A 57671-nucleotide genomic window follows, 5' to 3' on the forward strand; every position below is an offset into this window, starting at 1 on the left:
TGATTTAAAGTGAGACCTCGTGAAGAGGGTGAAGTTACAAAATCTTTTCCTTAAGCAAATATTCTAGCAATAATAGTTGTGAGAAAGTATCGGAAGGTGCGGCTGGATCTCTTCTTTTTAAATGAAACATAATCTTTCTGCGAATCCGCAAACCCCAGCTCGAGTTAGGCCATGCGGGGAGTGGCTCGTGGGCAGGTGCCACTTTTTCCCATAACACAATCCCAGTCGTTTCAAAAAGAGACTTTCTGTATTCACCGATTTTATCTATAAAATGATCATGGTTTCGATTAAGACTTCGCCTTCTTCGACGACCCAATCAGCCATTGAAAATAATCGTTTTGCATCGACTGGGGAAGTTCCCTTTTACTGAAACTGAATGATTTTTCAAATTTATTTTACTTTGAAACTGAAGGCGTTTCGCATGAAGATTAAATCATTGTGAATCTCAAAACCCAAACATTCATTGCCGTTGTATTCAATTTCTTTTTTCCTCCTTGGGGTTTTTATTTTTTAAATGATCGTTTCTATTTTTGGAGGGCACTTCCACTCGTTCTATTTTATGGAGTTTTTGTCTCCGGCATTGCTTTTCTTTCGATAAAAGGGTTTTCTGGAAAATCCACGATCCTTCTCATAATTCTTTTTATTTTTTTATGGAATCTTTGTTTTGTTCGATTGGCTATTTTGTCATCTCGTAAAACCCTTCGGTCGCAAACCAAACAATTCCCAAAGCCAATATGGTTTCTTCCAATCATGATGATTTTGATTGTTTCATTACGATTGTTGATTAAGGAAAATTTAGAAAATAAAATAGCAAGGCCAATGATTGTCACAACACAATCAATGGAGCCAAACATAAATTATAACGACATTGTTATAGTCACTGATATGTTTAATGAAGCTCATCTTGAACGAGGAGACATTGTTTTCTACCAAGGACAATACGATGAGAAAGAATACCTAGCTCGTATCATTGGGATTCCTGGAGAAACGATAAAAATATTTTCTTATTGGGATTATTTATCTACTTATCATGATAATAAGAATGGTGAGGAATTCTATAAGAAAAAGATAGGAACCAAAGATTTCTCGGATTGGAAGGGTTATGGTTTTTCATTATACCAAGAAAAGATAGGTAATAAAGATGTCTTAATTTTCGATAGCTACAGAAATCAAATCTTTGAACCAAATGAAAATATATCCATCGGTTTATTTCAGTACTTTGTATTGGGAGATGATCGAAGTTTAGCTTCCCAAAAGAACAATTCTTTTGGTTTGATTGAAGATTCTAAGATAAAAGCAAAGTTTTTATTTTCTCTTATATCCAATGACACTCGGATGGAAGGAATTGTAATCTGTGCGAGTGATGCTGATGTTAAATGTAATTTAAAACGATACCTTCAGTCTTTTTTATTTTTAAATACGAGATGGTTATTTGTTGGTTATGATAATAAAAATGAAATCGTAATTGAGGATTTTGATCAGATAGGGAAAGATCCAACGAATATGGTGGTCGAGGTTTTACCAAATAAAGAAACCAAACCTGCCGATGAAAGATTTTGTGTCCTAAGCCGGAATGGACTTCGGTTACGAAAGGAACCGAATATTGAATCTGAGAAAATCGAATTGATTCCCTTCGAAGAAGAATTACTTGTAACCAAACAGAAGGATGATAGAATTATTATTGATGGGAAAGAAGGGAGTTGGGTGCAAGTCACCTACAAAGATAAGATAGGTTGGGTATTTAATGGTTATCTGGATTGGCATTGCCACCAACACGAAGATGTAAATCGATCTAAAATTGATGAATGGGATGTGATTGGAGTTTGGCATCCAGAAGGAAATAAAAATCATTACCTAAATTTGAATGCAGATGGTCGATATTTCGCGAGATTGTTTGGCGGTTGTGATAATGATGGATGCACAGTTTCTGAATTTTCGGGCTTTTGGAAGGTAAAAGACCATTATGTGATTTTAAAATCAGACGGTGACTCTTCTAGCCTTCGGACCTATATATATTGGATTGCCGAGGGTGTTTTATGGACCGACAAAGAACATCATGGTTTAAAAGAAAACTATGACAATGACATTGTGCCTATGTTTGTCAAAGAACTTTAGAGCTATCTTGTAAATTTGGATACGAAAACCACCACTTTATTTGTGGGAATTTGGAAGGATGACCACTGGAATTTACCTCTCCACCTCAATTTACATTTCGATTCCTCCATCTAACGAAAACTAAATGTGAAAACTAAGATCATGTATTATTTTTAAGTAATGATTTTAGTTCTTATTTTTACCAAAATCAGTAGAAAATCAATTTACAAACAAAATCTACCAATGTTAGGTTGCCATTATGTTTAGAATCAAATATTTCACTTTATTTACAGTGTTCTTTCTTTTTAGTCAATGTAAATCGCTTCAAACACAAGATCCATTTTACAACTCACCAGCTCAGGTAAATTTATCGAGTGATTTTAAAATTAACTTGGTTGAATTAGGTTTCTATCGCAAAATTGGGGCAGATTGGTGGGGTGAGGATTTTTATGTTGCGACCTTTGAAGTAACAAACCTTAGTAAAAATTTTCGATTTTACAGCATTTGTGATAGGAAGTTACCCGAGTCTTACTTTGAATATTCAGCTAAAAAATCTACCTTTGGTCGTCATTACGAAACTTCGCCAGCAAGGTTTGAGAAATCAGACTTTGTCAATGGCTTTCCAGAAATGAAGTTACTTGTTGAAATCACAAATCCAGAGCTTGTCCCTACTGCGACGTATGGTAACAAAGCTGTATTTCCTAAAGTGAGTGGTAATACATATGCGGCTGCAATGACGGCTTGTTATTATGGAATTCCGATGTCACGTGATACGGATGGAGGGGAAACCAATACAGGATGGATTGGACAAAACGGCGGAAAGGGGACAATTCGTGCAATTTATTCTGTACCTGCCGGTGCTCGATTCTTAAAATTTGAGCAACAGAAATACTATTCGGCAAATTTAGAGCGATTTGAGAAACAAAAGTAAAAAACTAAAAAGTTAGTAGTCTAACCTCCTTTAAAGATATAGGCTACTAACTTCGTTTTAATTTAAAATCGAAAGTTAAAATTCACTTTTTTACTTTGCGATTGGAATTGTGGACCACTCAGTTCCTTCTAAATCTAATTTCGTTTCTTTTTCGATTTCTGCTTTTATCTCAGGTGTTTGCACAATCTCTTTAAACCCAGAATACCCAGATGTATCTGGTGTGCCACCACCTAATAAGGCGGAAGCAATCGCGCCAGCAACCTTGATTCCTAAACTAGTTTTAAAACTACCCACAATCGATTCACCAACATTGTCCATATCTGGATCTTGTTCAAGTGGAGTTCCATTGAATTCGATTCTATACTTGCCTAACACTAAAACTTGATTGGGTTTGACGGTGAATTTTGATTTTTCAAGATTGATTCGGTCGAACACGTGATAGAAATTGGCTTCAGGTTGGTTTTGGTTTCCTTTTTGGTGGATATGGGCACCAACAAACGCATACTCACCTGGCTCAATATTCAAATAGTACAATCGAGTTTGGGAAGCAAAATTGGATTCCATCAATTTAAGTTCGCTGATTTTCTTTTTGGTTTTGTCAAATTTTACAAGCCATACCCTTTGAGCACTTTGGTCTCCAAATAAAAGTTTTGGAACACCCATTTCGAATACGATGGCTGACGATTTATTTGGATAGTTTGGTAAAATATCCGGTTTTGATCTGCAATTGAAAAGAGTTGCTGCAATAGCAAGAGTGATAAAGATTCTCATTTGTATCCTGTTAATTGGTCTTTTAGCAAAAAGAATCTAATTGAAGTTAAATTGTCAATGAAAATATAGAGTAATAATTTATGTTAATGTGAATGCTTTTCACACAGAATGATTTTTCTCGGAAACTACCTGGTTCCTTCCTTTTTTTTTGGCTTCGTATAAGTATTGGTCAGCTAAGTTGATGATTGATTCGGGATTTTCTTCCGGTGAATGGAGTAAGGAAATCCCGACACTAGTAGAACATTGCAATTGTTTGCCTTTGAATGCAAAGGAAAGTGATTGAAATGTGCACCGAATTTTTTCTGCAACAACGATGGCTCCATCCAATTCAGTATTAGGCAGAAGAACCAGGAATTCTTCTCCACCCCATCTGGATGGAAAATCTTGTTTTCGTAGGGATGATTTAAGAACCGTTGCAAATTCTACTAAAACAAGATCACCCATTTCATGTCCATAGGTATCATTTATAGATTTAAATAAATCTAAATCAAACAACAAAAAGGCAATTGGATATGGATTTGAACTGCGATGTTGTCTCGCCATTTCAATTTCCAAATTTGAAAAAAAAGAACGGCGATTGGAAAGACCAGTTAACGGATCTGTCATTGCAATTGCCATTAATTTTTCGTTTACATCAGTAAGTGAAGAAAACAGTTTTGAAACAATCTGATTCACTATAAATGCACTTCCACCTAATAAAAGTGAGGATATGAATATGCTAAGTAATGTTGGTTTCACTGGTGGCATAATGATATTCACCAAAGGTAAAATTTCGTAATAAACCAAAAATCCCATTGAGCTGAATAGAACTGTTGCTAAAAATGCATTGTAAACACCATAGTTTCTATCTAGAGACATGCTACTAAGAGCAATAGACCCCAAGTAACCTAAAATAAAAAATGAAGTTATATGCCCAGTGCCATAAGCAAGTACGGTAAGCCATATTAAATCAAAGGTAGCTGGAATGTAACCACTCCACCATACATCCTTTTCTACTAAGATATCGAAATGGATCAAAAGAAACCACATGATTGAAAAAACGAGGTGTATCAGGCCGATTCCAACAATCCAAGGTAGTTGAAATGAATAAAAAACAAGAACCATCACGAGGGTATAAACACAACGTGCTAAATTAGCAGTTTGGAATTTTTCTGTTCCAGAAGTGTTTGCAATCGATTTGGGACTGGATTTCAGATTGAATGATTCTGGATTTTGTTTCATGGAATTAAGAAAAGAAAATCGATGGTTTCTTCCAAGTTACGGACAAATACTCATAACATTTTTTGGTATCTAAGGAAGTTAGATTTAAAAATAAAATTGGTTCCACGACATAGAATGAAAGGTTAGGACGCAATCTTCGTCAATAAATTAAATGATGAGCGTACGTTTGAGATGCTTCATTCCATCAAAATTCTGAAAAACCACAAATGGGGTTTTTAAAAAAGGTATTACGGATTTTTCTTAAAAATTTATTGTTTTTTCGATTTTAATCCGTTCTCTATTTCCAAAATTCGAGCCTTTACCAATGTTTTTACAAGTGGATCAGGTAGGGGAGACGAAACAGAAAAATGAACAACTGTTGAGGAAAAACTCTGTTCAGTTAAAAGATGTTTCATGTCTTTTAAAATGTTACCTTCCATAATAAAGATTCAGTTTTGAAACAATTTCCCAAATGAAATGGTTTAATCAAGGTTGATGGGTTTTTTCTCGAGAAGTAGTTTTGAGAAAATGCCAATCGATGATCAAAACGAGTAGAGAAATGATCGTTAAACCTAATGCCCAAAAAAAAGATAAATAATCAGAAAGCACACCAAATCCAGGGATTCCTGGTTGCGCATTTCGAATTGCTGGTAAAACGAGTACTAGTAACGCAAAGAGGAATAATTCTGATACATGAATTTCTTTTTGGTACAATAAGATACGCGTTGTAATCAAAATCGTAATTAATCCTATGCAAAACATTGTTACCATTATGAACACAGATACAAATTGGTTGCTTTTTGTTCGTTCCACTTGGATGAGACGGTCCACATTTCCTGTGGAACGATCAATCCAAAAGTCTTCCACTGGTTTATCCAAAAATTCAAGTTTATAACTTGCAATGGGTGATTGCATATTAAATACGATAGGAATTCCAATGTAATCTAATTCAGATGATTTTTTGAAAAAACCCAAACTAATTGTAGATTGGAACTGATCAAATGGATAGTCTGTAACAGTACCAACTAAAGGCAGGGTGATCAAAATTTTACGGATAGGTTGCTTGGCTTTAAAGTTAAATTCTTCATTGCTACTGTATGAAATTAACCTGAGATCTTCTTTAGGTGTGTCGGACCTTCGATTTAAACTCAAATCTTCTGCAAGATAAATTCTTAATTCAACCTTAGCTTCTCGTTTTTCTATTTCTATTGATCTTACATCGGCATGTATCACTGAAGTTTTCACGTGGTCAATATCAACATCCGTAAAAGATGCAAAATCCGATTTATCTTTTATGAAATACCGAACACTGGAAATGTAACTTCCTGTAATCAGAATTAAAATCAAAAATATTAGTTGGAATCTGTTTGATGAAACTAAATTTTTAATTGAATTCATTATAAGTTTGTCCACGCCAAAGAAATTAATGTAAATAGTGCTAAGAAGAAAATGAATCCGTAAAAGTAAATTTGGAAAGTATACAAACGAATGATTCCTTCAAACGATTTGGTTAAATCTTCGAGCGTTAGGATTTCTTTTTCTGAAACCTTTTTGAAGAGAATTGATACTCTAACAGTAAGGTAACCTAAGATGATTTGTAATAATCCTTCGAAAATGTTTCCGTAATTATCTTTAATTGTGACTAGTCCGCCGATTAAGTAAATGATACCTAATAGGATTAAAATTTTCCCAAATAAACTCATTCTAGATGAGATTTTATGCAAGATCAGGTTGATATTAATACCAGTTGTTTGTTGTTCCATTATTCTTTTTCCTTCTCTAATCTTTTGCACGCCTGTACGAGTCCTTGTCCATTATTGCAAGCCAAGTCTAAGTATTTAATTCCTTCGTTTCTATTACCTAAAAGTAGATTGGCTCTACCTATGGAATATGAATTTTGGTGAGAAACAACCATGTCCTTTTGTTGTGCATAAGCTTCGCTGTTTTCTGCCTCTAAATGGTATTCCCTAGCTTTCTCGTAATTTCCTGCCAGTAAATAACTATCTCCTAAGTAAGATAGTAACCGATAAGTCGGAGTAAACTTTTCCTTACATCCTTCTAATAGTTTCGTTCCTTTTACAGAATCCTCATAGTAGGCATAATTAAATCCGTATTCAATACAATAATCCAAACTATCAGGTTCCTTTTTGGCAGCTAATTCAAAACTTTTTAACATTTTAGGTGTAAGTGCTTCCTTCCATTGGTCATAGTAACTTAAACCCAAAACATAATCATATAATCCAATTTCGCTTTTCTTCTGGGATAATTCAGCAGCTAAAGTTTCAATTCTTTTCAATTGGTCACGACGATATGTTGGGGAGTGAACCCAATACTCAAATAAACCATGTTTTGAAAGAATATTATTCCCTTTTTCATGAGTTTCCAAACTCCTTTGGATCAAAGTGAATGCTTCACTATCCAAGGCAAATTTTGAGTCAGGAAAATTGTTTGAATTTCTTAACTTCACTAAGGCTAATCCGATGAAACATTCTTCACGATCGGACTGTAGAGATATACACGTTTTATAGGATTCTTCTGCGTTAGCATAATCATTAGCATATAAACGCAAATTCCCTTCTAAGATAAAAAATTCAGCATTCCTTGGATCAGTATTAAAGGAAGAGTTTTCCATACCAATGGCAATGTTGTAATAACTGAGTGCTTTATCATATTTTTCATTCCAAATTTTTGAATACAAAGTATAGTCATTTTCCCAAAACTTAAATACCAATTCATCTAATTTGAATATGTCATGGCCCATCCGAATATGAGATTCGAAAATTTTGTTTTGAAATGGAAAATTCCCTGTTACATCATTTTCAAACCCTTTGGTAAAATATTGGATTGCAAGTTCCGGATTATTTTCGGTATCTAAATAAAAAAGTCCAAGTTCCCAATTTTCTCGTACCAAACTAGGAGTGTTTTCTATTTGTTTAATTAACTTTGCTTCATATGATTTTTTTTGAAGATAAATTCCTAAATCCTTTGCCCAACCAATTTTATCAAAAACACCAAATGAATGTTTTAGATCTAAGTTTCCTAAACTTAGAAAAACCAGAATGAATGCAAAGATTGCTTCTGAGATAAGAACCCGAATGTGTTTAAATTCTTTACTTAGAATTCTGAGTTTTAGTTTCATTTTTATCTCCTAATGTCCAATAATTGTTTTAGTGGTCACTTCTTCTATTTTTCCAATCGATTTCATCATTTGGCGATTGATTTTATTTGTGTCACCTATCAAGGAAATTTGAAACGCACCTGAGCCACTGATATATTTAGTGAACTTTAAAAAATCTTTCCAATTTGTTTCTTTAATGGATTCAAACACCAAACGATCTAAATCCTCTTTGATGCCTAATCTTTCAGAGCGAATGAATTCATCGATTAAATACCGATCCGATTTTGAAATTGTATTGGTTGCATTCATCATAGAGATTTTTGCTTCTTCAAATCTTTTTTCTGATATGTTTTTTAATTGAAGGCTTTCATTGGAATCTCTCAAACAATTTTGCAGTTTATCTACTTGGCACGATAAATTCACCATCCAGAGGATCGGATCATCATTTGATTCAGGGAAATCTAAAAATAGGTCGGCGGCATAGGCATTTCCCGTTTGTTCGCGCATAGCCATAAAAAATGGAGAAGCCAATCCATCATACAAAGCGTTAAACAATCCTATGTAAGGGAATGTATTTTTATCTTTTAAGTTTATTGTTGCAAAGTAATTTAATTCAGCATGTGGTCTTTTTCGGTTGAGCACATAGAAAATAGTTTCATTGTTTGGTCTAAATTTCCTTTTTGATAAGTTGTTTGTATCGATTGGATTTGTTTTCTCTAAATATTCGTAAAAAATATTTTTTTCTAGAGTATCAAAGTTTATATTTCCATAATATGTAATTTTTGATTTGTATTTAAGTAAATTACCTAACAAGTTGATTGCTTCCGACGATTTGAACTTTTTTAAATCATCAGGGGTTGCATAAAAGTAACGAAGGCTATCTTTTCCATATAATGCATATTGGTGTAAGGCCAAATCGAGAGAAAATTCATCATCTTTTTTGTTTTCTAGTCGAGTGATGTAATCGCTAACTAAATTTTCCCAAACCTCTTTCGAAGAGTTAACTGACTTGATTGAATGTTCTAATAAACGAAAAGATGCAAGGAATTGTGCGTCTTCTCCTTCCATCGTAATTTCAAGAGCTTCTCCATTTGTTAAGATTGATATGGAGCTCCCCAATAAATAAAATTTTGTGGATAGGGCATTGGCCGTATATAAATCAGTTCCTAAGTGTTTCCAGTAATCAATAGAAACATCTAAATAAGGACTTATCCAAGCTCCTTTTTCAATGATCATTTTAAATTTAAACAAAGAATTTTCTTTGTTTTTTTGGTAAATGAATTGGTTTCCATTGGCGTAGATTTTCGATTCAATTTGTTCGAAGTCAGCAAATATTGGAGATAAAGATTGAGAGGGTTCAAATGAAAATTCTTTTTTGTATTTTGATTCTTCTTCTTTGCTAAATTCTAATTTGGATATTGATGGTTTTTCGATAAACGTATAATTCTGATTCGTTTGTTTGGTTTCAATTGATACAATATTATTGTTCACATAGATTTTAACAAATTCACTCAAATCATCCTTGGTGACTTGATTTAAAGATTCAAATTTCTGTTGTAAGTCTTTAAAGTTCCAGTTGGCGAGAAACATTTCTGTCATCTCATGGATTCTAAATCCATTATCATCTTTGTATTTGATATGATTGAGTTTCTCATTTTTTTGAATTGATTGGAGTTGTTCATCAGTGAAATCTTTTGATTCAATTTTTTTGAATGCTGCTAAGATCTCCAATTTTGTTTCTTCAAGAGATTTGATTTTACTAGGTTCGATCCAGATATTGAGAATGAGATAGTCTTTCCATTCTGTAATGTTAGTAGAAACTGAGCTTACTTTCTGAGTGTAATATAAACTATCATCTAATAGACCATTATGACCATTAGAGAGTAATAAAGACAAAATATTGATTTGCGATAAAAATTTAGGTGAAGTTTTCGGTAGTTTGATTCCAAAGAGGTATATTTTCTTTTTGGATGGAACCCAAATTATATTTTTTGATTCTTGTGGTGTATGTTCTGGGATTTGAAATTTCGATTCTGTTCCATCTTTTTGCATTTTACCAAAAGTATTTTTAATTTCATCAATCACTTCCTCAGGATTCATATTTCCCGACATACAAATGGCCATTTTGGAAGGTACATAGTTTTCTTTGAAAAATTGGTGGATTTTTCCAAGAGAAGGGTTCTTTAAATCCTCATCTCGACCAATGGGAGTTTTTATACCATAAGGGTGATTGGGAAACATGATTTGGTGGTACTGTTTGAATAAATTCGAACGGAAATCCATTACACGTAAATTTCGTTCTTCAAAAACGGACTCCAGTTCCGTATGGAATGTTCGGAATACTGGGTTCCGGAATCGTTCCCACTCTAATTGGATGAAATTTTTGATTTGGTTTGCAGGTACGGTAGCAATATAGTAAGTCCGATCATTGGAAGTGAATGCATTTGATTCTGTGATACCCATTTTACTTTGCATTCTTGAAAATTCATTTGGGATAACAAATTGACTTGCTTCATAAGATAATTTGTCAATCTGTTCATAAATTTTTTTTCGTGTGCCATTTTCTTTTGTTTGGCGGTATGTTTCATATAGAGATTCAATTTTTTCTAAGTATGGCTTTTCTTTCGTGTAGTCACTTGTCCCAATGTTACTTGTTCCTTTAAACATCAAATGTTCTAAATAATGTGCAAGTCCCGTGGCATCATCAGGATCATCGGCAGATCCTGCATTGATGAGGATTGAAGTTTTTACAGTTGGCTCTTTGGGATTTACACTTAAGTAAACGGACAATCCATTTTCTAGATGATATTCTTGTACAGGGAATGGCTCTGAAAAAAGTGAGAGGAAGGTATTGCAGTGTAGTTGCAATACTGACAAGAGTAAGATGAAAATTCGATATTTATAAGAAAAGGAAACCATTAAGATAGTGAAAATCTTCCTTGTGATGAATTTCTTGCAAGAAAAAACTATTGATTGACCAGTTAACACATAGTTTATTTTTAAATGCTGTTAGGGGAAAAATATGAGTTATAATGAAAATCTAAAAGGATTAAACGGTTGGTTGGTTTTAGTGGGGATTGCGCTTGTCATTTTCCCGATTCGATTGGGATACCTTTCTGGTCCTTTGTTTTATAATATGTTTACAGATGGAAGTTTTGAGTATTTGACAACACCTGGTACAGAATCCTACCACCCCTTATGGAAACCTCTTTTGATTTTTGAAGCATCTTACAATGCCCTTCTTTTCATCAGTAGTTTAGTGTTGGCTTATTTATTTGGTACGAAACATTATTTATTTCCCAAGGGATATTCAGTTTTTTTATTTTTACCTGTAGTGATTTTACCTTTGGACCTTTATCTCGCATCACTCATTCCGATGGGAGAAGATCCGTTTGACCCTGCCACTCTTAAGGAAATGGTTCGTTCTGTCATTGCAGCTTTGATTTGGATTCCCTATATGTTCGTTTCCAAACGAGTGAAAGCCACGTTTGTAGAAGGTAAATCGCAAAAAAATACAATAGAATCAGGTCAGGAAACCAACTGAATCAGTTTCTTTTCCCAATGAACCTTCATCCTATTCAATTTAGGGCGATGGTTCATTTTTTTCTTCGTTCAAAATTGCCATTAAAAAACTTGGGATTACAACGATCGCATTGATCCCTCCATGTAGAAAGTGCATCATGAATTCTGAGTTTATCAGATCCAAATCAAACAAAACGAATTCTTTTCCAAGAGCGATACTGAGTGAAAAGAGAATCGAAATGAAATGGATCAAGTAAAGGAATTTTGAAAATCTACGCTTCGGCTTTAAAACGTTTAAAATATATAATATGATTACTGGGAATAAAATCAAATACCCAATCACACCAAATTTTTTCAATCCTCCCCATTGATCGATTCCAATCGCGATCACAAGGAATAAACTTGAAATAAAACCAACAAATACTGTTGGCAATACTAAGTTTCGATGTTTGATCGCAAGATAACAAATACCCGATAAGTATAACCAACCTATAAAACATCCATGGATGCTTGCGTAAAAACTCCAAGTTTTATCGTATCCTAATAACTGAAAATCATTTGTTCCAGATACAAACCAAGTTGCTGAAATCAAACTAAATAGGAATGGAAGTAGACCTAGCCAATGTTTGTTGATGAATCGTTTTTTCTTATGGATATTGATGTACAGATAAAGTCCAAATCCACAATAAAATAACCATATAAAGGAAAGTTGGGGTAGGTATCCCCCTATCGAAAGGAAAACAGAAACTAAGGCAACATAATAGAATTGTTTGTATAATTTTGAATTTTCTAAAAAGAAATGATTGCATACGAGGGGTGAAATTGTATAACCAAAACATAGAATGATGGATAGATATTCAATTTTTCCCAACATTTGTTTTCCTAATGACCAAGAAACCGATCCTACCACAAGAAATATTTAGTTTTCATTCTTTCTGTCTGCCATTTTATCAAATCCCTTTTTATTTGTTTGGAAAACGAAGGTATAAAAAAGTAAAAGGGTTAGTCCACTCCGAATTTTTAATTCCTATGTCACTTGGATTGCCTTTGTTTTCCTGGAAACGTTACAAGATTTCCGGATTGGTTTTATTTGCTCTTTGGCAAACAGAAGAAGACTTAAATCAATTTCTATTGTCAAAAGAATCGAAATGGATGCAATCGGGATGGCACGTACGTTTACGAATGATTAGACGGTGGGGTAAAATCCAAGAACTTGCGGAAGCAACTGTGTTTGGACGTACTTCAAATCCTGATCAAACAACAATATCAATCACACTTGCACGTTTGAAACTAACTGAACTCCTTAGGTTCACGAAATGGGGAAAACCTGTGGAATCCCAAGTAAAAAACCATCCAGGAAAACAAATGGCATTTGCTGCATTTCGTCCTCCTCGCCATTTTTTAACCTTCAGTATCTGGAAAACAGAAACGGATATCGTCCAAATGGTGAATGGAAACGATCCTAGAAAAGACGGGATCGAACACAGAGAAGCCATGGCAGAACGGAAGAGAAAGGATTTTCACTTTGAGTTTACGACACTTCGATTCGAAATTTTAGGTGGTAATGGATTGGAACTGGGTATCAATTCAAAATCTGTTTAGAAAATTCAAGGATGGTCCAACTCATTTCAATTAAATGGTTTTCTTTATGGGCCATCGGAAACACAACGAACATAATCAAATGAGGATTTTGTTTGGCTTGAAATAGCAAGACCTGTACAGTAATTGATAAACCAACCATCTGTTAAACTAAAGGCGCTGCCTGTCCAATAACGACAAACTTTTGAAGCATCGTAAGGGAATAAATCTGTATTAATTTTAAATCCGCTAGAACTGCAACTACTTCCGTTATCATCGGAAATTGTAGTAGGACTGTTAGCACAATATAAAGTAAGTTTCATTTCATTTTTTGTAGCAGGTCGCCATGATCTTCCAGCAAGTGTTAGACCATTACAGTAAGACCATATCCCACTTGTTCCAAGACCATTCAGTTGAAGGGTACCTGGGTCATTACAAGAATTATCGTTAGCACTACAAAAGCGAAGCGTATTTGGAATTGCAGGTGAACAGGTGTTTGATGAATTTTCCCAAATTTGACCTGATGCACATTTAGCAAAAAAAAGATTTGTAGCCGAATACACTTGGCTTCCAAATGTTCCTGCATTTCCTTGAAATCGAATCGTTCCGTCATTCATATCCGTAAAATTTCCCCAAGGATAGATCACTTGAATCCCTACCGAGACGCTGCCTCGAGACCGTTCGGATTCTACCAAAATTAAGGGGGTCACAAATTGTGTAACCAATGACTTTTCTTTGGTCTCAGTTGATTGGAAAATATGGTAATACAAAGGGGAACAATGGTAGAACATGAGAAGCAAACTGGTAGATACGATTCGAATTTTTTTGTGCATACTTACTAACATTGATGGATCCAATCCAAAATTTGAATTTCTGAATTCCAGTCGATTGTTATCGATGGAAAACCTCATACCCATATTCTTTATCACTGTATTCCGAGAATCATAATTTGATTTGTAGCACCCCCTTAAACAGGGGGTTTTTGTTCGAAAGCCATTGGAATTAAATTTTGCTTAGAAAAGATAATTTAGAAATAAAATTAATTTACTTGTTAAGGATTCACATGTATTTCAGTTCTATATTTGCATCCATTTCAGATTTAGGAATTGATTTTGAAATTTAAAGTTTTCGTTTCCATTCTACTATTTTCAGTTTTGATTCAGCCCATAAGTGCCACAAATATCCTTTTGCGAAATGGGGAAACTATCAAAGGGAAGGTGGTAAGCCAAGATGACCTAACCATACAAATAGTTCCAGAGGGCGGTAGTCCCAAATATTTAAAAAAATCAGAAGTGCTAAAGGTCGTTTATAAAGAAGTGTCTGAAATCGAATTGAAAAACATTCGATTGGAGGAAGAAAAGAAAATTAGATCTGCGAACAAACAGTCACCTTCAAAGTAACATTTGGGAACAAAAACAAAAGACTTGTTTCTGTTCCCAAATGATTGCTTATTTCTTTTGGTACTCTAAAAGTACCACCTTTGAATTGTATTCCTTTGATCGAATGAAGTCTAGGCTTCGATCCGTTTGAATGGAATCGAATAAAGGCACCCCTTGGGCTATGACCATCGGATTGACCTTAACAAACAGCCTATCAATTTCATTTCTCTCCCAAAGTAATCCGGCAAGTTTGCCTCCACCACACAGATAGATATGCCCCAATTTTTTCTGTGAGCGTAACAGTTGCACGGTTTTTTGCAATTGTGTTGTTTTAATGATATTGATGTTTTCCCCGAAATGGGAGTCCACTAATTGGTCACTTACCAAGTAATGGTCCATCCAAGGGTAAGCTTTTTCTCCAGGGATCAGTCCAAATTCAAATCCATATTCGTAAGTTTTTTTACCCATGAGTACGTCAGAATATTGAAGCAAATCGTTTTTATAATCAATTGCGTGATCACCTTCTGATAAAAACAATGTTGTGTTTGTAGAATGGCTATCGATATAACCATTGATTGAAGCGGCAACGTAATAATGTATCTCTCTCATAAATCACCTGATAAGATTTAGAAATCATTTGTTTGAAAGTGTGAAATTACACTTTGTTTGGTTCTAGGTGGGTTAGGAGCGAGTCATTACCATTGTCATTCGTCAGAAAGAACTTTCTTCTATCTGCCTCATCTGTAGATGATCAATATCACAAAAATTAGGATTTTGTAAATTCTTTTTTATCAAATTTTTAGATCCAAACAATATGACATTTTAGTTCGAAGTGTTTGTATCTGATGGTGGGCAACAGATAGACACCAATTCTTCAAGATGTTTTAAAATGAATTTAAATTTTTGAATCGCAGCACTTGGGTTTAGTTGGTAGTATACATGTTTTCCCGATTTTTCACGATGAAGGATTCCTACTTCTTGTAACAAGGTAAGATGTCTTGAGATTACGGAACGATCGTAATCTAAATGTTTTGAAAGTTCCGATACATCGGCCCGACCATGCCGAATTACTTGTTTTAAAACTTCTATGCGACTTGGTTCTGACAATGCCGTCAAAAATTTAGAATCTAAAACAGAATCTAATGCTTCGATTGCGGATTCTCTTTTTTTTTCTGATTGCGTACGTGATTTTGCCACAATCCTTCTAACTTAAATTCATACAAGTAAGGGTCTAGTCTTTTTCGTTTTGGATTGACAATCTATGTTTGTATTTAATATGTGCATAAGTGTGCATATATGCACATAGGAGTGGTTTATGGAATTAAGAGATTTAAGTTACCTATTTTTGGTAATGTTTACAGGCCTTGCTTTTTTTGATGGGATCATATTACATTTGTGGAAGTACAAACTTTACAAATACAATGATACAATTTATGAACACAAATTGCATACATTTAGAGCGATACTTTTCCCTTTTGTGCTTGTTGGATTTTTTCTTTATGAATTGTCGGGAATTCTATATATACTAACCCTTTTCATAGTTTCCGTTGATTTAGTGATTCAAATTTTTGATATGATGGAAGAAAAAGATGCTCGAAGTCGTTTTGGTGGACTTAGTTCATTTGAATATATCTTACATGTAACACTTACTTCGCTTCATTCATCGATGTTATTGTTATATATTCTTTCAAAACCTAAGAATACGATCTCATTTGAAATTATGGAAATCAATGTCACAAATGGGATACACCATTTTGTTGCCATAAATCTTCTTCCTGGTGCGATTTTCATCGCTATCTTACATATCGTTTTATGCCATCCATATTTTCGAGAGCCAAATGTTTCCACAATGTTTAAAACGAAAGAAAGAAATCAGAATTTGAAATTGAATGAGAATCCCAATTGATGATAAAATGATTATGAAGCGAAATGTATATATGAAAGTGTTTTCGATTTCGCAGTAGAGATTTGGTTGTTGCTTGTAGCTTCGCAACAACCTTTCTGATTAATTACCAGAGAGTTTTTGAGCTTCCTCACATTCAGGGATGGATACTTTGTCTTTGGTTCCTTTAAAACTGTCACATGTCAATTTTCCAAAGGCGCTAATGCATTTTTCAAATGCTTCGACTTGGTCAGCAGTGACTTCTCTTTTTTCTTCGATTCTTTTTTTCTCTGCTTCTTTCATTTTTTCATCAAAAAAGGCGATACAATTTTCTTCCGATTGCATAAAGGGAGGAATCATATTGCGGTAAGCAGGAGGAATTTTAGCAAACTCGTCTTTCGTACATTCAATCGTTTTGGAACACATTGTTTTTTGAAATTGAGGAACAAGTTCTTTGAGTTTAGCTTCTGGAGACTGTGAAAGTTTGTTGCAATACCCAAGTGTGAAAAGGCAAGAAACAATTGTTATCACTTGTAATCGTTTGTTCATAAAAACCCCTAGATGGTCGAATTTGACCAAACTTACAAGTTTTCTATCGTTCTGAAAAGAAATATTTGTAAATTTGGTATTGTACTTTAAAATCAATCTAAGATTTTTTGTTTCGATCCAAAAGGTAACGGAGAGCACCAGTGGACCAAAGAGCCCACAAAATGAGAACTGGTTGGAAAAACAAACGAATCAATCTTTTTTGATCCGTATCCAAACCAAATGCACTGATTCCATTTGTGTATTGGGAAATATTTCCTGGAAAGATTAAGATAAAGAAGATAGCGAGTAGGATTCCCACTTTGATTCTCTCTTTTGCCCAGAACAATAATGAAAGTCCCAAAGCAATTTCAACGACTCCGGAAGATAATACTACAAAATCCATAAAAAATGGATCCTGAGGCAACCATCTCGGAACTTGGGCAAGAAATTCTTGTCTTTGAAAAGTTAGGTGGCCTATCCCTGCCAAAGTCATAAATAAACCCAATATGATTCTGAGTACATTTTGTAATAAATTTGTTTGCATTTTTATTCTCCAGCTCATTAGACAAAAAAAATTGAGTAAGTGTTCGTTGAAAATTTAATTGAATGAATGTTATGTTGTGAATTCTACCGATAACAAAGTGACATCATCTTCAAATTTTTGATTTGATTGGTGAGTTTTCGCCATCTCAAGTAAAACGTTTAACGCGGAATCCTTTTTCCAAATCTCAGGTTCATTTGCCCATTGGGAAAAACCAAAATCTCGGAATAAAGTTTGGTTTTCTGATCGAACGTCAAAAAGTCCATCGGTAAACAAAAATAATTTGTCTCCCGTGGAAAAAGATATGGATTCTCCTTGGCCTTCCCAATCCATAAGAATGCCCAAAGGTTTCCCTGTTGCATCTAAACGTTTTAATCCAGCAGGATTTCCGAAATAAATATCCTCATGGCCTGCTTTTGCATACAGTATTTTTTGATCAACATGATCTACGATCGCAACGACTGCAGTGACAAAAAGTCCTGCAGTATTTCCATATAAAAATGCATTGAGTTCTTTTAGACAAAAAACTGGATTCGTTTTGGTTAGGTTTGGCAATTGTAAAACAAAATGTAAAATTGCGGCAATCATTCCTGCGGCAAAACCATGTCCTGAAACATCCGCTAAAAAGAAAAATGTTTTGTTTTCATCTAATGATTGAACAGCATAATAATCTCCAGCAATTCCATCACTAGGCAAAAATTCCAAATTCAGTTTCATTTTCTCTTGGTTGTAATTTGGTTCGGGAATCAATTTTTTTTGGATCCGAATCCCTCTTGCCAATTCCTCGCGTAAATAAAATTCTTTTTCCACTAATCGAAATGCATTTTTGACAACACTTAAAAGTTCGGATTCTAAAAATGGTTTTGCTAAATAAAAATCAGCGCCTTCTCCGTGTAACGTTTGCCTTGTTGTCGTATCCGCCTTGGCTGTTAAAAGAATCACAGGAAGAGAATGGTATTGTTCACGTTTACGAATTTCTTGAATCAAATCGAGACCACTCAATTTTGGCATCATAAGATCTGTTATCGCTAAATCAGGAGATTCAGTTAAAACTGCATCTAATCCTGCTTGGCCATCTTCAGAAACTAACGCGTGATAACCGGCGCGTGTCAGTATGGATCCTAAATACGAACGTAAATCAGGGTTATCTTCCACAACAAGGATTTTATATGCTCGAGAGGATAAATTCTCTTTCCCTTGGAGGTTTTGTTTTTCAGCATCCTCTGGGATGTATTCATGTTGGAATAAATGGGATTTTTTATCTTTCCAATCTGATTTCCCTTCCGTTGGGATTTCAGAAAGTTTAGGTAAGGTAAAATAAAAATGAGATCCTTTTCCGAATTCACTTTCCACTCCCACTTTTCCACCATGTAATTCTACTAACTCTTTTACGAGTGCAAGACCGAGTCCTGTCCCTTCTTGTTCACGTGTTAAGGAAGCTTCACTGATACCAAAACGAGAAAACAAACGTTTCATTTGGCTTTCCTTCATTCCTATGCCTGTATCATATACAGAGACAACTGCTTCCTCATCTTTGTTTTTCAGTTCGAGTCGGATTGTTCCACCCACTTCCGTGAACTTGATGGAGTTGGATAGATAATTGAATATACATTTGTCCAATTGTTCAGCGTCCGCATTTACGTAGATTGGTGTTTCATCTAATACTACTTCAAACTGAATGTTTTTTCTTTTTACATAGGCTGTAAAATTTTCAGCCACCAAACTCAGAAATTCTCCCAAAGGAAGTGGGGATTTTTTTAACTCCATGCGACCTGAAGTGATTTTTTGTAAATCAAGCAATTGATTTACCAACCGAGTGAGCCTACGCCCTTGGTTCACGATGACTTTGACTTCCGATGGATTTAACCCTTCATTTCTAATGAGTGCAGACTCGGATGGACCAGAGATTAAAGTAAGAGGAGTCCGGAGTTCATGTGAGATGTTTTGGAAAAAAGCCGTCTGTGCTTTGTTTTCACGTTCTAACGAATCTTCTGCAATATTTGCAGCAAGTGTAAAATAATAAGCGAATCCAGCATGAAAGAGAGTGGAGAAAACGATATTGGAAACATTGATGAGAGCAAGGAAATTTGGACTCCAGGTGTAAATGGGTGGGTAGTTCATCGAATAGTAGTAAGTGGAAGCAAATAAAAGGCACCCAACGACAATACTTCCGAATTTCAGGATATTTTTACCTGGTGGTAATAAGAAAATTCCTGTGGCAAACAACATCATGTAATACTGGTAACCGGCTCCCCAGCCAAAAAAATAGGTGGCGGTGAGTGCATGTAGAAATACTTCCAAAAAACATAAGTACAATGAGGTGAATAAATACTGTTTGCGATTGATCCAAATTGTAAATGCAAACCATAGGACACTTCCTAGGTTAAAGAATGCCATCTCTGGAGCACCCACCATCCAGAAAAAAAATATAAACGTAAAATGGATGAGTCCTGCTAACACATAAATGGAATTAGTTGCGACAAAATACCTTTGGTAACGAAGCTCTACCCCCTCGGGTGCATGGAATAAGGAGCGAACAAAGGTTAAAATGGAAATCATGTTGGAAGAAAAAGAATCAGACAAAACGAAAAAAGTCAAGGAATCCACTGGATATTTTCTTCGCATCGCTTTTTACAGTCGGTGTAAAAATGTAATGTAAGTAGTAAAGTATCCTCGAATTGGATTTTGGGAAGAGGCGAGACCCTGATGTTTACGCGAAGTGTAAGAATTTATAGCAGGTGGCAAAACAGTAAATCAAAGCTTAATTTCCATTCTTGAAGCTTAAAAATGGCAAACTCTAGGATCTATTGAATGATGAAAATTTCGTGAATTTTAATGAACGAAAAATAATTCGTATATGTCTACAGTTTGAACGAATTCGTTCAAAAATCGAGAGGAATTCGGATGATGAACTTACGACACCCATATTTATTACTTGTGAATTCGTTCTTCTGTTTTCTTGTATTCGCATTTCCTTTGCATTCACAAACAAATATGAATGCCAAAAAAGATTCTAATCGATTTAATCAAAAGAATTCTAATCAGGATCAAATCAGGAATGAAACTGGGGAAGAAAGTGAAGTCAGTATAGAAGTGACACATGAAATCGTAAGTGATTTTGTTTGGAGAGGTCAAAGTTTTTCTGGAGATTATATCGCAAGAAGAGACAATCTTCCCTATAAAAATTTTAGAGAAGCCTATACATATGTACCTGTTGTGAGAATGAGTCATTCCAATGGATTCTTTTTTGAATTAGAATCAAACATTGCGCTGAAAGGTCGAAGTGATCGAGATTCGGACCAAAGGATCCAATCCTATCCTGGTGGAAATGCGATTGATGTGAATCGTTTGGTTCTTCCAACAATGGTGACTCAAAATGATAAGACAATTTTTTTCGATTCATCAAATGCAGTCTATTCGGATAAATGTAATCCATCTTTGCCAGACCATCCATTGATCAATCCTTGTGCCATTGATCCGTCAAAAATCAAACCATATGCAGAAAAAAACGGATTGGCGAGATCAGACGGACTTTTCACAACTTTTGCTTATGAGATGGAAACTTCCAAATATGGAACATTTACAGTTGGATCTTGGTGGTATTTTAAACAAGATCGATCCTCAAAAAATACATGGAATGAATACTTTATTTGGTGGGAATTGCCTTGGATGAAACGGATACTGAATCCAACCGTTCAATCATTCAAACAAACTTCAGCGAACACGGAAGCGGGATACGCAAGCCAATATAGCTCATTTTCCGTCAGGTATGTATTGTTTGAAAAAAAAGAAATATCAATAGAATGGAATTCTAATATTGGTTACGTATGGGTAAATAATCCTGAATCTAAAAAGTCCGGAATAAATGATATTACGACTTCTTTAAAGTTAAATTGGAACCAATGTTTTTTATCGTTGAATCATGCTCATAGACCTGAAATTGACTTGTATGATAACGAAAAGGTATATTTTTTAAATTCTGAGTCCAAAAGTTCTACACAAAATCTTTCCGAGAGAGATGGATTGGTATCGGATCCATCTAAGTTGTATGGTATCTCGAATGAAATCATATCCCAATCAATAGACCAATTGGAAACGGCAGAGATTGTAAAGCTTTGGGCCAACCAACGATACACCAACCAAAGTATTCCAAGGAATTTATTTTGGATCGGTTTTGGAATCAACCAAAGTTTTGAATGATCCAGTCTAATTGCCATGTTTGGATTTATCCCACTCTTTTTCGTTCATCTATTTGCATGTTCCATGATGTTCATTTTGATTTGGCTAATTCAAATCCTTCACTATCCAAGCTTTCATTATATTGATTCCTCCCAATTTTCCAAGTTCCATTCCTTCCATTCAAATCGTATCACATGGTTAGTTGCTCCTTTGATGGGAATCGAACTCGTATCTGCGATGGCACTCATCTATCTATTACCAAGTTCTATTTTGTTTCAAATCAATTTGGTTGGAGTCTTTGTTCTATGGATGTTTACATTTTTTGTGAGTGTTCCCATTCATAACAAACTTAAAACTAGAAAAGAGGATCATCAAATCAAACGATTGATCGTAACCAATTGGTTTCGTACCATGTTATGGAGTTTACGACTTGTTATGCTCTTTTGTTACAATGAAATTCGTTTGGGTTAATATGAGTTCCCAGTTTCCGAATCCAATTTAACCATACCAGCTCTATACTTTTGGTTTGCGGCATTTATATTGCCAAACGCATAAACAACATTGCCTTCAGCAATCACCTGGTAAATCGTAGAACCTGTAGCTAGTTTTGCATCCCAATCATTGATGCTTAAGTCATTTCGATTGAGAGAGAATAATCCATTTCGAGTTCTGCCACCAAAGTTAGGAAAGTTACCACCTAAATAAATTTTTGTTTGGTTTTGGTGGATCGAACGGACAAATTCGGAAGTACTTGGAAATGTAGATGAAGGTGTGATGGTAGACAGGTCAGGTATTTGGTAAAATGTCAATCCAAACCCATTATAAGGTGCTGTCACTTGGTATTGACCACTCATAATGAACCTTTGGTCTGAAATGAAACTTCCATATGCAGAAAATCCTGTCAAGGATTGTGTATGTGTTTTTATAAAAGTACCACTATTTCTGTTTACGCTTGCTAGGTATGTTGCTGCATTTGGTATTGTATTGAATTGGCCAACGACATACAATTCATCACCTAATAATTGTAGCGAACGAACCGTATTTCCCGGGTTTGGATTGAAATTTGTATCCAAATTTCCTTGGATTGTATCAATTTTGACAAGCCGATTGACTGGGTTTCCGTTTACTGTTGTAAAATTCCCTCCCACGTACATTGTATCACCATCGATTAACATTGATTCGACGGAAGCGGGAGGAAATTCTGGATCCCAACTAAGTAAAGATTTTGAATCTAAATCATATGCTGCCATTGTTTGCCTGGCAGTATCGGATATAATAGTAAATTGTCCATGTAGGAATAATCGTTTGTCAGAAATAATAAGTCTTGAAACAAGATCATTTGGATTTGGATTCCAATCTGTTGGAATTCCTGTTTGTGAATCTAATTCTGCTAAATAATTCCTTTGTGTGGTATCAATTGCGCCAAATGCACCACCTAAAAAGATCACGTTTTCTTTGAATTTTAGGGCAACTCCTTGTAACTCAGAATTTCCATTTAAAAATTTTGGATCCCAAGTGGTTACCGTATCTGATTTTAGATCAAGTTGGAAGATATGGTTTTTTGGTTCGGAGCGGACGGTTTCGAAAAAACCAAAAACATAAAGTTTGTCATCAATGAGAGATAATTTATAAACATTCCTTTGACTTCCATCTATGGAATAATCGGCCGCTAAAACATTTCCATTCAAATCTGTTTTCAAAAGGCCAAATCTAGGACCTGTGATTTCGCCACCGATATACAATTCATCGTTGTAAGCCAAAATGGCATACACAGCGTTTCCAAAGATATTGATGGAACTAAAAGCTGGTAAAACTGTATTCGTTGCTAATTCAATGGCTGCAATTTTTGAACGGGATGTAGCAGAAGCATTTAACGTGGAAAATACACCTCCAACATAAAGAATTCCGTTCCGAATCAGCATTGCATTGACAGTACCATCCGCATCCACAATGGGATAAAATGTAGTTCCATTGTCTTTGTGAAGTTTTCCTATATTACCTACTCCATTTGAGTTAATAGCCGTAAAACCACCACCTATGTAAATGAAAGTTCCATCTGTTTCCATACACCTAACGTCCACACCAGAAACATTGGGAGCCCAATCATCCATAAGCCCAGTGATGGCATTCACTGATGCTACATGATGTCTGATTGTTGGAGTAGGGTAATTTGTCAGTGCACCCGTTGAGGTTTGAAAACTGCCTGAGAAAAAAATCCGACCTTCTAAGTATAATAGATCATAAAAAATTGCGGAAGTATCGTTTATCTTGGCATCAAAGGCCAAATCCAATTGGCAGTTTGGTTTTATTTTAGCTAAGTTTCTTCTCGGAAAACTTTGCACATGCGTAAACTTGCCAAGAATGTATAAATTTCCATCAGGATCCATAACAGCCTCACTGATGGTTCCGGAACCAGTGAGATTTTCATCATAAAGATCAAGTTGTGGGCAATATGTTGAGCCAATTGGTTTTGCTGAATCACTCCAAACAAATGCACCACCACCAGTAGTCACGGCAAGTTGTGTAAATAGTCCACCTATATAAATTTTTCCATTGGAAATGGCAGCGCTGAAGATGTCAGTTGCTGAAACTCCCAAATAGGCACCGTAACTTAAAAAATTAGTTTCGATTCGATTGAAGTAGGGAATACAGCTTGCTGAACGATCATTGGCGATGTTCTTTACTAAGAGTAATTCTAAGAAAGACTGAGAGTTGGGATCACAAGCATTGTTGAGAGCTGGTGGTTTACAATTGTTCAATGGGAAATATAATAGAGACAGGAAGAAAAAAAAAGAAAGGGATGATTTCATACAACCAAGGGTTAGACAGTTGCAGAAATTCTCGAGTGAAATTCTTTTTAATTAAGATAAGAAGATTCAAGTTTATACGGAAAGGATCATTAGAACTTGTACTTAAGTTTAAGTGAAGAAACCCACCACCACTTCTCTTCCATTGTTTGTCATGATCAATACTACATGACAAGAGAGTGATGGCGAAATAAAATTTTTAAAGACTATCAATCTGCTTTCAGTGATTTTTTTTCGGAACCACTAGCGTCTAAACATTTTTTCTTACCAGAAGCACTGCAGTTTCCTGAATACCCTGTGATGTTTCCGCAATCATTGCCAGAGTTTGCCTTACAAATGCTTTGGGCTTGTTGCCTTGCAGCATTGTTATTCCCATCGATACATACGGTGATTTCTTTGTTTTTGCTGAAACCAAAACATTTGGCAGACAATTGGAAGAAGGTTCCTGTGATAACAAATAAAATGAGAATCGTTAGTTTTTTCATTTTTACCTCGAAGAAATGGGATCATCACTTTGTCGTTTTTGACAAGTTATTTTTTAATTTACGTGTTTCATTCCATGTATAAAAAATTATCGATTGCTTCCTGTCGAAAAGTTGTATAACTTGATCCTACCTTTTTGGGAGGTCCGCACCGAATGAATACGAAGGTTCTTTTTCTAATTGGACTTATTTTTACATTCTTTTCTTTAGAGGCAATCGACCAAGATACAAGAACCAAAGCAGATAAACTATTGGAAAGAAAAGATTATTTGTCTGCTTATCGACTTTCCGATTCAATCCTAGCAGCCGATCCCAATGAAGCTTTTGGTTGGCGATTGCGGTTAAATGTATCTGCAGCACTTTCAAAACAAAAAGGAAAATGGCCAAATGAATGTTACCAAAGTGCCAAAAAACTTGGATCACTTGTTCCTGAAGAAGAGGTTACGAGTTTGGTCACAGCGATTTGGTGTTTGAATGATGACAGCCGTTACCAAGAGATTGTTTCCCTTGTTCCGAATGTGATCCCACAATCTAGAATCAAAATTGGAGATGGCAATTATGGGCTCCTTATCAATGTAATTACAATCGCCTATATGAAGTTAAATGATCAAAGGTCGGCCCGAAATATATTGTATGCTGGTTTATCTGATTTATCAGGTACACCCTCCGCGCTCCATACAAGTTATAATGTAGGGGAACTCTTCTTTGATCCAGAAATGACAATGGATGAGAGAGAAAAATGGCATGAACTATTTAAAAACAATTTATTCAAAGAACAAATCACAAATCCACTTATCCCTTCCATTGCTTGGAATACTTCGATTTTAACAGACGAGTATACAAAAAAAGGGAAATACAATTTTGCTTATGAAACAATATCACTTTTGTATCCCGAGATGGACTTACATGTTTCCAAGTATTGGAATTTTTTGCGAGACCAATTATGGATCAAATACAAGGCCTTACAATTTAAAACAAAGAAAACGAAAGAAATTCCTCGAAAGAAACTAAAACTGGTGATCCTAATAGTTCCTAAAACAAGATTAAAAGCACCGCTACCTGCCCCATTAACACAATACAATTTAGATTTGGACTTGGAAGAAAAATCAATTTCAGACTTGGTTTTAAGTACCGAATACTTTCGTGATTCCTTTGCCGAGATCACAGAAGGGATTTATTGGGATTATGAAATCATTCGAACAGACTCGGAAATTCGAGATACGAATTTGATCAAAGATACGTTTCGTTATGTGATGCAACCTTCCATCACATCGATCCAACCACCACTTGCCGGAGATGTACTCACAAAAATCAAGGCGGCCGATGGAGTTCTTTTGATTTGGCCTGGAACCAAACAGCCGAATGGAGTGTTAATCACAAATGGAGGAGGAACTGAATGGAATTTTGGAACGGAGAATGATCCTGAAGTTCGCCTAACCATTATCTCTGATTCCAATAAAAAAATTGCCGATGGAAATCACGCAAACCATCCCATTTTCCTTTACCATGAATTGTTTCATGTTTTAGAATGGGCCTACCACAAATCCAAATTTCCTAAAAAAGACCATCCGTATATGCGAAGAAAGGATTGGCCGATTGACTATGTGGGAAATACAGAATGGGATTTTTATTCGGAAACCTTTCGAAAACGCCTACTTGTCGAAGATAAAATGGACAGAGTTTATTGGCTGGGTAGAAAAGAAGGATTTTATGGAATTAAAATCAAAGAAGAAAATAAGAAGTGAGAGTTTTTTTACTTTGAAGGAGCGTTTGGATTCTCATCCGAAAAGACAAACCAAAGTCCGGACTTAAGGTTTTGTTTGATTTGGATATAAAAGTTTTACTTTACATTTTGGATTGATTCCTATAAATTTTTCCAGGATGTCTCTCTTTCGCCTTACGTTTGTTTTTTTCCAAATTCTCCTTTTTTTTCCAATATTTGCCAACCCAACTCCATCTCGATTTTCAACCATTTTGAAAAATGAAGTGGGAGAATACCCTCTTGGTTTCCATATGGAAATTTTAGAGCTCCCTCCATCCAAAATTTTAAGTTTTCAGGAAGTCCAAAAATCAACCGAATTTAATGAAAGCCGAACCATTTCACCAAACTTTGGTTTCACTAAGAACGTATATTGGGTGCGTTTTGAACTCAAAAACAATTCAAATCAAAGGGATTGGTTCATCCATGTATCCTATCCATTACTCGATAAAATTGATTTTTATGAATCAAAAGATAAGGATTGGAATCATGTCGTCACAGGGGATTCGTATTTGTTTCGTGAAAGACCTTTAGAGGAAAAAAGTTTTATCTTTCCAATCAAACTTTTACCAAAAAAGAATAATACATATTATTTTCGTTTCGAAAGCGAAGGTACAGTTCAGTTCCCAATTACAGTGTACTCTCATGAAAGGTTTCTCAAATTAAAAGAAAAAGAGAATCTCTCTTTGGGAATTTATTATGGCATATTATTTGTATTAGTTATTTATAATTTAATCCTTTTGTTTATGTTAAAGGATTTTGGGTATTTGTACTATTTGTTGTACATTAGCTTTTATGGTTTATCACAATCGGTATTGAATGGGTTGGCATTTCAAATTTTCTGGCCAAATTCTCCTCATTGGGCCAATATCAGTTTGCCTTTTGTAGGTGGGTTTTCTCTTTTCTGGGGTTTACAATTCACTCGGAGTTTTTTGAACACAAAAAAGAATACTCCCAGTTGGGACAAAATCATTTTGGTTCTTATGGGGCTCATGTTGTTACTCATGTTATCCTCCTTTGTTTTTTCCTATTACATTAACATATATTTGTTGGCATCTCTGGTGATGTTGTTTGCCATCGTAGTTTTTTTGGTGGCTGTAGTTTGTTGGGATAAAGGATACAAACCCGCAAGGTACTTTCTCATTGCTTGGGTTGCGTTATTGTTTGGAGTGGGGATTTACTCTTTAAAAGGATTTGGTATTTTGCCTGCCAATATCGTAACCGAATATGGATTACAAGCAGGTTCAGCAATTGAGATGTGTTTACTTTCATTGGGACTTGCCTACAAAATTAAATTGGTGAATTCTGATAAAAATAAAGCGGAAAGGAGAATGGTCGCTTACAAAGCAAAACTGCAAGATGCCAAATTGGTTTCGAGCCGACTTGAAGTAGAATTATTAAAAAATAATATCCATCCTCATTTTCTATTAAATTCGATCAATTCAACCATCATTTGGTTGGATGAAGATCCTGAAACAGCCAAATTATTGTTAACCTCTTTATCTGACGAACTTAGAGCAATTTTAAAACTTTCAAACAAAAAAACTATTCCGATAAAGGAAGAAGTGGAAATTTGTAAACGATACTTGGAGATCATGAGTTTACGAAAAGAATCTAAATTTGAATTTTTAACGGAAGGAATCGGTTTAAAGGATGTGATCCCACCGATTGTATTATTAACCCTAGTGGAAAATGGTGTGACCCATGGTTACCAAGGAAAAAATGCCGGTAGTTTTGTACTAAAGAAGAAAAAGGAAAAAAATAAAACAAAGTACATTTTATTTAATGATGGTTTGCCAACCACCAAATCAGATTCACTAGGCACAGGGATCAAATACATCAAGTCTAGATTACAGGAAGCGTTTCCAAACAAGTGGGAGTTTACTTCCCGTTTTGTCATGGGAGGGTGGGAAAACACGATCATCGTTTTTGAGTGAGGTGCCATTCGCGAAGCAGTAGTGCCGTTCGCACTTTTTTTTAAGCGAATGTAAATAGATTCGTTATCCTCTACTTTGAGGATAACAAGATGAATACAAATTCAAAATGGCACTTATCGATTTTGGTTTTGGTTTCTGTTTACCAATTGAATGCGCAAGCCAATGTTAAAAAAGACGAAAAACCAACTCCTGTGCAAACGCAAAACGGGACAAACCCAACTCCAGAAGAGATTCAAAAGAATAATGCGGAATTGGAAAAATATTATGCAAAACTTAAATACCCACCAGGTTTTTATGAAGGTGCGTTCTTAATCAGTTTTATGGGTGGAGGAACATTGGCACCCAGTGGTACATTTATCAGTCACGAAAAAAATTATGACAATGTATTACAATACAAGGTAGTCAATAAAGAGGTTAGCCAAGATTATTATAACCAAGGTAATATTCGTAATGAACAATCAGGTTTGTATTTCAAACCTACGTATACACCGGGAGTTGCATCACAATTTGATTTTGAATATGGTTGGAAAGAAAAAATCGGATTAGGTTTCACAGTTATGCAAAATTCTATGAATGCGAAAAGACAGGATGTCATCCCAGGAATATCGTATTACAAAGAGTATGTGGATCCATTCCCTCGCGAAAGAACCATTTACCGTGGTAATTCGATGAGTTTTTTGGCAACCTACCACCCGATCCCTAGAAATTTTTTTGATCCGTATCTTGCAGCGAGAGCAGGGGTGGTTTCTTTTACAGGGGAAGCACACTCAGGGATCACACATGACCGATTTGTTTATAGCAACCAAATCACGAGTGGTATCGGTGGGATTGTGGGAGTAGGGGCAGGACTCAATATATATTTAGGTCGCTATTTTGGTATCAAAGCAGAAGTTGATTATTACCGAGAGTTTTTAAAATCGGATCAGTTTTCGATGCGAACATTAAATTCATACCAAGCAATGATTGGCGTGTTTGTAAACTTATCCAATGTCCAATACAAACTAGAACAGTATTAAGGAAGTTCCATTGAGGATTTTGATTGTAGAAGATGAAACTGTAGCTGCAAGAGGACTAACGAGGATTTTGCGAGAAATTCTTGGGACAAAGATTTCATCTCTACACATCGAAAGGACATTACTGGGATCACAATGTTTCGTTAAAGAGAATCCTATCGATTTATTGTTCTTAGATCTCAATTTAGATGGCGACATTGGTTTTGATTTGTTAAAAGAAACTTCGGCTGAATCTTTTTTTACCATCATTACTTCAGGTAATGTTGACGAAGCAATTCGTGCCTTTGAATATGGAGTACTCGATTTTGTGCCAAAACCCATCTCAAAAGAACGAATTCAATTGGCTCTAGAAAAGTTTCAATCCAATGTACGCCAATCGAAAACCAAATACATTGGTATCAAACAAGAGAACCACTTACAGTTGGTTGCAACAAAAGACATCCTATACATCCAATCCTTTGATAAAAGGATTAAAGTGTTTAAAAAGAATGGAGAAAAGTTTATACATTCAAAAAGTTTGGATTCGATTTCAAAAATATTACCAAATCATTTTGTCAGAATCCATCGATCCTATATCGTGAATAAAAAACAAATCAAATCCATCCAAACAGGAAGTGGTGGATTTTACCAAGTAGAACTTTTGAATGGAGAGACTTTGAAGATGGGAAGAAATTATTATAAAACACTAAAGGCGACTATCTAATTTTTGATTCAGATAAGCCACCTAAATTGTGTTTGAGAATTGGGTTAGGATTGAGGTGTTTTTTTTAACTCTACATATGTTTTAAACTGATTTAAAATTGACTGCCACCCTTCGCGTTGCATTTCCAATGGATTTTCATTTTCTGCATCAAAACAAACAACTACTTCTGTGGACTGATTTGTTTCTTTCAGATCAACTTTAACGTTACGGTTGTCTCCTAAGATGTAAACAAGACGTGTCGGTTCTTTGACCTCTTCGATCACTGCTTCAAAATCAAATCCAAAACTTCCATCTTTTGCTTCCATTCGTGCTTTGTAGGCACCTCCTTTTTTTAGGTCTATAGATGCTGAAGGACAATGCCAAGATGGATCGGCAAAATTCCAATGGATGATGTGTTCTGGAGATGTATACAATTTCCATACGGTTTGGATGTCTGCAGGGATATTTGTTTGGATTGTGATTTCGTTAGGCATAGGAAATGTTTTTGACTTTAACAAACCTTTCGTCAATGAAAATTCGATTCCAATGTATGGATTTTGATCAAGGCAGATTCAATTTTTTTGGAACATTTTGTACATGTTATCATAAATATAATCCAATCATATTGTGAACTGGCTCATTCTCTGGAAGTTTTTACTTTTTTGAAACCAAATCACTAATCTTTTACCCCACCTAAATCATGAAGGTGGTATCTCCGATGGTTACAAAAATATTGTTTTCTCCAATTTACTTACGAATTAAGATTTTTTTACTCTGTGGTTGTTTGCTTTTCTGTTCTTCTAAAGAATCCGCTCCTAAGTCTCATGTTTTTGCCAACTTGCTTGCGTTTGTTGAAAATGCAATTGAGAGACCTCATGAGAATGAGGAAGGAGGACAAAATTCCAAAAATTATTTTGTCATCGATTCAGTTTCACCTCGTGTCCTTTTGGAAAATACAGATTTTGTTTTGAAAGGAAAATTTCCAAGTTCAATGAACGAAGAGGATTTATTAGGAGATGGTGCTTCAAAATATGTTTTAATAACAGAACAAACTGATTCTAAAATTCGCCTGCATGTTTCGTTTTGCCCAACCGTAGAATTAATCTTTATTAGAACAAATGAACCAGGTGTTGAAAATAAATTACCAGTCCCTTGCTTAGGATCCTTTCGTTATTCCTTTCGAAACTTAATTTTAAATTTAGGAGAAACAATCGAACCCATTCCACCGACAGATTCGATCAACTTACAGAGATTACGTTCTATGGGAGAAATTACATTTGGAGTGGAACCAGCCCTACCGATTGGACTTCATTTGGATCAAAATACAGGGGAAATTTTGGGAAATCCAATGGAAACAACAGGTGATCTTTTCCAAACTTTTTCCGTTGCTGCCCGCTTAAAAGAAGACCCGTTTGTGAAAATCACTACTCAAATTTCAGTTTTGGTTGTGACAGAACAAGAACGAGATAATCGGATCTGTCGACCGGTATCTTCCACGTCTACATGTCGTTTTCCTTCGCCTTATTCCTGTACCAAAGCTGGTATCTGTTTCCAAGGCAAATTTTCCTGCCTAATGGACATTCGGTGTGGGCTCTAAATGATCCTTCTGGTAACAAAAAAGGAGAACCAATCTCTCTTTTTGTTACCTGTAACGTTTTAAGTGAGTAGGTACCAAATGCGTAAAATTTCATTCATCTTCCTTTCGTTCATCCTCTGTTTGCAATGCAACCAAAAAGAAGAGGAGGGCCTCATTCCAGGCCAAAAGATCACAGGGAATGCCCTTTCCGATGCAATTCTCTTTCTGGCATTATCCAATTCACCCTGCCATTTCATCACCAATGAAAATGCAAGCCAGGTGATAAGCCTTGGGGATGGCAGTTTCTCTGTTTGCAGTTCACAACAAGTGAACGGGTCATTACAAGTGAAGGTTACTGGAAACTATGAAGTCACAGCAAACCTAGGAAGACAAACCTTAACCTCTTCGAATTGTTCCTCTACTCGATTCGATGTTCACGTTGCATTGAAAGAAGATACAGTAGAGCGGTTTTCAACCAAAAATGGATTGAACGAAACCATTTCCCTTTCGGAAGGGAAAACCTATTCTTTGGAACCCAGTGGAATGGTGGATCCAAGTTTGTACCAATGCCAAGGTCGAGCGGTTTCGTCTTCTGTCTCAGCATATCGAGTTAATTTTCGGAAACTATAAAAGATTCATAGGTGGTACCTTCCAATGATATGTTGGGATTGATTTTTTTTACAGCGAATAGGTAGTTTCCGCAATTGCGGATACCTACCATCGCGTTTCCCCCGTTAGGAGGTTATGATTTCCTAAAGATAGGTGGGGTTAACATTCATATGGTCCGAATCATCATATTGATTAGTTTCCTTTGTCTCCATTGTGTGAGCAGACAAAAGGTTAGAGAATCATACATTTTAGAAGAAGCAGCGGATCCAATCAAAGTTTCCGATGCAAATTTTACAAAGAAGTATGGTTATAACTCGCAATGTTTGGTTCTAATGGAAGGGCCAGTCCCTAGCCGAATGGAGCCATGTGCCATAGGTGACATTCGTTCGGCAAGCATGATGTATAAGGAAACAGAGGTTACAGTTGTTGGGGATACCGCCCAATTTGAATGGCAAATGACTGGTGTTGTTTATTCTCCCTTTGTAAATGAAACGTACTACCAAAATGAGATTTTATACCGAGGTTCTTTTTTTAGAAGGTTTAGTTTTCGAGATGGGCATTATCCAACTAGGCGTAATCATCCAACATATTTAGGAGGACCTTACCTTGTTTCTCCATACTACCGAAGCTATTATGGAGGTTATTACCGTCACGGTAGATAGTGATTTCCGGTTGACGGTCTAGGGAAGTAATCTAATCTCAATGGGGTGAGAACTTGTTCTGCCTTTACGGTATCATTGAATCAAATTTTCCTTGGTTTCTTCTTCATTGGATGGATGGTCATTGGAACTCCGCTGATTGCCAAAGAGAAACAAAGTTTATCCATAGGGTTTGGGTCTTGTTTACACCAAGACAAAGAAAGTCCAATTTTAGGCTCCTTGCTTTCACAAAAATTGGATTACCTCATCTTTTTAGGAGATATTGTTTATTCTGACCAATTGTCTGCAAAAGATAAAATCCCTGCCTACGAAAAACAATTCCAACGACCAGAGTGGAAGTCTCTTCGCAAAGATTCAAAGTTTTTGTTCACATGGGATGACCACGATTTTGGTATCAATGATAGTGGTGCTGAGTATGCCGATCGAGATTTATCGCGTAAGATATTTTTATCTTATGTGCAACCAATGATGCCAAAAAACATCAATTTTGGAACTAAAAGCAATCAAGGGGTATTTTATTCCTATTGGATAGAATTCCAAAGAAAAAAAATCCATATCATGATTCCCGATACAAGGTATTTTCGATCTCCTTTACAAAGGAGTTACATGTCTTATCTCACCCGTAAAAGTCATTATAGGCCATCATCTGACGAAGATCAGACGATGCTTGGAAAAGAACAATGGCTTTGGATGGAAACGGAATTATCAAAACCATCCGATTTACTTATTTTTGTTTCTAGTGTGCAAGTGATTCCAACAGAACAACCGTTTGAAAAATGGAATAATTTACCGATGGAAAGAGAAAAATTAATCCAATCACTGCAAAAAGCGAAGGCAAAAGATGTTGTGATCCTTTCTGGAGATCGTCATATCGCAGAAATCCACGAATACAAAACTCCAAATGAAAGGACACTTGTTGAAATCACGTCCAGTTCACTTAACCTTCCACTTCCGTTTTTGCCTTTGGAGTATGATTCCGAATGGAAAATTGGAAAAGCCTACCGAAAGGAAAATGTAGGCAAACTCGATATTTTTTTAAAAAACGGATCTTTACAATGGAAGTCCATGATCCTTGACATAGATGGCAAACAAGTTTTAGAATACAATTCAAATGAAGAAAAAGGCCAAGCAATAGAATCAAAAGTGGAATAAGGAGATCAATTTGAAACCAAAAGAAAAGATATTAGAAAGTTCATTTGCTTTGTTTCGTGAGAAAGGTTTCCAAGCCACCGGCATCGCTGAAATTTTGGAACGAGCTGGAGCTTACAAAAAAACACTTTATGATCATTTTAAATCCAAAGATGATATCGGTTTTGAATATCTCAATTATTTATCCGAACAACAACGGATTGTGATGTTAAAGGTTTTAAGTAAGGCAAATGACATCACCGATTTCATCGATAAGTGGGTGAATTTTATTGTTCGTAACCAAAGGAACACATCTAGAAAAGATTGCCCAATTGCACTTTTTTCTGGTGAAATTTCCCATTTACACCAATTTGATTCCTATCGAAATAATGCCGTGCAACACGTGTTAGAAACAGTTGAAGTTTGTATTTTAAAGTTTGAAGCCAATTTGCGTCCTGATTTAGTAAAGTCTTTGAGTTACGAATTGTACATGAGTTATTTGGGAGGTCTACGATTGTATGCCTTAACCAAAGATCGAAAGGTGATTGAAAGGATGAAGGCGCAAATGATGCACTCAGCTCAAAGATTAATCAAATCATAAATGTACAAAATTTTCGAATGTATGAAAGGAATTCTTACCAACTACCACTTGCGCCTCCACCTCCAGACCTTCCTCCACCTCCCGAGTAAGAGGAACTAGAAGAGCGATACCCTGATCCAGAAGAAGAACTTGTGCCAGAAGAGGATGGTGTGAAGAAATCTTGGGTATTTCTTCCTACGGTTTCGGCCCAACCGATTTTTCGAAACAAGTTTACGAATACATAACTTAAGATCGCAGAAGAGAAAACTAAAATGGATTGGTATATGTTTGGGGCACTAGGCAATAAATAAAACTTACTCCTCATTATTTGTCCTAACACAAAAAACAATCCGTAAAAAAATAAAATCCCTTCACCAGAAGCGAGCCCAATCCATATTACAAAAAACATCAGCATAAAGAACAAGTGGAATAAAAAATGTGGTTCTAATACTTTTGTTTGATTCGCTTCCATTTCGGTTGATGGGTTTGTTTGATTTTCCTCCCCCAAAGGTTTTTGGTATTTCAGTAAATCGAGGTAATGGTCTATTGCTTCGGCGCTTCGGATGCACATCCAATCTATATCTGCTGATTTTAACTCTGATGTGATTGCAGTATGAATGATTTCGGTCAAAGTTTCCTTTTCAATTGCTTTTGGAACCATTTGACCTGCGAAGAGTATCTTTGATGTTTCATTTGTATATACATGGAACTTCTTTTGGTTTAATGAAAATAATAAAGTGATGCCTGTAGTAGTGCCAAAAGCAAGCTCGTGGAATTTTTTGCTCTCTTGTGTTAAATCAGGTTTGGTATCTAAAAATAAAATTTGGATTCCAACTTTATATTCTTGTTCTAATTTTTGAATCGTTTCAAGAGCTCTGTCATAGGAAAATTTTTCTAAAGCATCATAGGGATCAAAGATGCCACTGCCTTTTTCGAATGCAATTTTTTGGCTGTGTTTGAGATGATCCAACATATCGATAAAGGCTCTATAGGTGAAATTGGTAAAATCAGAATTTCGTTTTTCGGAATACCGATTGAAAAAAATACTTCGTACTTTGTTTTGGCTAATCAACCAATTGAATTCTGGTTCTAGGATGATTGTTCCCATATAATCGTTTTTTGGTGAAGTAACAAAGATGATTGATTTTTTATTGGATTTTTGTAAGTGTAAGTAAAGTTGATTGGCTGCTGTTTCTAGTCCTAATTGGTTTTCTGCCGGAACCACACAGAAAAAAAAATATATTTTTTCTTTAAGAGGTTTGATCTCTTTTAATAAGAAGGGAATTGTGTCAGGGTGCAAATCAGAATTGATATCACTGAATTGTTTAGGGCAGAATTCATTGGTCAGTTTTGGCGAACCATAACGAAGTTGTTCTAGGATGGCATTTGTCCCCGAAAGCATTGCCAATGATGGATTCCCTGATTTCATATTGGGAATGATCAGTTCGTCTATGATCCGTTTTGCGACTAAGTCAGTGAGGACACCTTCTAGTCCGTAACCAACTTCAATTCTTACTTTTCGTTCTTTTGGTGCAAGTAATAACAAAATTCCATTGTCTTTATCCTTTCTACCCAATTTCCAATATTCAAAAACAGCAGATGCTTCTTTTTCAATGGTATCTTCTTCCATTGATTCGGCTATATAAACTACTACTTGATTGCTTGTGATTTTTTCTTCTGACAGTAGTATCGTTTCCAACTGCGATTTAATTTCAGAAGGAAGGTAGTGGTTTGGATCGATAACAGGTCCTGTCAGTTTTGGATAGGGTTCTATTGTATTTTTACATACAGAAAAGAAAACTAAAGACAAACAAATCAAAATTCGATTCATATTCGGATTTGTTTATGTTTCTTTCGGAATTTCCTGAACAAATAACCAAATGATTCCATCTTTAACTTTTCCAAGTCCCAAGTATAAATAATAAATTGGATAACCAAGTGGTCCTGGTTTGTATTCTTTTTGGACAATTGGTTCCCATTTTTGCCTTACATGGACTGTAACAGATGATAGTTGGATCGCTGAGGAAAGATATTTGAGTTTCCCTTCCCATCGTTCAATCGATTCGGAAACTTTATTCAATTCTGCTTCTACTTTTAATGTTTCTTCTAAGGTTTTCGCTGTTTTTAGAATCTCCAGAAGTCGTGTCCGCATTTTTTGTGCATTTTCTAAACGAATTTCCGTATCCAAATAGTCTTCGGTCACATCTTTTGCAGATACATCCTCAGAGTAATTATGTGATTCTTTTTTTAACGTTTGTAAAAAGATTTTTAAATTCTCTTGTGGAATTTTTAATTGAATGGTCCCTTGTGAGCTGTACTGAAGAGCATAACCTCCAAATGATTCTGCAAGTTTGATGATCTCTGTTACTTTGGGTTCAATTTCTTTGGATTGCAAATTAACGACTACGGTATACACCATCATTCTTTTTGGAGATTTTGATTCTTGTGGTTTGGAATCTAATTTAGGTGCTGGGGAAACTCCCGAAGATTTTCTAGCTTCTTCATAATCGTCTGCCATGTTTTGGGAAACCGGTGATTCCCTTTCCATTCGATTCATATTAGAACAATGGATGATGAAAAAAAGGAATGAAAGGAGGAGGAATTTTCGGGAAAAACGAGGTATTGTATTCATGGCTCTTGTTGGATACTGAATCTAATGGATTCAGCACCCAACTTCAAACCTTTTTTAAACTCCGATTTGAGATTCTAAGAAACGTCCATACCCTCGTTCTTTTCCGAGGGAAAGGACAGGTTTTCCCGAATCCACTGCCAATTTCCCATTGATGAATACCTTTTTGATTGTATCATCGTTACGACGAACCCATCGTTTGAAATTTTCCATAAATGGCATAGGGGCTTCCACATCCTTCGCAAGTGAGTCGTCAAGTTTTGTGGGATCAATCAAAACTAAATCTGCACGTTTTCCTTCTTTGATGTAACCCGCATCAATTCCAAACCAATCTCCAATTTCTCCAGTCAGTCTATGAACCGCTCTTTCCATCGTCATAAAAGGTTTGTTATCTAATTCAGCATCTCTGACTAGTTTTAACATACGAAGTGGGAAATTATAATGAGCCATTCCACGTAAATGGGCACCTGCATCTGAAAACCCAATGAGGATGTCAGGATAAGAAACAATTTTTTGTAAAGGTTCCTTTCTGTGGTTTGCCATGACTGTGTACCACCTAACATTGTTTCCATGTTCTGCAACTAAATCTAAAAAGGCAGTGACAGAGTGGACTCCTCTTTCTTTCGCAACTTCATCAATTGATTTGCCTATAAGAGATTTGTCTGGTGCATCAACAATTTTCGTTTCTTTGAAATTTCGATGAAACACTCGTGGTAAAAACCAATTGGTCCATTGTTTTTTGAACCAAGACCGATACTTGGGATCTTTCACTAGTTGTTTACGTTCCAATTCATCTTCAATATGATTGGCCTTGGCACCTGCAGCAAACTCTTCAAACACAACAACATCCATTCCATCTGCATACAAATCAAATGGCTCTGGCAGTGCTTGGAACCTGAAATCAGATCTAAAAATTTTATTTGTGATCCGTCCGATCAATCCCAAGAGTTTGTACAATCCAGGATCAAATTTAACATCCATTAGAGAAATGATGGTAGTTTTTAATGGTTTTCTAAATATTCCAAACGCTTCCTTTAAAAACATAAGCACATTGATTTTCGTAGAAACATTGGGAACTCCTTGGAAAATTTTTCCACGTTTCCTGAGTGTTTTATTTAAAAATTCGTATTCACTCCAATTGGCAAATGTAGAAGGAAGTGGTCTTGAACGAAATCTGGATCCATCCATTTTATCCCAAACAAGGGTGTTAATCGACAGTCCCATAAAACCTGCATCCAACGCTTCCTCAAGGTGTTGGTTCATTTTGTCTAACTCTTGTTTGGTTGGTTTTTCCCCTTTGGTCAAGGATCTTTCTAATCCCATCACATGGGCTCGAATGGCAGAATGGCCCGCAAAAGAAGTGACGTTTGGACCGAGTGGAAGTGAATTTAGATGTTTTTTGTATTCAACAGCCGAGTTCCAATTTTTTTTACTCTCTAATATGGATAATACATTTTTTCGGGGTATTGCTTCTACACGACTAAACATGTCTGCCAAATCAGTAGGATCACCTAACGTCAAACTTAAAGAACAACTTCCAAGAGAAATGGTTGTGATACCATGTCGTACAGACTCCGATAAATCAGGGGCGACTTCAATTTCTGCATCGTAATGGGTGTGAAAATCAATGAAACCTGGTGTAAGCCACTGGTTTTTTCCGTCGATGACAGTTTCTCCTGGGTTTGGACTCAATTCAGATTTCGAAATTGTTTCCACGATCCCGTCTTTGATGCGCACATCCCCAATGAACGATGGATTGGTGCTGCCATCAAAGATTCTTGCTTGTTTGATAAGAGTCTCTGCCATGATACCTCCAGAAAAACCATTCGAAATTATGGCAGATTGACAAAGATTTGTCAATGATTCCCTATCAATTGCCTTAAGTTTCTCTGGACAAAAACCTTATTTGTTCACTGATACGAGAGGATCGATTGGCTAAGTGCCACTAACTCTGCTTCGGTGATCTCGCGATTATTCTCATTTGAAGATATGGACTTTGCCAAGGAAAACAAATGATGGATTTCTTCTTTGGATATTTGGATACCTTTTTGTTGTAACAAAAATTCAATTGCTTTGTGTCCCGATTGGTTGGTAAAGGATATGGTTTCTTTATCTCCTCTGCCAACAAATTCAGGAGAAAAAGTCCGATAGGCTCCTTTGGACTGGTGTAAGGTTTTTGTGACTCCATCTTGGTGGATCCCGGACCTGTGTGAAAAAATATCTTCGCCTATGATAGGAGTTTTTTCTCCAATCGGAATTCCGGTAAGTTCAGAAATTCGTTTGGCAGTTGGATATATTCTTTGGAAATTTATATTCAATTTTTCACCATTTTGGTGTAAGGCGATAGCCGTTTCATATAAGTTTGTATTTCCTGCCCGTTCTCCAAGACCATTTAATGCGACCTCAATTTGATTGGCCCCCACGTAAACCGATTCCACGGAAGTGGCTGTTGCCATACCTAAATCATTATGTGTGTGAATGGAAATAATCGCCTTATCTCCAATGAAGTCTTTTATTTCCTTTACCATATTCACAAAAATCATGGGTCTGTAACGTTCAACAGTATTCGGTAAGTTGATAATGTTTGCACCCGCTTCAATTGCTGTTAAAAATGCATGTTTTGTGAAAGAGAAGTTTTCTATAGCATCACCAAAATGTTCGCCAGAGAATTGGATTTCCACATTGGGTCCTACAATGGACCTGGCAAAAGAAACAGAAGATTTTATTTTTTGAAGTACTTCCTTTTCCGAAATCTTTAATACATGTTTAATGGAAAAATCACTCACTGGATACACGATGTGCATTCGTGGTTTGTCCGCTTTATGGATTGCCTCCCAAGTGACAGCGATTTCTTTTTCATTGGCTCGTGACAACGCGGCAATTGGTTTTCCCTTTGGAGCACGTTTAGACAACACTTGGCAAGTGTGAAATTCGGTTTCGTTTGAAGAAGGAAAACCAACTTCAATGCCGTCTACGTTTAACTCGACAAGCAAATCAAATACTTCGATTTTTTCATCAATCGTCCATGGTCGTTTCAAAGCTTGGTTTCCGTCACGTAAGGTGACGTCTTGGATGTGAATGGTTTTTGGTTTCATGGTTCCTCCGGATTCGCAAAAAGGTAACACTTCCTACCGGGGGACCAAAAATAAAAAAGCCCACTTCCCGGTTGGGAGTGGGCTTTGTCACATAGCTCTCTCTCCCTCGAATTATAAGATTTCGAGGAGGAGGAGAAGCTGGATGTGTGCGAATGATTTCATTGTTAATCTTTAGACGATCTTAGTCCTAAATTTTCGTCAATTTTTTTTTATCATTCCAGTGAGGGTGACAAGTCCGTATACACTACCAAAACCTATGGGGATGAGGAGGGTAAATGAAAGTTTGAAACCAATGCCCACAAAAATTGTGATGAGGATACCCAAGAGGAAAAATATGGAAAATAGTGAACCCGAAATGGGTAGATCTTTTTTTCCTTTGGCTAAGAAAAACACAGCAATGGAAGGACCTAGGGTATACGAAAAAATGGTGAGTCCCATTTCCAAGATCCCTTTTTCCCAAGTTTCCACTAGAAAATAAGGGATGAGGCTTGCAAAAAACAATAAAATACCAAAAAACAACGATAAGGTCCTTGGGCTAAACCATTGGTCCATCTCCCAATCTCTTGCCCAAGTGAGAGATAATGAATTGATCGTAGAACTTAGTGTTGACATGGCACTCGCAAGGATAGCCGCCACAAGAATTCCGAGCATGGGAGAAGGTACTTCGTTTATGATAAAATGGCTAAACACTTTATCTGCTGGGACCAAATTCCCTTCATAAAACAAATAGAGAAGCGATCCGATACATAAAAATAGTAAAAATTGGAATAAAACAACAATCCCACTTCCGATCAAAATTTTTTGGCCAGAACGTAAATTATTTGTCGCAATCACTCTTTGCACTAACATTAAATCAGTTCCATGAGAACCAATGGAAATAAATGCACCACCGAGGATTGCAAATAAAATAAAGTAACTATTATCGCCCGTTAGGTTGTAATCAAAAATAAAAACCTTCCATTTCCCTAATGTTTCTAAGTGTTGAATTTGACTTGTGATTGAAGTTTCACTCAGATGAAAGAGGATCAGTGTAAGTGCAAATATTCCACCCAATAGATAAATGATCCATTGTAAAACATCAGTAAAGACAATGGATCTAAACCCACCAAATATAGAATAGACGATGGTTACCACACTCAAAATTAGAAGTGCTAACATACCTAACATTTCTGCGGAAACGGAAAAACCCATCCTTTCCAAAAGAAAGGCAATCGGTAAAGAACTCACATACAAACGAATTCCATCTCCTAATAACCTGGAAATGGTAAAAACAAAAGATAAAGTTTTTTGTGGTGATTTTCCAAATCGATTTCCCACATATTCATAAACCGAAATAGTGTTACCTGAAAAGTAAGAAGGAAGTAAATATAAAGCGACGATTGTCCTACCGATGATATAACCAATGGCAATTTCTAGAAATCGAAAATCACCTTTGTAAGATAAGGAAGGAATACTTAAAAAAGTTAAACTTGATGTTTCCGTGGCAACCAGTGAAATCATGAGAAATCCCCAATGGATTTCTTTTTTGGCTAAATAAAAATCTTCTTCTTTTTGTGTGTTTTTGGCAAAGTGAAAACCAAAATAGAAGACAACTAAAAAATATAACAATAAAACGAGGAGATCCCAATACATATTTATCCCTTTATTTTAATTCAGACCGTTAAACTCAAATTGGGATATTTCAAAAGAAGTCGTAGTAAATCCGATCTTGTGATGATTCCAATAGGTACATTATCGTCATTTACAATTGGCAAACAACCGATTCTTTCTTCTAATAATACTTTCGTAACTTGCCTAATCTCTGCTCCTGGAGATCCAACTAACACTCGTTTCGTCATAATGTCGGATACAGGCATTTCCCTCTCATAGGATTTGGTTTTATCCAATAAATCTCTGTCGGAAACAAAGCCCACAAGTTCACCCATTTTGCCTGTGATGGGTAAGTGGCGGATTCCTTTTTCTAACATAAAATCAAGACATGTTTCAACGGAATCTTCTTTCTCTTTGGTATAAACGGGACTTGTCATCATTTCATGGAGGAAAAAAACAGGTTTTTCTGTAGGAAGCGAAGCCTCTTTGTAAACTTCTTTTGGATTTCTATGGAGGAAGGATCCCGTGGGTGAGGTATCGGGTTCTCCCTCTCCAATGGCACTCGGTGTCGATTGGCTGGTGGGATGGATTTTGGGAACCCGGTCTGGGTGTGTGAGAGGGGGATTGGGGGAAATTCGCCCATCATGGATCCAAAAGAACATAATTATGCCCTACCTTTCTGAAAAGTTTGTCAAAAATAAGAAAAAACTTGCAAAAAACGAACAGTGGTTTTTTATCCATCCTACATTTCCAGTAAAAAGCACCAAATGAAAAGGCAAAGACCATGAACCAAAACTACCAAATCCTCTACCATGCATTGGAATCCGTTGCAGCGAGCTTCCCAAACAAAGTATCGTTTCGGAAACGGAAGTCCACGACTGAATTTCCTGGGATCAGTTTTGGAGAATTGAAGGAGTTTGTCGACCAATTGACTCTTGGATTCATCGATCTGGGTGTTGAAGTCGGAGATCGAATCGGATTTTTTTGTGATGCTTCTGTCAATTGGTTACGTACGGACCTTTCGATTTTAACTGCTGGGGCAGTTGTGGTTCCGAGGGGAACAGACATCGTCCGAGAAGAAATTTTGTACATTTTGAATCATTCGGAAGCAAGGTTTCTCGTCGTGCAAAGACCCAAAGACAAAAAGAGAGTGGAAGATTTGTTAGGTGAACTTCCTCATTTGAAACAGATTTTTGTTTTAGAAAATGAACAAGGTGAATTAATCACTGGAGATGATTCTATATTATCTCTTGTTGAAAAAGGTAAGTTGATCTCGAAATCAAATGGAAAACAAAGTTTAGAAAATCGAATCAAACAAATTGATCCCGATGCACTGGCAACTCTCATTTATACATCTGGTACAACTGGAAATCCTAAAGGAGTGATGTTATCACAAAAGGGATGGATTACTGCCATTCAAAATACGATCGCACGATTGGATATGAATTCCAATGACAATGCTGTAAGTTTATTACCACCATGGCATGCGTTTGAAAGGGCCATTGAATATGCAGGGATATTTTTAGGATTGGATTTTTTAATATCCAATATGACGAGCCTTAAGGATGACCTTCGTGATTTCCGTCCTACTATATTTCCATCAGTTCCTAGAATTTGGGAATCTGTTTACAATGGGATCATGGCAAAGGTTGCCAAAGAAGGTGGATTCAAAGAGAAATTATTTCATTTTTTCTTAAAAGTGGGAGCAACATGGGCTAAATACTATGCCATGTTTATGGGATTTGAATTTGAAATCCAAAAACCAAATTTTTTGATTTCTTTTTGCAAACGTAGTTATGCGTTCTTCATTTTAATTTTACTTTCCCCACTTAAACTTTTGAGTATTAAAATTTTTTCTACCATCCATAAGGCGCTTGGAGGAAGGATTCGAATTTGTATCTCTGCTGGTTCCGCTTTACCAAGTGTGGTTGATGGATTTTTGTCTGCTATCGGTTTGAAGGTTTTAGAAGGGTATGGTATGACAGAAACATCGGCTGTTGTATCCATTCGCTCCAACTCCAAACCCACAAAAGGAACCGTTGGCATTCCCATTGATGGTTACAACATTCGTTTGAAAGACGACACAGGAAAAATCCTTACAAAAACTGGCGAAAAAGGTACTCTTTGGATCAAATCAAAACAAATTTTGAAAGGTTATTACAAACGACCTGAACTAAACCAAGTGGTATTTGATGCAGATGGATTTTTTGATACCGGAGATCTCATGATGATTTCCCATCGAAATGAACTCGTGTTTGCTGGTAGATCGAAAGATACCATTGCTCTGATTGGAGGAGAAAATGTTGAGCCAATCCCAATCGAAGACAAACTTTTAACTTCACCTTACATTGACCAGGTTATGGTTGTAGGACATGATAAAAAAACATTGGCTGCCCTTATTGTTCCAAATTTTGAAGCCGTTGAAGCAAAAATAACAGGGATTTCCAAGGAAAAAGCTCAGGATTGGAATTCAAATCCTATGGTAAGGGAGTTGTTTCGGAAAGAAATTTCAAAAATCATTTCGCGAGAAAACGGATTTAAATCCTTTGAAATGATTCCAGCTAATAATTTTTATGTGGTTCCAAGGCCATTTGATCCAGATGTAGAAATGACTCGAACTCTTAAGATGAAACGAAACATCATTTCAGATGTTTTCGCAAAACAAATTGAAGGAATTTACCAATGATCAATCCAAAACTAAATCCTTATTTAGGTGATGAGGAAAGAAGTTTTTATAATACAGTATTCCAATTTTCAGAAGAAAAAGTATTTCCTTCTTCTGAGGAGAGGGATGAAAAGGAAATTTGGTCTGACGAACTATGGAAGGAATTTTCCAAGGCTGGTTTAACAGGTCTTACCATACCACAAGAATATGGTGGGGAAGGGGCGAGTTGTCTATTGTGTTCGATTGCAACAGATGCATTTGCATCAGGTTCACTCGATGGTGGAATCGGTTTGTCATGGGTTGCCCATTTAGTGATCGGAACCATGCCCATCGTTTTCCAAGGAACGGAAGCACAAAAAACAAAATATCTCACCAAACTTGCGACAGGTGAATGGATGGCTGGTTTTGCTCTCACAGAACCTGCTTCTGGATCCGATGCAGCATCTCTACTCACAAGAGCAGAAGAGGTGGAAGGTGGATGGAAATTAAATGGATCCAAAACATTTATCACCAATGGACCTGTTGGACAAGTGTTTGTAGTGATGGCAAGAACTTCCGAAAAAGGAAGAGGGCCGATGGGAATCTCAGCCTTTATCGTGGAGAGTCATACTCCTGGTTTTAAAGTAAGTAAAGTTCTAAAAAAACTAGGGCATCATACTTCAATGACAGCTGAGTTAGTATTTGAAGATATGGTGATTCCAAAGGAAAATTTACTTGGGCCACTAAACACTGGTTTTATGCGGATTGGGAAAGAAACTTTGGAATGGGAGCGAACTGTTTTTGTAGCAGGTCTTGCTGGTGCCATGGAGTTCTGTTTTCGGAAAGGGATTCGTTATGCAAATGAGAGAATCCAATTTGGTAAATCCATTTCGAGTTTTTATGGAATGCAAGATATCCTAGTTAGGAATTGGGTCTACATCCAAGCGGCAAGAAGGTTGATTTATTGGGTGGCCGAACGAAAAGATAGAGGCATTCCTTCTCCATTAGAGAGTAGTTTGGGAAAGTTAATTTCATCGGAACTTGCTGAAGATGTAGCAAAGGATACAGTGCAACTCTTTGGTGGGTATGGTTATATGAAAGAGTATGCGGTAGAACGATTTTACCGGGATGTAAAACTCGGAACCATAGGTGGAGGAACAAGCGAAATCCAAAGGTCAATTATCTCTTCTTTGTATTCCGGAAAAGAGAAATTCCAAAAGGAATTTGGTAGGATTGAGTCTCCAAAAAACCAAGCTGATGGGATACAAAATTTGCTTTTCGAAATCATTTTAAAAATGGATGGAGAAACCAATCGTAAAAAACAACAGTCAATTGAATTTGCTTTTGCTGATGTTTTATCTGTGTTTGTGATCCTCTTTTTGTCCGAAATTGATACTGACAAAACAATAGAATCTTATCCTAGAGAAGAAAAAATGATAGATCGGAAGTTACTTTCGTATTATCTTGTGGGGAAGTATTTGATGTCTATGAGCCGACTCAATCCATTTGTTCCAAAGGAGCTCACTGAGCTTTGGTCCCTTTATCGTGATTTGGGTGCAAACATTGAGGAAACAGTCAATTGTCGTTTTGCGACATTACAGGAGTTAACATAAATTGTGAAAGCAGCAGCCCGAATTGCGATTTTTTATTTGTTTTTCGGGTTTCTCTGGATTTACTTTTCAGATTACGACATTTCCCTTCTTTTCCAATCTGCAGAAGATACAAGAGAGATTCAAAGTTTTAAAGGTTGGGGTTTTGTTTCTGTTTCAGCATTTATCATTTACATTTTACTCGTTCGCGAATTAAAAAATCAAAAAAAAGTTTTGTCTGAGAAGTTTGAATCAGACCAATTATTCCAAGTGATTTTAGAACGAATTGAAGACGCTGTGATTGTTTTCAATTTAGACACTTGGAAAATTGATTTTCTTAGCGAACAAGTTTGTCGGTTATTTGATATCAAAACAGAAGATATCATCGCCAATCCCAGATTATTGATAGACCAAGTGTTCGAAGCCGATCGCGCCAGGATGTCTCATATTTGGATGAACCAATTGAAGGAAAATCATACTGGTTTACTCTATCGCATCCAGATGAAAGACGGAAAAATCAAATGGGCATTGGAACATAGACTTTTTATTCCTTCCAAAGATGGAAGTCCTAATAAAGCCGTCGCTGTGATTTCGGATATGACAAGTTACATGGAGAACCAAACCAAACTTGAACAATCCCTGAAAGAAAATGAAACATTACTTACAGAAGTGCACCATCGTGTAAAAAACAATTTGGCTGTTATCATTTCCTTTTTGCAACTTCAAGTGTATTCTTCTCCAAGAGAAACAGCAGACATTTTGGAACAAAGTATTGTACGAATCAAAGCCATTGCCCTCGTACATGAAAAATTATACAGTGGAAAAAATTTATCTGGTTTAAGTTCGGTTGATTATATCACAAGCCTTGTTGAAAATATCAAACTTATGTATATGAGATCGGATATATCAATTGAATTAGAAATTCAAAAGATGGAGTTTAACATTATTGATGCGATTCCAATGGGTCTTATGATCACGGAGATGTTAACAAATAGTTTCAGACATGCATTCAAAGTAACAAAACCAGATGCTCAAATTAAAATTGAATTTGTTGTAAATGAAAATCATCAAATTGAACTAAAGTATCGAGACAATGGAGTTGGATTTCCAGAAGGTTTTGATTACCATAAAGCAGAAACCATTGGATTATCAGTGATATTTTCATTATCAAGCCAATTAAATGGAAAAGAAGTGAGTTGTATTTCAAAACCCAACGAAGGTGTTTTTTATCATTTTTCATTTTCACCTAAAAAAACAAATTCAAAGTGATCAATTTGATTCATCGATAATTGCAGGTAAATATGTACACAAAAGGAAAAAGTTATTCAGAAATTCAATTAGGAGAAAAAGCTTCGTTCACGAAAACAATTTCAGAAACAGATGTTTATCTTTTCGCTGGTATCAGCGGTGATTTCAATCCATTACACGTTGATGAGGAATATGCAAAATCCACCGTGTTTGGTACAAGGATTGCTCATGGAGGTCTCGCTGCATCGTTACTTGCGCCTGTTCTTGGTATGAAATTGCCTGGGCTCGGAACTGTTGCTTTGGAAACTACAACCAAGTTTCGCAAACCAGTTTATTTTGGAGATACGATCACATGTCTCGTGGAGGTAGTAGAAAAAGTAGAACGTTTGAAAGCAGTTAAAATGAAAATTGTTTGGACCAACCAAAAAGGCGAAGTGGTCACGAAAGGTGAAACTTTGGTCATTCCTCCCGGTTGAGAAACTGGCCAACCAATCCAATTTCATCTTCAACAAACTCCCGAATTTCTTCCAGTTCGTCGATATCCAAAATTTCCTCTAATATTTCTTCTCCTGCTTCATCTTGTCCTAATCTCATCACAATATAACCAGGAACGTCTGAATCGGGATCATCCATCTCCACATTTACAAATTGGTATTCTTGTTCCGTACTTGGTATAAAAACTAAATAATCATTTCCCAATAAAGAAAATGAATAAAACACTTCCCATTGGTAACTATTTCCTTTTTCATCCACCAAATCGATTTCTTCCGTGGTTCGATTTGGCAAAAAATCATCTGCTTGGAATCCAAAATCTTTGGCATCCATTATTGGAAAAATTCCTTCTCAAATGGTAAACTGTGCTTTTTTTTGGAATTACATTCTTTACAAGAAGGAACCAAGTTTGCTTTTACAGACTTTCCTCCTCGTATAAGTGGTATTAGATGGTCCATTGTCAATTCCTCAACCTTGAATTTTTTTCCACAGTAGTGGCAAATGCCTGAAGCACGTTTATTTTTCCACCAGGCAGTGTTTTTTAAATCCTTCGCTTTTTTTCGTTCTCGTTTGATTTCTTCGTCGCTGATATCCGAAAAAAAAGGTTCGAGTGGTGGTTCCATCATTGTTTAAAAAAAATCTGTTTTTTTCTCTTCGTCAAGAAAAAGATGGTGGAATGGGACGACTCATTTACCTGGACAATTTACGTTCGTTTGCGTTACTGCTTGGCATCGTATTCCATTCTGCCATCGTGTATGCAGCAGAGATTCAATATGCAATCCAAACGATTGAAAGGAGTGAAATCCTATCTTATTTTTGTTATTGGATCCATAGTTTTCGGATGCCAATGTTTTATATGATTTCAGGTTTTTTTTCTGCCATGGTTGTAGAAAAAAAAGGCACTGGATTCTATTTTGAAGGTAGATTAAGAAGAGTTCTCATCCCAACTTTATTTGGTCTTTTGTTTTTGGCTCCTATCCAATACTTTTTAATGGAAAAAACAAAAATCCCAAACATCAGTCTTGTGGATTTTTTAATTCATTTTTTTACCAAAGAAAAATTCCAACATTCACATATTTGGTTTTTAGTAGACCTATTTTGTTTTAGTATGTTGTATCTTTTACTCCACAAATGGATTTTTAAAATCATTGATTGGAAGGGTTGGAGGGATTTCCCATTTCGATTTTTGATCCTTTTTTTGTTTTGTTTTTTATTTGTATTAGGTTCTCATACACAATTCGGGAAAGGGGAATCTTATTTTGGAATTTTTAAACTTACGTTTTTGTATCAGTTTTCTTTTTTTACTGCGGGAGTATTTTCGTATTTCTGGAAGGATGTTTTTTTCCAAAAGCCATCTTCACCTTACAAAACCATTGCGATTTTCCTTTGGGCTTTGGTATTTTCTTTATTACTGATGGACTTTGAAATTTCAGATCCACTCTGGATTTATTTTTCTTACGCGAATCCATGGTACAGAACATTCCATATCTTTTTATGGGTCACTTCACCTTATTTGTGGACTTTGTTTTTTGTGAGAGTTTTCCTTCGTTTCGGAAATGAAGAAGGGAAGGTTGGAGGGTATATCATCGAAGCTAGTTTGCCGATTTATCTCGTCCACCATCCCATCTCATTAGTGTTTGCATTTTATGTGAAGGAACTTTCCTTCCCTTTATGGGAAAAATTTTTACTTCACAATTTGGTTGTGTTATGCCTTAGTTTTTTTCTCTATCACTGTTTCATCCAAAAGTACAAACCATTACGATTTTTGTTTGGGTTAAAACTAAATTAGGTTTTACTAATGGCTTGTATGGCAGAGGCAACTGCTGAGTCCATACTTCCAGTATGTAATGCCAAATGTTCTCCTGCAAAAAACACACGTTCAAATGGTTCATTCCATACATCTTTGATTCCGTAACTTCCTGGTGGGAAAAGGGAAACAAAGCCTGGCCTGCCTGTTGATTTTTGAAAGCTGTGAAAATGGAAAGGGTTTTCTGCGATTAAGTCTAAATTTCCCACTTCTTCTAAAGCCGACACCATGAGATTTTTTTTCTGACGATCAGTCCCTTTTTCAAAGAGTGAGGCTTTGTCTCCAGTAGAAATGGAGGTAAGAGCCGTTATGTTCGATCCCATTGCTAAATCCGATACATACAATGTTTCGGCTGCTGTAGTGGTGTTCTGGAAAAAATTGGATAGGTTTGCATTTGATTTCACAAAACATAAATTTTTAGAAATTTTTCCAGTTTGCATCCGAAGTGCTGAATAAATTAAATCTTTTGGTAAGGTTGGAGTCCATTTGATATCCAGTAATGCAGAAGTTGGTAGTGTACAAACCACCAAATTACCTTTGAGTGAACGCCCTGATTGGAGTTCCACACTCACTTGATTTTTTTGTTGTGAAACTTTGACAGCCGTTTCTCCAGTGAGTAACTCCTGGCCTTTCAATTGTGAAACCAAGGATTGGATGATTTGGAAGGCTCCGGCCTTCACTTGGTATTTGGGTTTTAAAGCAGATTGCAGTGCAGACAAGTCATCAAGCACAGACTCACTTGAAATTTGGTTTAGATCGGCACCTAAAATGATCCGGTACAAATCATTCATGGATTGGATTTCATCTTCTGATAGTCCTTGGTAGCGAGCATAAGACGAAAAATTAATTTTATCCAAACCTTGTTTTTGGTTCGCACCAAGTGATTTGTGTAAGTCGATCACTTTATCGAGTGTATCTATAGAGGTGCTTGAGATTTTATGGTATTCTTGGTTTGCCTTGGTGAGAGAAAATCGATCTGCAATATTGGAATTTACTAATTCCAAACCTAGTTGTTTCACCAAACTTTTGATATCTGTTTGGTTTTCGCTAATCCATTCCCCACCTAAGTCTTGTACAATTCCTAGTTCAGGGTTCTGGTAGGTGGCAATCCTTCCTCCAAAATTTTCTCCTCGTTCAACAACAGTTACATCATATCCAGTTTGTTTGAGTAAATAAGCTGAATAAAGGCCGGCAAGTCCTCCTCCAAGAATGATGGCTCGTTTGCCTCCAGTTGGCTTCGGTTTTGTTTCGGCAGTCACAACTCCTGTGGATTGTCCGAAGTATTTTTTAGGAAAGAGGAGGCTCACTCCTGCGGCAGTAACAGTCAAATTTTTGAGGAATGTTTTTCGATTCATAGAACTTTCCCCTATTTTACCACTCAAAACAAAAAAGGCTAGAAAAATTACAAAAATAGAATCTATTGACTTTGGCTTTTTATGCGAAATACAAGAACTTCTTCCCAAAATTACATTCCCTTCTTTGTCCTCACAGTTTTCTTAGTCCTTTTTTTTCCAGGTGAGAACCACGCAAATCCAATCATCCAATTGAAAACAGAGATGTTCGGAGAGCCGATTTGGAACCAGGTTTTGGTTTTGGAAGACACAAACCATTCCATCCCACCCGAGGAGGTCCTTTCTGGTAAAAAGGATTCAGAGTTTAAGGTTCTCACTTCTCCCAACTTAGGATTTTCCGGGTCCATTTTTTGGGTGCGTATCGAAGTTGCAAACCCAACTAACAGCTTACTTCGTTGGAATTTATTATTTGATTTCCCACTCATTGATGAAATCCAAATCTTTGGTGAACCATTGCCGAAGGAATCAAAACGAATTTTAGGTGATTCAATCGTCTTTTCAGAAAGAAATATTGATTACCGTAATCCTGTGTTTCCATTAGAATCACCTGCGAATACAAAATTTGTTTATTATTTAAAAATCCAATCAGAATCCACGATCCCTCTCACTCTCAGTGTATGGACGGAAAGAGAATTTAATGAAAAACTTTCCAAAGAACAAATGATCTTTGGGGTATTTTACGGGATTTTGTTTGTGATGATTGCCTATAACTTCTTTATTTATATTTTCACATATGAAAAAAGTTATTTATTATACCTCTTTTTTATCAGTTCCATATTTTTCTTTCACTTGGTAAACAACGGTTTTGCCTTCCAATACTTTTGGCCCAATTGGGTATTTTGGGCAAATTATTCGTTACCTTTTTTCATTTGTTTGTCTTGTATCACAGGGGTAATCTTCACTAATAATTATTTAAGTTTGAAAAAACATTTACCTAAAATTTCTAAATTAATTTGGGTTTGGGTAGGGATATTAGTTTTATTTTCTGTTGTAACATTTTTTTTAACTTACCGCATTGCAATGGTTACCTCCATATTGTTGACGGTTCCTACTGCTTTATTACTCGTTTATAGTGGAACCTATACTTACATTGCCAATGTGAGAACATCACGATATTATCTAATTTCTTGGGCTTTCTTTTTATTAGGTGTATTGCTTTATTCTTTAAAAAGTTTGGGTTTTTTGTCGGACAACAATATCACAAGATGGACAATTCAAATAGGTACTGCTTTACAAACCATTTTGTTATCTCTTGGTCTTGCTGACAGAATCAATTTTTTAACAAGAAGCTTACGAGAAAATTTACGTGATTTATCGCATGCCAAAATCAAAATCGAAGAATCAGAAAAACGATTCCGTGAAATTTTCCAAGGTTCTGATGAAGTGATACTTATGATGAATGAAGATTTCCAAATCATCAATGCCAACAGATCTTTATCGAAACACCTCGGATACCGATTAGATGATTTAAAAAACAAAAAAATTACAGAAATCCTTTATACAGGTCGTGACCAAAAATCGGATTATAATGTGATGTTTGTGAATGATAAACTCACCGACTTAAAGATGACCGGCTCTGCGATCAATTTTAAAACTGAACTTTCTCAAAAGTACGTGAAAGAACCAAAAGAGATGGTCTGTCGGATCCAATACATTGATTTTGAAGAAACGAGAGAAGTTCTTATGACCTTATCTCCTGAATATGAGGACACTATCATCCAGTTGATTGAATCAGAAAAAATTGAAATTTCTATGAACAATTACCTACGAAACGCAGAACTTGTTTCTCAAAAGATCACAGCTCAATTATCAAAATACCTCACAACCATAGAACAAACAGAAATACGTTCTTCTGTACGGGAGATCATCATCAATGCTGTTGAACATGGGAATTTGAATATCAGTTTTGAGGAAAAATCCAATGCACTTTTGGAAGGAAATTATTTAGAGTTCCTTCAAAAACGCCAAGAAGACCCTCGATACCGCCAGAAAAAGGTGAAAATTGAATATTCATTTAGTCATGAATTTGTGGCATATAGGATCACGGATGAAGGTAGAGGATTTGATCATAAAAAACATATGGAAAAATCCATCGATGCTATCAACGAAGCCCATGTACAACATGGACGCGGAATTTTAATGACCAAATCAGTGTTTGATCGAATCGAATACAACGAAAAGGGAAATCAGGTCAGTTTGATTAAGTTCTTAAACCGAGATTAATTCCTTTGCCAGTCTAACACCCACCATTCGTTCCATTCTTTGGAGTAGAGGAGTTTACCTGGCAAATGGCTTTGTAATAAACTTAAAAATTCATCTTTTTTTTCTGTAATGATCCCGGAAAAAATAATCCTTGGTGCATTGATTTTTGCCAAGTGGCGGATATTTTGTGATAAAACAGCAAACGTGATATTGGCAATGGCCAAATCATATGGAACGTTTGTTAGTTTTGGATTGTCAATCCCGGATTCTTCCACACTAAATTGAAAACCTTTTGGGTATTCGTTTTCTGTCCAGTTGGACCAAGCTGCCTTTACAGCATTTGGATCAATGTCCAAAGCAAAAATTTTGGAAACACCAAACTTTGCAAGACCAATGGATAATATCCCCGACCCAGTTCCCACATCACAAGCCGATTTAAATGCAAACTTTCCTTCAGCATATAAAGAATCCAAATGTTCTAAGATGAGTTTTGTAGTCTCGTGGTGTCCTGTCCCAAAGGCAACACCAGGATTGATAAAAAGTGGAATTCCACCAGTAGGTTCCCAAAGGGCAATTGTGTTAGGCTCTTTTTTTTCCCATGTGGGGATTACCCAAAGTTTATTTCCAATAGGAAAAGGTTTATAGTACTCTTTGTAAGCTTCTTCGTAATCTCTTGTTTCAATGACCCTCGATTCCGAATTGTAATTGTTGGGTGCAAAAAGTTTCAAAAAGATTAATATCTTTAATTCTTTTTCTACTTCATCTGTTTGTAAGTATATTCGAATATTTGTATTATCACGGATCAGGCCTTGGTCTTTTTCTTTGGGCGCTTCTCCATCAAAAAGAATTTCGTAATAACCAGCACATTGCAAAGAATCTAATAGTTCGTAAAATGGATCTGATAGTTCTTTTGGTAAATTGACTTTGAGTTCCCTGTATTCCAAACTTAACCTATTTCATCCGTATAATCCATTACGAGATACATAAGTGTCTCTTGGTCAGTTGGATTGGAGTATTCATGTGAGACATCGGCTTTAAAAAAAACAGAATCTTTTGGTTCAAGTTCAACCACTTTTTCTCCCACACGCAATCGAAGTTTTCCAGATACCACAACGAGGTTTTCTGTTGTTCCAGTTTTATGAGGTTCTGCTACTTCATGGCCACCGGGTTTTAATATAAGTTCATAGAATTCAGTTTTCCTGTTACCGAGGAAAGGGAAAAGGGCACGACTGGCAAAAACTTTCGAATTAGAATACAATACTTTTGAGTTTTCCGCTTTTAGGATATGGATTCCATCTTGGTTTTTCTCTTTAAGGAGTTCCGAAAAGGGGACATTCAGTCCATTTGTGATTTTCCATAAAACTGAAATGGTTGGTACTGATTTCCCTTGTTCGATTTGGGACAACATCGCACGGCTGACACCACATCGATTTGCGAGTTTGTCCAGAGAAAATCCTTTGGTATGACGGATGAGTTTCAGGTTTTCTTTGACAACATCTGTTATATAGTCGCCTGATTCTGAAATTAGCGGATCTAATCCGTCACTTGTTTGTTCTACTTTACTAACCATTGTCCAAGCGTTCAATATAACAGAGGTACTGTCAAGAAACTAACGTTTGGGCCTTTCTTTTTTCTCTTCAATGACAAAGACGGGAGGGAGTTTCATCCCTTGTGGGAATTTTTTTTGGACTTCCTTTGCATGACCTCGGAACGAAGTTTCATGGGCAAACGAGATCCCAAGGGAAAGGAAAATCCGTCGGTCATGGGGTAGGATTTTCGCCAAAGTTTCCAAACAATGTTTGGCCCGGTATGGAGTTTCATAAAATGCCAAAGTGATCCCAAGACCCAGGTATTGTTTTAACGTTCTCTCCCGTTCTTTTTCCTCTCTCGGTAAAAATCCGAGGAATAAAAAAGGAGAAGTGGCAAAACCGGAACTCGTGAGAGCCGAAACGAGGGCTGTTGGCCCGGGGGCAGAACGAACTTCCACACCCATCTCCCAAGCTAAGGGGACAAGCCACTTCCCAGGGTCTTCTAGTCCAGGACTACCAGAATCGGAAATAAGACATGTCCTTTTTGTCATGGCCAACTTCATCCCAATTTCTTCCATCTCCGTTTTCGAAGTATGTTCATTTAAGAGATCAAAGGGTTTTGTGATGCCTAGTTTTTTTAAAAGGGTAGAGGTGGTCCTTTGTTCTTCTCCCAAAATCCAATCCGCTTCTTCTAGCAACTGTTTGGTGCGTGGAGGGAGATCTAAATCATTTCCAATGGAATTGGATACTAAATACAATCGGTTCATTTTGTAAGAGTAGGGAAGGCGAAGTATGGTTGGATGAGGATCCCTTGTGAAGAACAAGCTTTTACAAATTCTGGGTCACCTTTGTCGATGGCCACGCCAAATTGTTTTGCTTTTTTTAGCATTGGATAGTCATTGAATGAATCACCAAATACCAAGTCTGGGTATTCACCGATCCGTTCTTCGATTGCCTTCACTTTCCCTTCACCATAGGTATACGGTTCGATGAGTTCGTGTGTGTATTTATTATTTTCATCTAATACTTGTCTCATGCCAATGACATGGGATTCCTCTACGGGAAAATGGTGGGCAATGGCAGCAATTCCGGGTTCCGGGGAAGCGGTCACAATGTACACTTTCCAATTGTGGTGGTTTAAGAATTGGATGAGGTCCTTCATTTCTACCTGAGGGAATACACCTGTCTCTTTCTCGGGTTGGTTTACAAGCCCCCAAGCACGCCTTGATACTTCATAATAATCTTCTTTCGTGAGTCCTTGGAAGAGAAAGGAAGTCCAACGATACCCTCGTTCAATCCCAAATTCTTTCAATTGGTAAGCATATTCTTCCCAAACTAAATGTTCTTTTTCTGCAAAACTAAGTTTGGTATGGTCCTTCCAAAGAGTTTGATCGCGAAAAAAAGAAGAAAGGTCTTTTGGCAAATAGACAAGCCCTTCCGTTATGAGTTGGTCCATGATTTTTTCACCAAAATCATTTCGAATGAGAGTGTTATCAAAATCGAAACAGGCGATGCCAGTTTGATTTGGGATGAGTGTCGTCAGACGTTTGTAAATTTCATCCGTCCAACTGTTCTTTGTAAGTTGTGTCACAACTTTTTAGTCTGCAAATCCAACTAGGTTTGTGGCAACTCCTTCTTCAAAGGGAGTGAGAAAGTTTTCGGGATTTAAATACACATTATGAAATCGAACTTCGAAGTGGACATGGGGCCCTGTTGATTTTCCTGTGTTTCCGGAAAATGCAATGATCTGTCCTTTTTTGACAACATCACCTGGTTTTACGAGTAACTCTTGGTTGTGTCCATACACCGTATGGAAGTGGTTCATGTCGTGATGGTAAATTTTAACGGCAAGTCCATAATCACCACCCCTTCCTGCTTCTTCGACCACACCATCTGCTGCTGCAAGGACGATCGAGTTTTTAGGAATGGCGATATCGAGGCCAGTGTGCCAAGTGTTCCATCGCCTTCCAATCCGAGAGGAGATACGAGATTTGTTATTGGGGAGTACCGGCCAGATGAATTGGTCAATCGGTGATTCAATGGTTTCGCGAAAGAGTTCCTTTTCTTGGAGGTTTCTCATGTATTCCGCTGAGTAAGGGAAAAAAATAGATCGTTTCAATCGTTTGAGATCGGCATCTGTCAGGTGGTTGATTTCCATCACCTCTCGGGCAAGCACTCCAAACTCAGATGCTTTTTCAAGAAGGGATTTTTTCTCCGCATTTAGGTCGACCCAAAGTCCCCACTGGTCGTTATAACGTTGGAAGACATGGTTGTCCAAAAAAACAGGACCGTTTTTTTGCTTTTGGTAAGCCGCATAGGCCGAGTAGGTCACGACAAAGAGGATTAGGACCAGTATGATATAGTAACTGCGGTTTCGCTTCATCTCATTTCGCCTCAAAAACTATGGTGCAATGCCAAATTCTCACGACCCCTCGCCGGGTCAAGGCGAAGAGGCTCGGAACTTGCCTCATTCATGGCTTTTATGTGACATAAGAAAGTGCAACGGATCCGTGTCATTTCCTTTTCCATCAAAGGAAAT

The 57671-nt window shown here is 36.4% G+C and carries 53 protein-coding genes; 23 read left to right on the plus strand and 30 right to left on the minus strand.

What is annotated here, in order from left to right; translation table 11 throughout:
- Positions 1 to 438 precede the first annotated feature (438 nt).
- Entirely contained in the window at positions 439 to 2115 is a 1677-nt protein-coding gene (gene lepB / locus LEP1GSC202_RS11000) for a signal peptidase I (protein WP_015677852.1), read from the plus strand.
- Positions 2116 to 2353: 238 nt separating this feature from the next.
- Positions 2354 to 3025 (plus strand): hypothetical protein, encoded by a 672-nt coding sequence (locus LEP1GSC202_RS11005; protein WP_015677829.1) that lies wholly within the window; start codon positions 2354 to 2356, stop codon positions 3023 to 3025.
- A 90-nt stretch (positions 3026 to 3115) separates the two neighbouring features.
- Here the strand turns inward: LEP1GSC202_RS11005 and LEP1GSC202_RS11010 are convergent, their stop codons facing one another.
- The 6 genes from LEP1GSC202_RS11010 to LEP1GSC202_RS11035 form a co-directional block, all read right to left on the minus strand.
- Positions 3116 to 3796, minus strand: coding sequence for a hypothetical protein (locus LEP1GSC202_RS11010; RefSeq protein WP_015677879.1), 681 nt, complete (start codon positions 3794 to 3796; stop codon positions 3116 to 3118).
- A 99-nt stretch (positions 3797 to 3895) separates the two neighbouring features.
- A complete protein-coding gene (locus LEP1GSC202_RS11015) occupies positions 3896 to 5017 on the minus strand; it encodes a GGDEF domain-containing protein (protein ID WP_015677875.1) in 1122 nt (373 codons plus the stop codon).
- Positions 5018 to 5482: 465 nt separating this feature from the next.
- Positions 5483 to 6394, minus strand: a complete 912-nt coding sequence (locus LEP1GSC202_RS11020; RefSeq protein ID WP_015677841.1) for a DUF4436 family protein — start codon at positions 6392 to 6394, stop codon at positions 5483 to 5485.
- Positions 6394 to 6759 carry a hypothetical protein gene (locus LEP1GSC202_RS11025; RefSeq protein WP_015677864.1) on the minus strand — a complete coding sequence of 122 codons (366 nt, stop codon included), beginning with the start codon at positions 6757 to 6759 and terminating at the stop codon, positions 6394 to 6396. The genes LEP1GSC202_RS11020 and LEP1GSC202_RS11025 overlap by 1 nt, the downstream gene beginning before the upstream one ends.
- Positions 6759 to 8135: a tetratricopeptide repeat protein gene (locus LEP1GSC202_RS11030; RefSeq protein WP_015677928.1), complete on the minus strand. Its 1377-nt coding sequence runs from the start codon at positions 8133 to 8135 to the stop codon at positions 6759 to 6761. Before LEP1GSC202_RS11030 ends, LEP1GSC202_RS11025 begins: the two co-directional genes overlap by 1 nt.
- A gap of 9 nt (positions 8136 to 8144) precedes the next feature.
- Positions 8145 to 10904 (minus strand): M16 family metallopeptidase, encoded by a 2760-nt coding sequence (locus LEP1GSC202_RS11035; protein WP_244147712.1) that lies wholly within the window; start codon positions 10902 to 10904, stop codon positions 8145 to 8147.
- Between the two features lie 232 nt (positions 10905 to 11136).
- Between LEP1GSC202_RS11035 and LEP1GSC202_RS11040 the strand changes: the two genes are divergently transcribed.
- Positions 11137 to 11658 carry a DUF2569 domain-containing protein gene (locus tag LEP1GSC202_RS11040; RefSeq protein WP_015677917.1) on the plus strand — a complete coding sequence of 174 codons (522 nt, stop codon included), beginning with the start codon at positions 11137 to 11139 and terminating at the stop codon, positions 11656 to 11658.
- 39 nt (positions 11659 to 11697) lie between these two features.
- On the opposite strand, the gene LEP1GSC202_RS11045 is transcribed toward LEP1GSC202_RS11040, so the two are convergent.
- Positions 11698 to 12510, minus strand: coding sequence for a membrane protein (locus LEP1GSC202_RS11045; RefSeq protein WP_015677880.1), 813 nt, complete (start codon positions 12508 to 12510; stop codon positions 11698 to 11700).
- Positions 12511 to 12521: 11 nt separating this feature from the next.
- Between LEP1GSC202_RS11045 and LEP1GSC202_RS11050 the strand changes: the two genes are divergently transcribed.
- A complete protein-coding gene (locus tag LEP1GSC202_RS11050; protein WP_015677876.1) occupies positions 12522 to 13238 on the plus strand; it encodes a hypothetical protein in 717 nt (238 codons plus the stop codon).
- Positions 13239 to 13282: 44 nt separating this feature from the next.
- On the opposite strand, the gene LEP1GSC202_RS19655 is transcribed toward LEP1GSC202_RS11050, so the two are convergent.
- A complete protein-coding gene (locus LEP1GSC202_RS19655) occupies positions 13283 to 14125 on the minus strand; it encodes a DUF1566 domain-containing protein (protein ID WP_244147713.1) in 843 nt (280 codons plus the stop codon).
- Positions 14126 to 14326: 201 nt separating this feature from the next.
- Between LEP1GSC202_RS19655 and LEP1GSC202_RS11060 the strand changes: the two genes are divergently transcribed.
- Complete coding sequence (locus LEP1GSC202_RS11060; RefSeq protein WP_015677903.1) at positions 14327 to 14614, plus strand: LA_0442/LA_0875 N-terminal domain-containing protein; 288 nt, start codon at positions 14327 to 14329, stop codon at positions 14612 to 14614.
- Positions 14615 to 14662: 48 nt separating this feature from the next.
- Here the strand turns inward: LEP1GSC202_RS11060 and LEP1GSC202_RS11065 are convergent, their stop codons facing one another.
- Both LEP1GSC202_RS11065 and LEP1GSC202_RS11070 read right to left on the minus strand, forming a co-directional pair.
- Complete coding sequence (locus LEP1GSC202_RS11065) at positions 14663 to 15202, minus strand: dihydrofolate reductase family protein (RefSeq protein WP_015677949.1); 540 nt, start codon at positions 15200 to 15202, stop codon at positions 14663 to 14665.
- 213 nt (positions 15203 to 15415) lie between these two features.
- Positions 15416 to 15790, minus strand: coding sequence for an ArsR/SmtB family transcription factor (locus LEP1GSC202_RS11070; protein ID WP_039928897.1), 375 nt, complete (start codon positions 15788 to 15790; stop codon positions 15416 to 15418).
- A gap of 118 nt (positions 15791 to 15908) precedes the next feature.
- On the opposite strand from LEP1GSC202_RS11070, the gene LEP1GSC202_RS11075 reads away from it, so the two are divergent.
- Positions 15909 to 16499, plus strand: coding sequence for a hypothetical protein (locus LEP1GSC202_RS11075; RefSeq protein ID WP_015677955.1), 591 nt, complete (start codon positions 15909 to 15911; stop codon positions 16497 to 16499).
- Between the two features lie 99 nt (positions 16500 to 16598).
- Here the strand turns inward: LEP1GSC202_RS11075 and LEP1GSC202_RS11080 are convergent, their stop codons facing one another.
- The 3 genes from LEP1GSC202_RS11080 to LEP1GSC202_RS11090 form a co-directional block, all read right to left on the minus strand.
- A complete protein-coding gene (locus tag LEP1GSC202_RS11080; protein WP_015677844.1) occupies positions 16599 to 17024 on the minus strand; it encodes an LA_2478/LA_2722/LA_4182 family protein in 426 nt (141 codons plus the stop codon).
- A gap of 97 nt (positions 17025 to 17121) precedes the next feature.
- Entirely contained in the window at positions 17122 to 17547 is a 426-nt protein-coding gene (locus tag LEP1GSC202_RS11085) for a DoxX family protein (protein WP_015677887.1), read from the minus strand.
- 69 nt (positions 17548 to 17616) lie between these two features.
- On the minus strand, positions 17617 to 20169 hold the full coding sequence (locus LEP1GSC202_RS11090) for a SpoIIE family protein phosphatase (protein WP_244147714.1): 2553 nt from the start codon (positions 20167 to 20169) through the stop codon (positions 17617 to 17619).
- A gap of 279 nt (positions 20170 to 20448) precedes the next feature.
- On the opposite strand from LEP1GSC202_RS11090, the gene LEP1GSC202_RS11095 reads away from it, so the two are divergent.
- Positions 20449 to 21744 carry a hypothetical protein gene (locus LEP1GSC202_RS11095; protein ID WP_015677909.1) on the plus strand — a complete coding sequence of 432 codons (1296 nt, stop codon included), beginning with the start codon at positions 20449 to 20451 and terminating at the stop codon, positions 21742 to 21744.
- Positions 21745 to 21807: 63 nt separating this feature from the next.
- Positions 21808 to 22194, plus strand: a complete 387-nt coding sequence (locus LEP1GSC202_RS11100; protein WP_156825381.1) for a hypothetical protein — start codon at positions 21808 to 21810, stop codon at positions 22192 to 22194.
- Here LEP1GSC202_RS11100 and LEP1GSC202_RS11105 read toward each other — a convergent pair.
- Positions 22191 to 24533, minus strand: a complete 2343-nt coding sequence (locus LEP1GSC202_RS11105) for a delta-60 repeat domain-containing protein (RefSeq protein WP_051125334.1) — start codon at positions 24531 to 24533, stop codon at positions 22191 to 22193. The two genes, LEP1GSC202_RS11100 and LEP1GSC202_RS11105, sit on opposite strands and share 4 nt — an antisense overlap.
- A 206-nt stretch (positions 24534 to 24739) precedes the next feature.
- Entirely contained in the window at positions 24740 to 25015 is a 276-nt protein-coding gene (locus LEP1GSC202_RS11110; protein WP_039928903.1) for a hypothetical protein, read from the minus strand.
- Between the two features lie 152 nt (positions 25016 to 25167).
- On the opposite strand from LEP1GSC202_RS11110, the gene LEP1GSC202_RS11115 reads away from it, so the two are divergent.
- From LEP1GSC202_RS11115 to LEP1GSC202_RS11130, 4 genes are all read left to right on the plus strand, one after another.
- Positions 25168 to 26757, plus strand: a complete 1590-nt coding sequence (locus tag LEP1GSC202_RS11115; RefSeq protein ID WP_015677889.1) for a hypothetical protein — start codon at positions 25168 to 25170, stop codon at positions 26755 to 26757.
- 229 nt (positions 26758 to 26986) lie between these two features.
- On the plus strand, positions 26987 to 28708 hold the full coding sequence (locus LEP1GSC202_RS11120) for a 7TM diverse intracellular signaling domain-containing protein (RefSeq protein ID WP_015677901.1): 1722 nt from the start codon (positions 26987 to 26989) through the stop codon (positions 28706 to 28708).
- 89 nt (positions 28709 to 28797) lie between these two features.
- Positions 28798 to 29724: a hypothetical protein gene (locus tag LEP1GSC202_RS11125; RefSeq protein WP_015677908.1), complete on the plus strand. Its 927-nt coding sequence runs from the start codon at positions 28798 to 28800 to the stop codon at positions 29722 to 29724.
- Positions 29725 to 29734: 10 nt separating this feature from the next.
- Positions 29735 to 30424: a LytR/AlgR family response regulator transcription factor gene (locus tag LEP1GSC202_RS11130; protein WP_015677867.1), complete on the plus strand. Its 690-nt coding sequence runs from the start codon at positions 29735 to 29737 to the stop codon at positions 30422 to 30424.
- 44 nt (positions 30425 to 30468) lie between these two features.
- Here the strand turns inward: LEP1GSC202_RS11130 and LEP1GSC202_RS11135 are convergent, their stop codons facing one another.
- Positions 30469 to 30897, minus strand: a complete 429-nt coding sequence (locus LEP1GSC202_RS11135; RefSeq protein ID WP_039928947.1) for an SRPBCC domain-containing protein — start codon at positions 30895 to 30897, stop codon at positions 30469 to 30471.
- Positions 30898 to 31121: 224 nt separating this feature from the next.
- Here LEP1GSC202_RS11135 and LEP1GSC202_RS11140 point away from each other — a divergent pair, with 224 nt between their 5' ends.
- The 5 genes from LEP1GSC202_RS11140 (at position 31122) to LEP1GSC202_RS11160 (ending at position 34976) form a co-directional block, all read left to right on the plus strand.
- Entirely contained in the window at positions 31122 to 32000 is an 879-nt protein-coding gene (locus LEP1GSC202_RS11140; protein WP_015677835.1) for a hypothetical protein, read from the plus strand.
- Positions 32001 to 32078: 78 nt separating this feature from the next.
- The gene (locus tag LEP1GSC202_RS11145) at positions 32079 to 32609 is read left to right on the plus strand and encodes a hypothetical protein (RefSeq protein ID WP_015677853.1); all 531 of its coding nucleotides are present in this window, start codon (positions 32079 to 32081) and stop codon (positions 32607 to 32609) included.
- A 149-nt stretch (positions 32610 to 32758) separates the two neighbouring features.
- Positions 32759 to 33250 carry a hypothetical protein gene (locus LEP1GSC202_RS11150; protein ID WP_015677834.1) on the plus strand — a complete coding sequence of 164 codons (492 nt, stop codon included), beginning with the start codon at positions 32759 to 32761 and terminating at the stop codon, positions 33248 to 33250.
- Between the two features lie 75 nt (positions 33251 to 33325).
- Complete coding sequence (locus LEP1GSC202_RS11155; protein WP_015677933.1) at positions 33326 to 34399, plus strand: alkaline phosphatase D family protein; 1074 nt, start codon at positions 33326 to 33328, stop codon at positions 34397 to 34399.
- A gap of 10 nt (positions 34400 to 34409) precedes the next feature.
- On the plus strand, positions 34410 to 34976 hold the full coding sequence (locus LEP1GSC202_RS11160) for a TetR/AcrR family transcriptional regulator (RefSeq protein WP_015677938.1): 567 nt from the start codon (positions 34410 to 34412) through the stop codon (positions 34974 to 34976).
- 34 nt (positions 34977 to 35010) lie between these two features.
- Here the strand turns inward: LEP1GSC202_RS11160 and LEP1GSC202_RS11165 are convergent, their stop codons facing one another.
- The 6 genes from LEP1GSC202_RS11165 to LEP1GSC202_RS11190 all read right to left on the minus strand — a co-directional run bounded on the left by LEP1GSC202_RS11165 (position 35011) and on the right by LEP1GSC202_RS11190 (position 42931).
- Positions 35011 to 36786 (minus strand): TPM domain-containing protein, encoded by a 1776-nt coding sequence (locus LEP1GSC202_RS11165; protein WP_015677950.1) that lies wholly within the window; start codon positions 36784 to 36786, stop codon positions 35011 to 35013.
- 12 nt (positions 36787 to 36798) lie between these two features.
- The gene (locus tag LEP1GSC202_RS11170; protein WP_244147715.1) at positions 36799 to 37512 is read right to left on the minus strand and encodes a DUF4349 domain-containing protein; all 714 of its coding nucleotides are present in this window, start codon (positions 37510 to 37512) and stop codon (positions 36799 to 36801) included.
- Positions 37513 to 37641: 129 nt separating this feature from the next.
- Positions 37642 to 39390 carry an N-acyl-D-amino-acid deacylase family protein gene (locus LEP1GSC202_RS11175; protein WP_015677934.1) on the minus strand — a complete coding sequence of 583 codons (1749 nt, stop codon included), beginning with the start codon at positions 39388 to 39390 and terminating at the stop codon, positions 37642 to 37644.
- A 104-nt stretch (positions 39391 to 39494) separates the two neighbouring features.
- The gene (gene leuA2 / locus LEP1GSC202_RS11180) at positions 39495 to 40679 is read right to left on the minus strand and encodes a 2-isopropylmalate synthase LeuA2 (protein WP_039928950.1); all 1185 of its coding nucleotides are present in this window, start codon (positions 40677 to 40679) and stop codon (positions 39495 to 39497) included.
- A 198-nt stretch (positions 40680 to 40877) separates the two neighbouring features.
- Entirely contained in the window at positions 40878 to 42311 is a 1434-nt protein-coding gene (locus tag LEP1GSC202_RS11185) for a sodium:solute symporter (RefSeq protein WP_015677897.1), read from the minus strand.
- Between the two features lie 20 nt (positions 42312 to 42331).
- A complete protein-coding gene (locus tag LEP1GSC202_RS11190) occupies positions 42332 to 42931 on the minus strand; it encodes a CBS domain-containing protein (RefSeq protein ID WP_015677840.1) in 600 nt (199 codons plus the stop codon).
- A gap of 122 nt (positions 42932 to 43053) precedes the next feature.
- Here LEP1GSC202_RS11190 and LEP1GSC202_RS11195 point away from each other — a divergent pair, with 122 nt between their 5' ends.
- From LEP1GSC202_RS11195 to LEP1GSC202_RS11210, 4 genes are read left to right on the plus strand one after another with little or no spacing between them, the layout of a single operon-like run.
- Positions 43054 to 44955 (plus strand): AMP-dependent synthetase/ligase, encoded by a 1902-nt coding sequence (locus tag LEP1GSC202_RS11195; RefSeq protein ID WP_015677944.1) that lies wholly within the window; start codon positions 43054 to 43056, stop codon positions 44953 to 44955.
- A complete protein-coding gene (locus tag LEP1GSC202_RS11200; RefSeq protein ID WP_015677857.1) occupies positions 44952 to 46526 on the plus strand; it encodes an acyl-CoA dehydrogenase family protein in 1575 nt (524 codons plus the stop codon). The genes LEP1GSC202_RS11195 and LEP1GSC202_RS11200 overlap by 4 nt, the downstream gene beginning before the upstream one ends.
- Before the next feature lie 3 nt (positions 46527 to 46529).
- Positions 46530 to 47771, plus strand: a complete 1242-nt coding sequence (locus tag LEP1GSC202_RS11205) for a sensor histidine kinase (protein WP_015677918.1) — start codon at positions 46530 to 46532, stop codon at positions 47769 to 47771.
- A gap of 32 nt (positions 47772 to 47803) precedes the next feature.
- The gene (locus tag LEP1GSC202_RS11210; protein ID WP_015677935.1) at positions 47804 to 48226 is read left to right on the plus strand and encodes a MaoC family dehydratase; all 423 of its coding nucleotides are present in this window, start codon (positions 47804 to 47806) and stop codon (positions 48224 to 48226) included.
- Here the strand turns inward: LEP1GSC202_RS11210 and LEP1GSC202_RS11215 are convergent.
- Positions 48210 to 48575 carry a DUF1292 domain-containing protein gene (locus tag LEP1GSC202_RS11215; RefSeq protein WP_015677939.1) on the minus strand — a complete coding sequence of 122 codons (366 nt, stop codon included), beginning with the start codon at positions 48573 to 48575 and terminating at the stop codon, positions 48210 to 48212. The two genes, LEP1GSC202_RS11210 and LEP1GSC202_RS11215, sit on opposite strands and share 17 nt — an antisense overlap.
- Positions 48575 to 48868, minus strand: coding sequence for an HNH endonuclease (locus LEP1GSC202_RS11220; RefSeq protein ID WP_015677948.1), 294 nt, complete (start codon positions 48866 to 48868; stop codon positions 48575 to 48577). The genes LEP1GSC202_RS11215 and LEP1GSC202_RS11220 overlap by 1 nt, the downstream gene beginning before the upstream one ends.
- A 50-nt stretch (positions 48869 to 48918) precedes the next feature.
- Here LEP1GSC202_RS11220 and LEP1GSC202_RS11225 point away from each other — a divergent pair, with 50 nt between their 5' ends.
- Positions 48919 to 50031, plus strand: a complete 1113-nt coding sequence (locus LEP1GSC202_RS11225) for an acyltransferase family protein (RefSeq protein WP_039928951.1) — start codon at positions 48919 to 48921, stop codon at positions 50029 to 50031.
- On the opposite strand, the gene LEP1GSC202_RS11230 is transcribed toward LEP1GSC202_RS11225, so the two are convergent.
- The gene (locus LEP1GSC202_RS11230) at positions 50028 to 51404 is read right to left on the minus strand and encodes a flavin monoamine oxidase family protein (RefSeq protein ID WP_015677912.1); all 1377 of its coding nucleotides are present in this window, start codon (positions 51402 to 51404) and stop codon (positions 50028 to 50030) included. The genes LEP1GSC202_RS11225 and LEP1GSC202_RS11230 overlap by 4 nt on opposite strands.
- Before the next feature lie 81 nt (positions 51405 to 51485).
- On the opposite strand from LEP1GSC202_RS11230, the gene LEP1GSC202_RS11235 reads away from it, so the two are divergent.
- Positions 51486 to 53624 carry a 7TM diverse intracellular signaling domain-containing protein gene (locus LEP1GSC202_RS11235; RefSeq protein ID WP_015677911.1) on the plus strand — a complete coding sequence of 713 codons (2139 nt, stop codon included), beginning with the start codon at positions 51486 to 51488 and terminating at the stop codon, positions 53622 to 53624.
- Here the strand turns inward: LEP1GSC202_RS11235 and LEP1GSC202_RS11240 are convergent.
- Genes LEP1GSC202_RS11240 through LEP1GSC202_RS11260 form a run of 5 tightly spaced genes read right to left on the minus strand, consistent with a single transcriptional unit; the run spans position 53621 to position 57515 of the window.
- A complete protein-coding gene (locus LEP1GSC202_RS11240; protein WP_015677881.1) occupies positions 53621 to 54547 on the minus strand; it encodes a 50S ribosomal protein L11 methyltransferase in 927 nt (308 codons plus the stop codon). The two genes, LEP1GSC202_RS11235 and LEP1GSC202_RS11240, sit on opposite strands and share 4 nt — an antisense overlap.
- A 2-nt stretch (positions 54548 to 54549) precedes the next feature.
- Positions 54550 to 55173: a helix-turn-helix domain-containing protein gene (locus tag LEP1GSC202_RS11245; RefSeq protein ID WP_015677896.1), complete on the minus strand. Its 624-nt coding sequence runs from the start codon at positions 55171 to 55173 to the stop codon at positions 54550 to 54552.
- 39 nt (positions 55174 to 55212) lie between these two features.
- Positions 55213 to 55899 carry a 16S rRNA (cytidine(1402)-2'-O)-methyltransferase gene (gene rsmI / locus LEP1GSC202_RS11250; RefSeq protein ID WP_015677871.1) on the minus strand — a complete coding sequence of 229 codons (687 nt, stop codon included), beginning with the start codon at positions 55897 to 55899 and terminating at the stop codon, positions 55213 to 55215.
- Positions 55896 to 56723: an HAD family hydrolase gene (locus LEP1GSC202_RS11255; protein WP_015677843.1), complete on the minus strand. Its 828-nt coding sequence runs from the start codon at positions 56721 to 56723 to the stop codon at positions 55896 to 55898. The genes rsmI and LEP1GSC202_RS11255 overlap by 4 nt, the downstream gene beginning before the upstream one ends.
- Positions 56724 to 56729: 6 nt before the next feature.
- Positions 56730 to 57515, minus strand: a complete 786-nt coding sequence (locus tag LEP1GSC202_RS11260) for a M23 family metallopeptidase (protein WP_015677890.1) — start codon at positions 57513 to 57515, stop codon at positions 56730 to 56732.
- Between the last annotated feature and the right edge of the window lie 156 nt (positions 57516 to 57671).

Source organism: Leptospira yanagawae serovar Saopaulo str. Sao Paulo = ATCC 700523, assembly GCF_000332475.2.
In the GTDB taxonomy this organism is placed as follows: domain Bacteria; phylum Spirochaetota; class Leptospiria; order Leptospirales; family Leptospiraceae; genus Leptospira_A; species Leptospira_A yanagawae.

Bases quoted from the DNA above. Each gene is read 5' to 3' on its own strand.
- LEP1GSC202_RS11005 (WP_015677829.1), top strand. From the start codon at position 2,354: ATGTTTAGAATCAAATATTTCACTTTATTTACAGTGTTCTTTCTTTTT.
- leuA2 (WP_039928950.1), bottom strand. From the start codon at position 40,679: ATGAAACCAAAAACCATTCACATCCAAGACGTCACCTTACGTGACGGA.
- LEP1GSC202_RS11045 (WP_015677880.1), bottom strand. From the start codon at position 12,510: ATGTTGGGAAAAATTGAATATCTATCCATCATTCTATGTTTTGGTTAT.
- LEP1GSC202_RS19655 (WP_244147713.1), bottom strand. From the start codon at position 14,125: ATGAGGTTTTCCATCGATAACAATCGACTGGAATTCAGAAATTCAAAT.
- LEP1GSC202_RS11140 (WP_015677835.1), top strand. From the start codon at position 31,122: ATGGTTACAAAAATATTGTTTTCTCCAATTTACTTACGAATTAAGATT.
- LEP1GSC202_RS11115 (WP_015677889.1), top strand. From the start codon at position 25,168: ATGAATACGAAGGTTCTTTTTCTAATTGGACTTATTTTTACATTCTTT.
- LEP1GSC202_RS11175 (WP_015677934.1), bottom strand. From the start codon at position 39,390: ATGGCAGAGACTCTTATCAAACAAGCAAGAATCTTTGATGGCAGCACC.
- LEP1GSC202_RS11210 (WP_015677935.1), top strand. From the start codon at position 47,804: ATGTACACAAAAGGAAAAAGTTATTCAGAAATTCAATTAGGAGAAAAA.
- LEP1GSC202_RS11080 (WP_015677844.1), bottom strand. From the start codon at position 17,024: ATGAACAAACGATTACAAGTGATAACAATTGTTTCTTGCCTTTTCACA.
- LEP1GSC202_RS11010 (WP_015677879.1), bottom strand. From the start codon at position 3,796: ATGAGAATCTTTATCACTCTTGCTATTGCAGCAACTCTTTTCAATTGC.
- LEP1GSC202_RS11110 (WP_039928903.1), bottom strand. From the start codon at position 25,015: ATGAAAAAACTAACGATTCTCATTTTATTTGTTATCACAGGAACCTTC.
- LEP1GSC202_RS11170 (WP_244147715.1), bottom strand. From the start codon at position 37,512: ATGAATCGAATGGAAAGGGAATCACCGGTTTCCCAAAACATGGCAGAC.
- LEP1GSC202_RS11050 (WP_015677876.1), top strand. From the start codon at position 12,522: ATGACCAAGAAACCGATCCTACCACAAGAAATATTTAGTTTTCATTCT.
- LEP1GSC202_RS11100 (WP_156825381.1), top strand. From the start codon at position 21,808: ATGATGTTCATTTTGATTTGGCTAATTCAAATCCTTCACTATCCAAGC.
- LEP1GSC202_RS11260 (WP_015677890.1), bottom strand. From the start codon at position 57,515: ATGAAGCGAAACCGCAGTTACTATATCATACTGGTCCTAATCCTCTTT.
- LEP1GSC202_RS11075 (WP_015677955.1), top strand. From the start codon at position 15,909: ATGGAATTAAGAGATTTAAGTTACCTATTTTTGGTAATGTTTACAGGC.
- LEP1GSC202_RS11245 (WP_015677896.1), bottom strand. From the start codon at position 55,173: ATGGTTAGTAAAGTAGAACAAACAAGTGACGGATTAGATCCGCTAATT.
- LEP1GSC202_RS11135 (WP_039928947.1), bottom strand. From the start codon at position 30,897: ATGCCTAACGAAATCACAATCCAAACAAATATCCCTGCAGACATCCAA.
- LEP1GSC202_RS11195 (WP_015677944.1), top strand. From the start codon at position 43,054: ATGAACCAAAACTACCAAATCCTCTACCATGCATTGGAATCCGTTGCA.
- LEP1GSC202_RS11125 (WP_015677908.1), top strand. From the start codon at position 28,798: ATGAATACAAATTCAAAATGGCACTTATCGATTTTGGTTTTGGTTTCT.
- LEP1GSC202_RS11225 (WP_039928951.1), top strand. From the start codon at position 48,919: ATGGGACGACTCATTTACCTGGACAATTTACGTTCGTTTGCGTTACTG.
- LEP1GSC202_RS11145 (WP_015677853.1), top strand. From the start codon at position 32,079: ATGCGTAAAATTTCATTCATCTTCCTTTCGTTCATCCTCTGTTTGCAA.
- LEP1GSC202_RS11230 (WP_015677912.1), bottom strand. From the start codon at position 51,404: ATGAATCGAAAAACATTCCTCAAAAATTTGACTGTTACTGCCGCAGGA.
- LEP1GSC202_RS11200 (WP_015677857.1), top strand. From the start codon at position 44,952: ATGATCAATCCAAAACTAAATCCTTATTTAGGTGATGAGGAAAGAAGT.
- LEP1GSC202_RS11220 (WP_015677948.1), bottom strand. From the start codon at position 48,868: ATGATGGAACCACCACTCGAACCTTTTTTTTCGGATATCAGCGACGAA.
- LEP1GSC202_RS11095 (WP_015677909.1), top strand. From the start codon at position 20,449: ATGATGAACTTACGACACCCATATTTATTACTTGTGAATTCGTTCTTC.
- LEP1GSC202_RS11105 (WP_051125334.1), bottom strand. From the start codon at position 24,533: ATGAAATCATCCCTTTCTTTTTTTTTCTTCCTGTCTCTATTATATTTC.
- LEP1GSC202_RS11215 (WP_015677939.1), bottom strand. From the start codon at position 48,575: ATGGATGCCAAAGATTTTGGATTCCAAGCAGATGATTTTTTGCCAAAT.
- LEP1GSC202_RS11165 (WP_015677950.1), bottom strand. From the start codon at position 36,786: ATGAATCGAATTTTGATTTGTTTGTCTTTAGTTTTCTTTTCTGTATGT.
- LEP1GSC202_RS11030 (WP_015677928.1), bottom strand. From the start codon at position 8,135: ATGAAACTAAAACTCAGAATTCTAAGTAAAGAATTTAAACACATTCGG.
- LEP1GSC202_RS11065 (WP_015677949.1), bottom strand. From the start codon at position 15,202: ATGAGAGAGATACATTATTACGTTGCCGCTTCAATCAATGGTTATATC.
- LEP1GSC202_RS11085 (WP_015677887.1), bottom strand. From the start codon at position 17,547: ATGCAAACAAATTTATTACAAAATGTACTCAGAATCATATTGGGTTTA.
- rsmI (WP_015677871.1), bottom strand. From the start codon at position 55,899: ATGAACCGATTGTATTTAGTATCCAATTCCATTGGAAATGATTTAGAT.
- LEP1GSC202_RS11190 (WP_015677840.1), bottom strand. From the start codon at position 42,931: ATGTTCTTTTGGATCCATGATGGGCGAATTTCCCCCAATCCCCCTCTC.
- LEP1GSC202_RS11235 (WP_015677911.1), top strand. From the start codon at position 51,486: ATGCGAAATACAAGAACTTCTTCCCAAAATTACATTCCCTTCTTTGTC.
- LEP1GSC202_RS11020 (WP_015677841.1), bottom strand. From the start codon at position 6,394: ATGAATTCAATTAAAAATTTAGTTTCATCAAACAGATTCCAACTAATA.
- LEP1GSC202_RS11025 (WP_015677864.1), bottom strand. From the start codon at position 6,759: ATGGAACAACAAACAACTGGTATTAATATCAACCTGATCTTGCATAAA.
- LEP1GSC202_RS11040 (WP_015677917.1), top strand. From the start codon at position 11,137: ATGAGTTATAATGAAAATCTAAAAGGATTAAACGGTTGGTTGGTTTTA.
- LEP1GSC202_RS11015 (WP_015677875.1), bottom strand. From the start codon at position 5,017: ATGAAACAAAATCCAGAATCATTCAATCTGAAATCCAGTCCCAAATCG.
- LEP1GSC202_RS11090 (WP_244147714.1), bottom strand. From the start codon at position 20,169: ATGCGAAGAAAATATCCAGTGGATTCCTTGACTTTTTTCGTTTTGTCT.
- LEP1GSC202_RS11150 (WP_015677834.1), top strand. From the start codon at position 32,759: ATGGTCCGAATCATCATATTGATTAGTTTCCTTTGTCTCCATTGTGTG.
- LEP1GSC202_RS11185 (WP_015677897.1), bottom strand. From the start codon at position 42,311: ATGTATTGGGATCTCCTCGTTTTATTGTTATATTTTTTAGTTGTCTTC.